This is a genomic window from Paraburkholderia phytofirmans, from assembly GCF_046028095.1.
Taxonomy (GTDB): Bacteria; Pseudomonadota; Gammaproteobacteria; order Burkholderiales; family Burkholderiaceae; genus Paraburkholderia; species Paraburkholderia phytofirmans_A.
On sequence record NZ_JAQQDJ010000007.1, the window covers coordinates 343,081 to 398,782 of the forward strand.

52 protein-coding genes, 1 tRNA gene and 1 riboswitch are annotated in these 55,702 nt (G+C 63.2%); of the genes, 32 read left to right on the top strand and 21 right to left on the bottom strand.

Annotated features, from left to right (window positions below):
- Positions 1–81: 81 nt before the first annotated feature.
- The 6 genes from PQR54_RS21620 to recA form a co-directional block, all read right to left on the bottom strand.
- Positions 82–786: a TerC family protein gene (locus PQR54_RS21620; RefSeq protein WP_408249174.1), complete on the bottom strand. Its 705-nt coding sequence runs from the start codon at positions 784–786 to the stop codon at positions 82–84.
- Between the two features lie 144 nt (positions 787–930).
- Entirely contained in the window at positions 931–1,812 is an 882-nt protein-coding gene (sucD, locus tag PQR54_RS21625) for a succinate--CoA ligase subunit alpha (RefSeq protein ID WP_091799342.1), read from the bottom strand.
- A gap of 124 nt (positions 1,813–1,936) precedes the next feature.
- Positions 1,937–3,106, bottom strand: a complete 1,170-nt coding sequence (sucC, locus tag PQR54_RS21630; RefSeq protein ID WP_012434252.1) for an ADP-forming succinate--CoA ligase subunit beta — start codon at positions 3,104–3,106, stop codon at positions 1,937–1,939.
- The gene (locus PQR54_RS21635; RefSeq protein ID WP_408249177.1) at positions 3,103–3,843 is read right to left on the bottom strand and encodes a DUF2889 domain-containing protein; all 741 of its coding nucleotides are present in this window, start codon (positions 3,841–3,843) and stop codon (positions 3,103–3,105) included. The genes sucC and PQR54_RS21635 overlap by 4 nt, the downstream gene beginning before the upstream one ends.
- Positions 3,844–3,992: 149 nt before the next feature.
- Positions 3,993–4,700 (bottom strand): recombination regulator RecX, encoded by a 708-nt coding sequence (gene recX / locus PQR54_RS21640; RefSeq protein WP_408249179.1) that lies wholly within the window; start codon positions 4,698–4,700, stop codon positions 3,993–3,995.
- Positions 4,701–4,707: 7 nt separating this feature from the next.
- Positions 4,708–5,784: a recombinase RecA gene (gene recA / locus PQR54_RS21645; RefSeq protein ID WP_012434255.1), complete on the bottom strand. Its 1,077-nt coding sequence runs from the start codon at positions 5,782–5,784 to the stop codon at positions 4,708–4,710.
- A gap of 231 nt (positions 5,785–6,015) precedes the next feature.
- Here recA and PQR54_RS21650 point away from each other — a divergent pair, with 231 nt between their 5' ends.
- The 5 genes from PQR54_RS21650 (at position 6,016) to PQR54_RS21670 (ending at position 10,842) form a co-directional block, all read left to right on the top strand.
- Positions 6,016–6,798, top strand: a complete 783-nt coding sequence (locus PQR54_RS21650) for a response regulator (RefSeq protein ID WP_408249181.1) — start codon at positions 6,016–6,018, stop codon at positions 6,796–6,798.
- A 9-nt stretch (positions 6,799–6,807) separates the two neighbouring features.
- Positions 6,808–8,355 carry a sensor histidine kinase gene (locus PQR54_RS21655; protein ID WP_408249183.1) on the top strand — a complete coding sequence of 516 codons (1,548 nt, stop codon included), beginning with the start codon at positions 6,808–6,810 and terminating at the stop codon, positions 8,353–8,355.
- Positions 8,356–8,572: 217 nt separating this feature from the next.
- On the top strand, positions 8,573–10,231 hold the full coding sequence (locus PQR54_RS21660) for an MFS transporter (protein ID WP_408249185.1): 1,659 nt from the start codon (positions 8,573–8,575) through the stop codon (positions 10,229–10,231).
- A gap of 89 nt (positions 10,232–10,320) precedes the next feature.
- Positions 10,321–10,397 (top strand) — tRNA-Met (locus PQR54_RS21665).
- Positions 10,398–10,491: 94 nt separating this feature from the next.
- Positions 10,492–10,842, top strand: a complete 351-nt coding sequence (locus PQR54_RS21670; protein WP_408249187.1) for a hypothetical protein — start codon at positions 10,492–10,494, stop codon at positions 10,840–10,842.
- Positions 10,843–10,971: 129 nt separating this feature from the next.
- On the opposite strand, the gene PQR54_RS21675 is transcribed toward PQR54_RS21670, so the two are convergent.
- A complete protein-coding gene (locus tag PQR54_RS21675; RefSeq protein ID WP_408249189.1) occupies positions 10,972–11,415 on the bottom strand; it encodes a MarR family winged helix-turn-helix transcriptional regulator in 444 nt (147 codons plus the stop codon).
- 136 nt (positions 11,416–11,551) lie between these two features.
- On the opposite strand from PQR54_RS21675, the gene PQR54_RS21680 reads away from it, so the two are divergent.
- A complete protein-coding gene (locus tag PQR54_RS21680; RefSeq protein ID WP_408249191.1) occupies positions 11,552–13,090 on the top strand; it encodes a DHA2 family efflux MFS transporter permease subunit in 1,539 nt (512 codons plus the stop codon).
- A gap of 58 nt (positions 13,091–13,148) precedes the next feature.
- On the opposite strand, the gene PQR54_RS21685 is transcribed toward PQR54_RS21680, so the two are convergent.
- A complete protein-coding gene (locus tag PQR54_RS21685) occupies positions 13,149–13,826 on the bottom strand; it encodes a FadR/GntR family transcriptional regulator (RefSeq protein ID WP_408249266.1) in 678 nt (225 codons plus the stop codon).
- Positions 13,827–14,059: 233 nt separating this feature from the next.
- On the opposite strand from PQR54_RS21685, the gene dgoD reads away from it, so the two are divergent.
- The 3 genes from dgoD to PQR54_RS21700 all read left to right on the top strand — a co-directional run bounded on the left by dgoD (position 14,060) and on the right by PQR54_RS21700 (position 16,044).
- On the top strand, positions 14,060–15,208 hold the full coding sequence (gene dgoD, locus PQR54_RS21690; protein ID WP_012434262.1) for a galactonate dehydratase: 1,149 nt from the start codon (positions 14,060–14,062) through the stop codon (positions 15,206–15,208).
- A gap of 289 nt (positions 15,209–15,497) precedes the next feature.
- A complete protein-coding gene (locus PQR54_RS21695) occupies positions 15,498–15,800 on the top strand; it encodes a hypothetical protein (protein ID WP_408249193.1) in 303 nt (100 codons plus the stop codon).
- A gap of 13 nt (positions 15,801–15,813) precedes the next feature.
- Positions 15,814–16,044 (top strand): YodC family protein, encoded by a 231-nt coding sequence (locus PQR54_RS21700; RefSeq protein ID WP_408249195.1) that lies wholly within the window; start codon positions 15,814–15,816, stop codon positions 16,042–16,044.
- A 196-nt stretch (positions 16,045–16,240) separates the two neighbouring features.
- Here PQR54_RS21700 and PQR54_RS21705 read toward each other — a convergent pair whose 3' ends face one another.
- Together PQR54_RS21705 and copC are read right to left on the bottom strand one after the other, a co-directional pair.
- The gene (locus tag PQR54_RS21705) at positions 16,241–17,170 is read right to left on the bottom strand and encodes a CopD family protein (RefSeq protein ID WP_408249196.1); all 930 of its coding nucleotides are present in this window, start codon (positions 17,168–17,170) and stop codon (positions 16,241–16,243) included.
- Complete coding sequence (copC, locus tag PQR54_RS21710) at positions 17,167–17,544, bottom strand: copper homeostasis periplasmic binding protein CopC (RefSeq protein ID WP_408249198.1); 378 nt, start codon at positions 17,542–17,544, stop codon at positions 17,167–17,169. Before copC ends, PQR54_RS21705 begins: the two co-directional genes overlap by 4 nt.
- 390 nt (positions 17,545–17,934) lie before the next feature.
- On the opposite strand from copC, the gene PQR54_RS21715 reads away from it, so the two are divergent.
- From PQR54_RS21715 to PQR54_RS21730, 4 genes are all read left to right on the top strand, one after another.
- Positions 17,935–18,666, top strand: coding sequence for a c-type cytochrome (locus PQR54_RS21715; protein ID WP_012434267.1), 732 nt, complete (start codon positions 17,935–17,937; stop codon positions 18,664–18,666).
- A 21-nt stretch (positions 18,667–18,687) separates the two neighbouring features.
- A complete protein-coding gene (locus PQR54_RS21720) occupies positions 18,688–19,986 on the top strand; it encodes a c-type cytochrome (protein WP_408249200.1) in 1,299 nt (432 codons plus the stop codon).
- Positions 19,987–20,183: 197 nt separating this feature from the next.
- Positions 20,184–20,804: a PAQR family membrane homeostasis protein TrhA gene (gene trhA, locus PQR54_RS21725; RefSeq protein WP_012434269.1), complete on the top strand. Its 621-nt coding sequence runs from the start codon at positions 20,184–20,186 to the stop codon at positions 20,802–20,804.
- 213 nt (positions 20,805–21,017) lie between these two features.
- A complete protein-coding gene (locus PQR54_RS21730; RefSeq protein WP_408249202.1) occupies positions 21,018–22,565 on the top strand; it encodes a DEAD/DEAH box helicase in 1,548 nt (515 codons plus the stop codon).
- A 132-nt stretch (positions 22,566–22,697) separates the two neighbouring features.
- Here the strand turns inward: PQR54_RS21730 and PQR54_RS21735 are convergent, their stop codons facing one another.
- The 4 genes from PQR54_RS21735 to ggt all read right to left on the bottom strand — a co-directional run bounded on the left by PQR54_RS21735 (position 22,698) and on the right by ggt (position 27,702).
- Positions 22,698–23,222, bottom strand: coding sequence for a hypothetical protein (locus tag PQR54_RS21735; RefSeq protein WP_408249204.1), 525 nt, complete (start codon positions 23,220–23,222; stop codon positions 22,698–22,700).
- Positions 23,223–23,325: 103 nt separating this feature from the next.
- Positions 23,326–24,153, bottom strand: a complete 828-nt coding sequence (locus PQR54_RS21740) for a ferritin-like domain-containing protein (protein ID WP_408249206.1) — start codon at positions 24,151–24,153, stop codon at positions 23,326–23,328.
- A gap of 348 nt (positions 24,154–24,501) precedes the next feature.
- Positions 24,502–25,875: an MFS transporter gene (locus PQR54_RS21745; protein ID WP_408249208.1), complete on the bottom strand. Its 1,374-nt coding sequence runs from the start codon at positions 25,873–25,875 to the stop codon at positions 24,502–24,504.
- Between the two features lie 189 nt (positions 25,876–26,064).
- Positions 26,065–27,702, bottom strand: a complete 1,638-nt coding sequence (gene ggt, locus PQR54_RS21750; RefSeq protein ID WP_408249210.1) for a gamma-glutamyltransferase — start codon at positions 27,700–27,702, stop codon at positions 26,065–26,067.
- Positions 27,703–28,054: 352 nt separating this feature from the next.
- On the opposite strand from ggt, the gene PQR54_RS21755 reads away from it, so the two are divergent.
- From PQR54_RS21755 to PQR54_RS21765, 3 genes are all read left to right on the top strand, one after another.
- The gene (locus PQR54_RS21755) at positions 28,055–28,834 is read left to right on the top strand and encodes a DeoR/GlpR family DNA-binding transcription regulator (RefSeq protein WP_408249212.1); all 780 of its coding nucleotides are present in this window, start codon (positions 28,055–28,057) and stop codon (positions 28,832–28,834) included.
- A gap of 307 nt (positions 28,835–29,141) precedes the next feature.
- Entirely contained in the window at positions 29,142–29,339 is a 198-nt protein-coding gene (locus tag PQR54_RS21760; RefSeq protein ID WP_408249214.1) for a hypothetical protein, read from the top strand.
- 209 nt (positions 29,340–29,548) lie between these two features.
- Complete coding sequence (locus tag PQR54_RS21765; protein WP_408249216.1) at positions 29,549–30,178, top strand: TetR/AcrR family transcriptional regulator; 630 nt, start codon at positions 29,549–29,551, stop codon at positions 30,176–30,178.
- A 74-nt stretch (positions 30,179–30,252) separates the two neighbouring features.
- On the opposite strand, the gene PQR54_RS21770 is transcribed toward PQR54_RS21765, so the two are convergent.
- Positions 30,253–30,627 carry a hypothetical protein gene (locus PQR54_RS21770; protein ID WP_408249218.1) on the bottom strand — a complete coding sequence of 125 codons (375 nt, stop codon included), beginning with the start codon at positions 30,625–30,627 and terminating at the stop codon, positions 30,253–30,255.
- Between the two features lie 200 nt (positions 30,628–30,827).
- On the opposite strand from PQR54_RS21770, the gene glpD reads away from it, so the two are divergent.
- The 4 genes from glpD (at position 30,828) to PQR54_RS21790 (ending at position 35,701) form a co-directional block, all read left to right on the top strand.
- Positions 30,828–32,357, top strand: a complete 1,530-nt coding sequence (glpD, locus tag PQR54_RS21775) for a glycerol-3-phosphate dehydrogenase (RefSeq protein WP_408249268.1) — start codon at positions 30,828–30,830, stop codon at positions 32,355–32,357.
- A gap of 180 nt (positions 32,358–32,537) precedes the next feature.
- Complete coding sequence (gene glpK, locus PQR54_RS21780; RefSeq protein ID WP_408249220.1) at positions 32,538–34,037, top strand: glycerol kinase GlpK; 1,500 nt, start codon at positions 32,538–32,540, stop codon at positions 34,035–34,037.
- A gap of 86 nt (positions 34,038–34,123) precedes the next feature.
- Positions 34,124–34,837 (top strand): MIP/aquaporin family protein, encoded by a 714-nt coding sequence (locus tag PQR54_RS21785; RefSeq protein WP_132373170.1) that lies wholly within the window; start codon positions 34,124–34,126, stop codon positions 34,835–34,837.
- A gap of 177 nt (positions 34,838–35,014) precedes the next feature.
- Entirely contained in the window at positions 35,015–35,701 is a 687-nt protein-coding gene (locus PQR54_RS21790) for an HAD family hydrolase (protein ID WP_408249222.1), read from the top strand.
- 244 nt (positions 35,702–35,945) lie between these two features.
- Here the strand turns inward: PQR54_RS21790 and ribB are convergent, their stop codons facing one another.
- The 4 genes from ribB to PQR54_RS21810 form a co-directional block, all read right to left on the bottom strand.
- Complete coding sequence (gene ribB, locus PQR54_RS21795) at positions 35,946–36,665, bottom strand: 3,4-dihydroxy-2-butanone-4-phosphate synthase (protein ID WP_134457854.1); 720 nt, start codon at positions 36,663–36,665, stop codon at positions 35,946–35,948.
- A 147-nt stretch (positions 36,666–36,812) separates the two neighbouring features.
- A riboswitch (FMN riboswitch) is annotated at positions 36,813–36,996 on the bottom strand.
- A 119-nt stretch (positions 36,997–37,115) separates the two neighbouring features.
- Entirely contained in the window at positions 37,116–37,805 is a 690-nt protein-coding gene (locus PQR54_RS21800) for a helix-turn-helix domain-containing protein (protein WP_012434284.1), read from the bottom strand.
- Positions 37,806–37,993: 188 nt separating this feature from the next.
- On the bottom strand, positions 37,994–39,160 hold the full coding sequence (locus PQR54_RS21805; RefSeq protein WP_408249225.1) for an MFS transporter: 1,167 nt from the start codon (positions 39,158–39,160) through the stop codon (positions 37,994–37,996).
- A 16-nt stretch (positions 39,161–39,176) separates the two neighbouring features.
- Entirely contained in the window at positions 39,177–39,575 is a 399-nt protein-coding gene (locus tag PQR54_RS21810; RefSeq protein WP_408249227.1) for a VOC family protein, read from the bottom strand.
- 110 nt (positions 39,576–39,685) lie between these two features.
- Here PQR54_RS21810 and PQR54_RS21815 point away from each other — a divergent pair, with 110 nt between their 5' ends.
- From PQR54_RS21815 to lnt, 7 genes are all read left to right on the top strand, one after another.
- On the top strand, positions 39,686–40,669 hold the full coding sequence (locus tag PQR54_RS21815; RefSeq protein WP_408249229.1) for a LysR family transcriptional regulator: 984 nt from the start codon (positions 39,686–39,688) through the stop codon (positions 40,667–40,669).
- 150 nt (positions 40,670–40,819) lie between these two features.
- Positions 40,820–42,193, top strand: coding sequence for a tRNA (N6-isopentenyl adenosine(37)-C2)-methylthiotransferase MiaB (gene miaB, locus PQR54_RS21820; protein WP_408249231.1), 1,374 nt, complete (start codon positions 40,820–40,822; stop codon positions 42,191–42,193).
- A 33-nt stretch (positions 42,194–42,226) separates the two neighbouring features.
- Positions 42,227–43,300 (top strand): PhoH family protein, encoded by a 1,074-nt coding sequence (locus PQR54_RS21825; protein ID WP_408249233.1) that lies wholly within the window; start codon positions 42,227–42,229, stop codon positions 43,298–43,300.
- A gap of 57 nt (positions 43,301–43,357) precedes the next feature.
- Positions 43,358–43,819, top strand: coding sequence for an rRNA maturation RNase YbeY (ybeY, locus tag PQR54_RS21830; protein WP_408249235.1), 462 nt, complete (start codon positions 43,358–43,360; stop codon positions 43,817–43,819).
- 46 nt (positions 43,820–43,865) lie between these two features.
- Positions 43,866–44,564, top strand: coding sequence for a gamma-glutamylcyclotransferase (locus tag PQR54_RS21835; protein WP_408249237.1), 699 nt, complete (start codon positions 43,866–43,868; stop codon positions 44,562–44,564).
- A gap of 201 nt (positions 44,565–44,765) precedes the next feature.
- Entirely contained in the window at positions 44,766–45,659 is an 894-nt protein-coding gene (locus PQR54_RS21840) for a CorC family transporter (protein WP_408249239.1), read from the top strand.
- Positions 45,660–45,753: 94 nt separating this feature from the next.
- A complete protein-coding gene (lnt, locus tag PQR54_RS21845; RefSeq protein ID WP_408249241.1) occupies positions 45,754–47,460 on the top strand; it encodes an apolipoprotein N-acyltransferase in 1,707 nt (568 codons plus the stop codon).
- Positions 47,461–47,598: 138 nt separating this feature from the next.
- Here the strand turns inward: lnt and loiP are convergent, their stop codons facing one another.
- Both loiP and PQR54_RS21855 read right to left on the bottom strand, forming a co-directional pair.
- Positions 47,599–48,357 carry a metalloprotease LoiP gene (loiP, locus tag PQR54_RS21850; protein ID WP_408249243.1) on the bottom strand — a complete coding sequence of 253 codons (759 nt, stop codon included), beginning with the start codon at positions 48,355–48,357 and terminating at the stop codon, positions 47,599–47,601.
- A gap of 302 nt (positions 48,358–48,659) precedes the next feature.
- Positions 48,660–49,274, bottom strand: a complete 615-nt coding sequence (locus PQR54_RS21855) for a glutathione S-transferase C-terminal domain-containing protein (protein ID WP_408249245.1) — start codon at positions 49,272–49,274, stop codon at positions 48,660–48,662.
- A 203-nt stretch (positions 49,275–49,477) separates the two neighbouring features.
- Between PQR54_RS21855 and PQR54_RS21860 the strand changes: the two genes are divergently transcribed.
- The 5 genes from PQR54_RS21860 (at position 49,478) to purH (ending at position 55,463) form a co-directional block, all read left to right on the top strand.
- Entirely contained in the window at positions 49,478–50,881 is a 1,404-nt protein-coding gene (locus PQR54_RS21860) for an aminopeptidase P N-terminal domain-containing protein (protein WP_408249247.1), read from the top strand.
- 19 nt (positions 50,882–50,900) lie between these two features.
- A complete protein-coding gene (locus tag PQR54_RS21865) occupies positions 50,901–52,298 on the top strand; it encodes a UbiH/UbiF/VisC/COQ6 family ubiquinone biosynthesis hydroxylase (RefSeq protein WP_408249249.1) in 1,398 nt (465 codons plus the stop codon).
- Positions 52,299–52,537: 239 nt separating this feature from the next.
- Positions 52,538–53,602 (top strand): tRNA dihydrouridine synthase DusB, encoded by a 1,065-nt coding sequence (gene dusB, locus PQR54_RS21870; RefSeq protein ID WP_408249251.1) that lies wholly within the window; start codon positions 52,538–52,540, stop codon positions 53,600–53,602.
- Positions 53,599–53,832 carry a Fis family transcriptional regulator gene (locus tag PQR54_RS21875; RefSeq protein ID WP_007180440.1) on the top strand — a complete coding sequence of 78 codons (234 nt, stop codon included), beginning with the start codon at positions 53,599–53,601 and terminating at the stop codon, positions 53,830–53,832. The genes dusB and PQR54_RS21875 overlap by 4 nt, the downstream gene beginning before the upstream one ends.
- Positions 53,833–53,897: 65 nt before the next feature.
- On the top strand, positions 53,898–55,463 hold the full coding sequence (gene purH / locus PQR54_RS21880) for a bifunctional phosphoribosylaminoimidazolecarboxamide formyltransferase/IMP cyclohydrolase (RefSeq protein ID WP_408249253.1): 1,566 nt from the start codon (positions 53,898–53,900) through the stop codon (positions 55,461–55,463).
- Positions 55,464–55,702 lie beyond the last annotated feature (239 nt).

The window sequence follows — 55,702 nt, forward strand, 5'->3', positions numbered from 1 at the left end:
CCAGCGGTGTTCGTGTCAGACAGTCAGCCGAATGGCTAACGTTGCAGCCTGGTTCGACTCACGCCGACGCCGGAGCCTGTCTCAAGCCGCCGCGCGATGGGCGTTGCGGCGCTTGAGCAGATAGCCGAGGACGATGACGAACAACGCCCCCGCGATGCTCATACCGTATTCGGCCCACGGCGTATCGAGGATCGGCCAACGATCGCCTGCCGGGTCGTTGATGATCAGCCCGCCCGCGATCCAGCCCAGCAACCCGGCGCCGAGCGTAATGACGATCGGGAAGCGGTCGAGCAGTTTGAGAACCAGCTGGCTGCCCCACACGATCAACGGAATGCTCACCACCAGGCCGAAAATCACCAGCGCCAGACGGTGTTCCGGATCGGCGGCCTCAGCCGCGCCCGCGATGGCGATCACGTTGTCGAGGCTCATCACCGCGTCCGCGACGATGATGGTCTTGATCGCCGACATCAGCTTGTCGGCCGGCTTGACGTTCTCATGCGGGTCGTGCGCCGGCGCCATCAGACGCACGCCGATCCACAACAGCAACAGTCCGCCCGCGAACTTGAGCAGCGGCACATCGAGCAGTGCGACCGCGAACGCGATCAACGCCACGCGCAGCACAATCGCGCCTGCCGTGCCCCACAGCACGCCCTTCGTGCGTTGCGACGGCGGCAAATTGCGGCAGGCCAGCGCGATCACGACCGCATTATCGCCACCCAGCAGAATGTCGATGACGATGATCTGGATGACGGCGCCCCAGTGGAGCGTGGCGAAGAACTCGAGCATGATTGAAAGAATAAGAAGTAATGCGGCGAGCGGCCAATAAAAAAGCGGAGGAGTCTACACTCCCCCGCTTTTTGAACCGCGTGCTCACGAAAGGACTTCGTAAGCGTATCAAAAAACGCGCCGTGACAGCGCGCGAATTTCGATTTACAGCATTGCCTTCAGAAGACGCGCCATTTCCGACGGGTTCTTCGTGACCTTGATGCCGCACGCGTCCATGATTTCCAGCTTCGCTTCAGCGGTGTCGGCACCGCCCGAGATCAGCGCGCCGGCATGGCCCATGCGCTTGCCCGGAGGCGCCGTGACGCCGGCGATGAAGCCGACCACCGGCTTCTTCATGTTGTCCTTGATCCACTCGGCAGCGTTCGCTTCGTCCGGACCACCGATCTCGCCGATCATGATGACGGCGTCCGTTTCCGGATCGTCGTTGAACATCTTCATCACGTCGATGTGCTTCAGACCGTTGATCGGGTCGCCGCCGATACCGACTGCCGACGATTGGCCGAGGCCGATCGCCGTCAATTGACCGACTGCTTCGTACGTCAGCGTGCCCGAACGCGACACGACGCCGATGCGGCCCTTGCGGTGGATGTGACCCGGCATGATGCCGATCTTCAGTTCGTCCGGCGTGATCGTGCCCGGGCAGTTCGGTCCGAGCAGGAGCGTCTTGCGATTTTCAGCGCGCATGCGAGCCTTCAGCTCGATCATGTCACGGACGGGAATGCCTTCCGTGATACAGATCGCCAGATCCAGATCGGCTTCGACCGCTTCCCAGATCGCAGCAGCAGCGCCTGCCGGCGGCACGTAAATCACCGACACGGTCGCGCCCGTTTCAGCCTTGGCTTCAGCGACGCTTGCGTAGATAGGAATGCCTTCGAAGTCTTCGCCGGCACGCTTCGGGTTCACGCCCGCAACGTACGCTTCGCGGCCGTTTGCATATTCACGGCAAGCACGCGTGTGGAACTGACCGGTCTTGCCGGTGATGCCCTGCGTGATGACCTTGGTGTCTTTGTTAATCAGAATCGACATGTATTGACCTCTGTTCGTTTGGCGTCATGCGGCGGCGCCGCGAGGCGGAATGTTCTCGCCCGCAGCGCGTGCACGCCGCCATTCGTAATCCTGGTTAATCCTGGAAAAGCGGCTACGGGGAGGCTTACGCCTTGCCCGCAGCGGCCGCGACGACCTTCTGAGCCGCTTCTTCCATGCTGTCAGCCGCGATGATCGGCAGACCGGATTCAGCGAGCATCTTCTTGCCGAGGTCTTCGTTCGTGCCCTTCATGCGGACCACGAGCGGCACCTTCAGCGAGACGGCCTTCGACGCCGCGATCACGCCTTCCGCGATCACGTCGCAGCGCATGATGCCGCCGAAAATGTTGACCAGAATCGCGGTCAGGTTCGGGTTCTTCAGCATGATCTTGAACGCTTCCGTGACCTTCTCGGTCGTGGCGCCACCGCCCACGTCCAGGAAGTTCGCCGGTTCGCCGCCGAACAGCTTGATGGTGTCCATCGTTGCCATTGCGAGGCCGGCGCCGTTCACGAGGCAGCCGATGTTGCCGTCGAGCGAGATGTACGCGAGGTCGAACTTCGAGGCTTCGACTTCAGCCGGATCTTCTTCGTCCAGATCGCGATACGCGACGATTTCCGGGTGACGGAACAGTGCGTTCGAATCGAAGTTGAACTTGGCGTCCAGCGCGATGACCTTGCCGTCGCCGGTCAGGATCAGCGGGTTGATTTCGGCCAGCGATGCGTCGGTTTCCCAGAATGCCTTGTACAGGCCTTGCAGGATCGCGCGCGCTTGCGGCAGCGAAGCAGCGGGCACGCCGATCTTCGTGGCCAGTTCGTCGGCTTCGGCGTCTTTCAGGCCGGTTGCCGGGTCGACGGCGATCTTGTGGATCAGCTCAGGCGTCTTTTCCGCGACTTCTTCGACGTCCATGCCGCCTTCGCTCGATGCCATCACGACGATCTTCTGCGAGACGCGATCGATCACGAGGCCGACATACAGTTCCTTCTTGATGTCAGCGCCTTCTTCGATCAGCAGGCGATTCACCTTCTGGCCTTCCGGGCCGGTCTGGTGCGTGACGAGCTGCATGCCGAGGATCTGTTCCGAGTACTCGCGAACCTGATCCAGCGACTTGGCGACCTTCACGCCGCCGCCCTTGCCACGGCCACCCGCGTGGATCTGAGCCTTCACGACCCATACCGGGCCGCCGAGCTCTTCCGCGGCCTTGACCGCATCATCCACCGAGAAGACCGGCTTGCCGCGCGGTACCGCGACGCCGAATTTCCGCAGGATTTCCTTACCCTGGTACTCGTGAATCTTCATGCGTGATTCCCTTCAGTCTGAGAGTTGGATTGAACTTCGTTTCCGCTGCCGTCGTTCATGCCGGACGCGTTGCCGCCCTCGCCTGTCTGGCGGACTGCCCCGTCGCCTGACGATGCCGCGCGATCCGCTGTATACGGAGCGCGGCCATACCAGCGCGGATAAAACTGCTGCACCGCCTCGCCGTCGAAACGCAGCGCGTGGCAGCGTCCCAGCTGGAATGGCGGTTTATCGTTGGAATGCTCGCCTGTGCTATTAGACGATCCGTCTCCTGAACCTGCGTTCGCGCCCGGCGTGCTGTCACCGGTATTCCAAACCTCACCCGCGAATGCCTGAATCGCGGCGGTCGGCAGGATCGCGCACAGCTCGGTGAGATGCGTGCAACCCGCCGTGCCGCCAAGCAAACGGGCAGACTCACGACGGAAGTTTTGACGGAGATTGAGCCCGATGAGGGCACGGTAGGCGGGATTGCTGGCTTGGCACAACCCTGGATAGGGCACCCAGTCGGACGACGCCTCGGCGTCGACGACATTGAGCTTGCGATCGATGGTGATGCGAAGCCAGAGTTCATGGATCGGCTGACCATTGGGCCGGACGCCCGACGCAAGCACCACGTCGCGCGGTTTTTCGTCAGTCAAGCACGCTTCCACATCCCACAGGCCATCGGCTCGCTCATAGGCTTCCGCTCTGATTGCGCGACGATGGCGCAACTGACGGGACACGGGCTGGGAGAGCGGCATGCGGGAAGGAAAGGCCGGATTGGAAAACCCATGAATTTTAGCATACTGGGTATTTGAGACAGGTCGGATCGCGCACGGCCGCGCCGAGCGTGGCTGGGAGCGCAACGCACCGTCCCAAAGGGTTTGTGCGCGAACGACGGACGACGGGGCTACTCGCCGCTCCACTCCTCGTCGATTCCCTTGAGGATTTTGCCGATCGTGGCGCCCGAAAATCCGCGCGAGGCCAGAAAGCGCTGCTGCTTCGCACGTTCGGCGGGCGTTTCGGGAAGGCGGCCGAACTTCTTTTGCCAAACGGCATGCGCACGGGCGAGTTCGGTTTCGCGCAATTGCGCGCTGGCCTCTTCGACGAGCGTCTGGTCGACCGAATGCTGCTTCAATTCGCCGACGATCCGACTCGCGCCCAATCGCGACGAACGGCGATGGATCAGGCTTTCGGCAAAGCGCGAATCGGACAGCCAGTTTTCGGCTTCCAGCGCGTCGAGCACGGTGTCGAGCGAATCGTTTTCCTCGACGAACGGCTTCAGCTTGCGAGCCAGTTCGGTGCGGCTGTATTCGCGGCGGGAGAGATAGCCGAGCGCGCGGCCTTTCAGCGAGCGTGCTGGACGTTTGGATTGTTTGGCTTCGTCTTGCCCGGGCTTCGCCTCGCCAGGAACGCGACGCGAGCGGGTGTAGGTGGTTTCGGAAGGATCCGACTCTACGGGCGATGGGGATTCAAACTGCGCGCGCTGCGGATTGCGGCCCGCAGCGCGGTCGTGTGCGTCGAACGATTCGAATGGATCGAACGACTCATCGTCTTCATCACGCGGGCCGTCCGCGTGGCGTCCGGAATCGGACAACGGCCGGCCCTTGCGTATCACGTGATGGTTACTCTTCTTCGTCCGCGACTTCAGCGGCTGCGCCGGTCACGGCTTCAGCCATGGCGTTCACGCCCAGCGATTCACGGATACGGTTTTCGATCTCGCGAGCGATGTCCGGATTTTCGCGCAGAAATTCACGCGCGTTGTCCTTACCTTGACCGATACGTTCGCCGCTGTAGCTGTACCACGCGCCGGCCTTGTCAACGATCTTGGCCTGCACGCCCAGATCGATGATTTCGCCCTGACGCGAAATGCCTTCGCCGTAAAGAATGTCGAAAATCGCTTCGCGGAACGGCGGAGCCACCTTGTTCTTCACCACCTTCACGCGCGTTTCGTTGCCGATCACTTCGTCGTTCTTCTTGATCGAACCGATACGGCGAATGTCCAGACGCACCGACGCGTAGAACTTCAGCGCGTTACCACCGGTAGTGGTTTCCGGGTTGCCGAACATCACGCCGATCTTCATGCGGATCTGGTTGATGAAGATCACGAGGCAGTTCGTGCGCTTGATCGTGCCGGTGAGCTTGCGCAGCGCTTGCGACATCAGACGCGCTTGCAGACCCGGCAGCGAGTCGCCCATTTCGCCTTCGATTTCAGCCTTCGGCACGAGTGCCGCGACCGAGTCGATCACGATCATGTCGATCGAGCCCGAGCGCACGAGTGCGTCGGCGATTTCGAGCGCCTGCTCGCCGGTATCCGGCTGCGAAACCAGCAACTCGTTCACGTTCACGCCGAGTTTGCCCGCGTACTGGATATCCAGCGCGTGTTCCGCGTCGATAAACGCTGCCGTGCCGCCGAGCTTCTGCATTTCGGCGACGACCTGCAACGTCAGCGTGGTTTTACCGGACGATTCCGGACCATAAATTTCGACCACACGGCCACGCGGCAAACCGCCGACGCCCAACGCGATGTCGAGGCCGAGCGATCCGGTTGAGACCACCTGGATATCTTCGACCGCCTCACCTGCGCCGAGCCGCATGACCGACCCTTTGCCGAACTGCTTTTCGATCTGTGCGAGTGCGGCAGCGAGTGCCTTGCTCTTTTCAGCCGTCAGTCCAGCCGAGCCTTTCTTGCTTTCTTCCATGAATCGTCCTTTGCTATGATGAACGGCGTCTGAGGCAGATGTGCAGCCCACTTTGAAAGGACAGCACACGAAACCCAGACACTGTATAAAAAAACAGTAGTTTTGGCAAGCACGATTCTCATGCGAACGCGCATTTTTACCGTCGCGCTGCCCAACTACCCACAATATTTTCGGAGACCGCTGTGCGCCGGGGGCCACCCCCACGGTGCCGGCAAGCCAGGCTGGCGCACCATGCGAATTCTGATTGCCGAAGACGACAGCATACTCGCGGACGGTCTGGTTCGATCACTCCGCCAATCGGCCTATGCCGTCGATCACGTAAAGAGCGGCGTGGAGGCGGATACCGCCTTGTCAATGCAGACGTTCGACCTATTGATCCTCGATCTCGGCCTGCCGCGCATGTCCGGTCTGGAGGTGCTGCGCCGCCTGCGCGCGCGCAATTCCAATATGCCGGTGCTGATCCTGACCGCCGCGGACAGCGTCGACGAACGCGTCAAGGGGCTCGACCTCGGCGCCGACGACTACATGGCCAAACCCTTCGCGCTGAACGAACTCGAAGCACGCGTGCGCGCCCTGACGCGGCGCGGCGCCGGCGGCGGCCCGACGGTCGTGCGGCACGGCTCGCTGTCGTTCGACCAGGTCGGCCGGATCGCCTATGTCAACGAGCAGGTAATCGATCTGTCGGCGCGCGAACTGGGTTTGCTCGAAGTGCTGCTGCAGCGGATCGGCCGGCTCGTCTCGAAGGAACAACTCGTCGATCATCTGTGCGAATGGGGCGAGGAAGTCAGCAATAACGCGATCGAGGTCTACGTGCATCGCCTGCGCAAGAAAATCGAGCCGAGCGGCGTGCGCATCATCACGGTGCGCGGTCTTGGTTATTGCCTCGAGAAAGCGGCCTCGCCGGCGAGCGTGAGCGCGAGCACGAACGCCATGACCACGTCCCCGCCCGCCGAGCCCGAACCGCCCGCCTCGCCGCCGTCCGGCGCGATGCCGGCGAGCCATCACTACAAATAGAAGACACCCATGTCCGCACGCGCAGACCGCGCTACGGCGCACGCGGCGGACCTCGACGAGGCGCGCGACGAGCGCTACGCCAATCCGTTCGCTCCGCCCGACGAAACCGAAGCCGCCGCCCAAGCGCGCCCGCGCTCGCTGTTCGGCGAGATTCTCGACTGGATGCTGGCGCCGCTGCTGCTGCTTTGGCCGATGAGTCTCGCGGTCACCTATCTGGTCGCCAAGTCGATCGCGAACAGCCCGTTCGACCGTGCACTGGAAACCGACGCCTACGTGCTGGCCCGCCAGATTCATCCAGTGAACGGCGTGGCGGAACTGACGCTGCCCGACTCCACGCGCGACTTTCTGCGCGCGGACAACGTGGACAGCGTTTTCTATCAGGTGCTCGGCACGCGCGGCGAACTGGTGGGCGGCGAGCGCGACATGCCGCTGCCGCACGAGGAAGACCGGCCGCAGCCGGGTCTCGTCGAATTTCGTGACGACGTGCTGCGCGGCAACGATATCCGCGTCGCCTACACGACCGTCGAGTTCCCGCAGACGCCCGGCGCGCAACCCGTGCTGGTGCAGGTCGCCGAAACGCTCGACAAACGCAGCCAGCTCGCCAACGACATCATCAAAGGCGTGATCCTGCCGCAGTTCGTGATACTGCCGCTCGCGATCCTGCTGGTGTGGTTCGGACTCTCGCGCGGCCTCGCGCCGCTGCACGCGCTGCAGGCGCATATCCGCGCGCGCCGCCCGGACGACCTGTCGCCGCTCGAGGCGCGCCGCGCGCCGCCGGAAATCGAGCCGCTCGTGACCTCGTTCAACGATCTGCTGACACGTCTCGAACAGAACATGGAGCTGCAAAAGCGCTTTATCGCCGACGCCGCGCATCAGATGAAAACGCCGCTTGCCGGCCTGCGCACGCAGGCCGAGCTGGCGCTGCGTCAGGACGCTTCCGCGGAAGTGCACCGCTCGCTCGAGCAGATCGCCACCAGTTCGGAGCATGCCGCGCGGCTCGTCACGCAACTGCTGGCGCTGGCGCGCGCGGAGAACCGCATGTCAGGCCAGATTTTCACGCCGGTCGAGGTGACGGAGGTCGCGCGCAACGCAGTGCGCGACTGGGTCCAGGCGGCGCTCGCCAAGCAAATGGATCTGGGCTACGAAGCGCCTGAAGAACCCGTCGAAGTGGACGGCAATCCGGTCATGCTGCGCGAAATGCTGTCGAATCTGATCGACAACGCCATCCGCTATACGCCGCCGGGCGGGCGCATCACCGTCAGAGTGCGGCATGACGCGACAGCGCGGCTCGTCCATCTGGAAGTCGAGGACACCGGGCTCGGCATTCCGGTCGCCGAGCGCTCGCGGGTAATAGAGCGTTTCTACCGGATTCTCGGCCGCGAAGGTGACGGCAGCGGCCTCGGACTTGCGATTGTCCGCGAGATCGCGACCATGCACGGCGGCGAGCTGACGATCGACGACAACGTCTATCAAACTTCGCCGCGCCTTGCCGGCACGCTCGTACGCGTCAGTTTGCATGTGCATGAACGGGGCGGGACTTACCCTAACGCGACTTGAACGCGCCAATTTACCGACTCAATATTGAGATACGTTGAGCGTAAATTAGGCAGATTTGGCGGCAGATAGGCGCGTGTTGGGCGAAAACCCACAACATGCGCTGAACTGCAATTTCACCCCGCCACGTCAGTACGCCGTAAGTTTCCACTCCAATAATCGGTTTCACGGGAACGCCGTTACCGGCGAACCGCGTGCATATCAATATTGGAGACGACATATGGCTACCGTTGGCGGGCAAATTTCGCACGTGCCGATGACGCGCGAAGAGAAGCGGGTGATCTTCGCATCGTCGCTGGGTACGGTTTTCGAGTGGTACGACTTCTATCTGGCCGGCTCGCTCGCGGCCTTCATCAGCAAGAGCTTCTTCTCCGGCGTCAATCCGACAGCCGCCTTCATCTTCACGCTGCTCAGCTTCGCGGCCGGCTTCGCGGTCCGGCCATTCGGCGCGATCGTGTTCGGGCGGCTCGGCGATATGGTCGGGCGCAAGTACACGTTCCTCGTGACGATCGTGATCATGGGCCTGTCGACGTTCCTGGTCGGCTTCCTGCCGGGCTACGCGTCGATCGGCTTCGCATCGCCCGTGATCTTCATTGCGATGCGGATGCTGCAAGGCCTCGCGCTCGGCGGCGAGTACGGCGGTGCCGCCACCTACGTGGCCGAACATGCGCCGGCGGGACGCCGCGGCTTCTATACGGCCTGGATCCAGACGACCGCCACGCTCGGCCTGTTCCTGTCGCTGCTGGTGATTCTCGGCGTGCGCACGGCAATGGGTGAGGATGCGTTCGGCGACTGGGGCTGGCGCATTCCGTTCATCGTCTCGATCCTTCTGCTGGCCGTGTCGGTGTGGATTCGTCTGCAACTGCACGAGTCGCCGGTGTTCGAGCGCATCAAGTCCGAAGGCAAGACCTCCAAGGCGCCGCTGACCGAAGCCTTCGGCCAGTGGAAGAACCTGAAGATCGTGATTCTCGCGCTGATCGGCCTTACCGCCGGCCAGGCCGTGGTCTGGTACACGGGCCAGTTCTACACGCTGTTCTTCCTGACGCAGACGCTGAAGGTGGACGGCAGCAGCGCCAACATCATGATCGCGATCGCGCTCCTGATCGGCACGCCGTTCTTCCTGTTCTTCGGCTCGCTGTCGGATCGCATCGGCCGCAAGCCGATTATCATGGCTGGCCTGCTGATCGCCGCGTGTACGTACTTCCCGCTGTTCAAGGCGCTGGCGCACTACACCAACCCGGCACTGGAAGCGGCAACCGCAAAGGCACCGATCGTCGTGATCGCGAATCCGGACGAGTGCTCGTTCCAGTTCAACCCGGTCGGCACCGCGAAGTTCACGAGTTCCTGCGACATCGCCAAGAGCGCGCTCTCGAAGGCCGGTTTGAACTACGAGAACGTCGCCGCGCCGGCGGGCACGCTGGCGGAGATCAAGGTCGGCGATACGGTGATCAACACGTATGACGGCAAGGCCGCGGACGCCAAGGATCAAGGCAAGGCGTTCGACAAGACCCTCGCGACGACGCTGAAGACCGCCGGTTATGCGCCGAAGGCCGATCCCACGCAGATCAACTGGCCAATGACCGTGGTGATCCTGACGATCATGATGATCTACGTGACGATGGTCTACGGCCCGATCGCGGCGATGCTGGTGGAGATGTTCCCGACGCGCATCCGCTATACGTCGATGTCGCTGCCGTATCACATCGGCAATGGCTGGTTCGGCGGCTTTCTGCCGGCCACCGCCTTCGCGATCGTGGCGGCGAAGGGCAATATCTTTTCGGGGCTGTGGTATCCGATCGTGATCGCGCTCGTCACGTTTGTGATCGGCATGCTGTTTGTCCGGGAGACCAAGGACTCGGACATCTACGCGAAAGATTGACGCGGGCGATGGACGGAACGGCTTCTTGAAAAAGTTGTGCGCCGGGGGTTGACAGCCTTCGGCGCCATCCGCATAATCTCGCTTCTTTCGGCGAATTAGCTCAGTTGGTTAGAGCGACGGAATCATAATCCGCAGGTCCGGGGTTCGAGTCCCTGATTCGCCACCAGTTGCAAGAAAAAGCCGCTGATCCGCAAGGTTCAGCGGCTTTTTTGTTTTGGCTTTCCGAACTGCAACTACAGCAACTTCAAGGAGGTTTCTTGATGACGTTCCGCACCGCCGCGCTTGCCGTGGCTACCGCTTCCATCGCGTTTCTCAGCGGCACTGCCGCATTCGCCGCTCAGGCTCAGACATCGCCGGACAGCCAGTGGCGCACCAGCGCGACCACGCTATCCACGCTGCTGCAGGACGGCTACAAAATCGTCGCTGTCGTAAATGGCGCTCATGGCAGCGCGGGCCTGGCCGACACGATTTTCGTCCAGCGCGATCAGAGCGCATTCAAATGTATCGACCCGCAGCAGACCGACGCAAAAGCGAGAACGTCAGTCGCGCCGCCGGCATGTTTCGAGTTGGTGCCGCCGTCGGGAGTATCGGGGACGCCCGAGTCGAAATAGTCGGCACGCGGCGCGCCTAAACGCGCCGTCAACCGCACGTACTGCGCCGACCTTCAGACTGCGAAGCTACGGCTTGAGGCCGGTGCCGGCGCAGTCAACACCCCCGCTCAATTAACCGCGGGCCGCCCATCACCGATCCACCAACCGGCTCAGATTGCCGCGCACCCGCTGCAACAACGCGATCAACTGCTTCGCCTCATCATCGGTGAAGCCGTTCAGCGCTTCGAGCGCGACTTCGTCGCCGACCTTGCGCGCTTTGCCGAGCGTGCGCTCAGCCTTCGGCGTCATGTGCACCTGGCGCTCGCGGCGGTCCTGCGGATTGGCCGTCCGCTCGATCCAGCCTCCCTCCTCCATCCGATCCAGCAGACGACCCGCCGAGATCGGCGCGACCTCGAGCAGGTCCGCGAGCCGCGCCTGATTGGTGTCGCCGTAGTGCGCGAGATAGGCCAGCACGCGGCACTGCGCGCGCGTCAAGTCGACCGACGACTTCGCGAGGTCGTCGAAACGCTTGCCTGTCAGGCGGCCGACGTCGGAAATCAGAAAGCCGAAGCGCTCATCGAGTTGGGTTTTCATGCGCGGATTATACGAAAGGCCTTCGTTTTTCAGCGTTGAAACGGGCGCAATTCAGGCTCCGCATAATTCCCGATGGCGGGACCGCGCGCAACCGATATACTAAGCATGCTTACTATATCGACGAACCCGCTCATTCATGTCTTCCGACACCCCGGCGGCCGGCGCCGCCGCGCCGCTCAACCGCCCGATGATCACCGTCTCGATCATGCTGGCGACGTTGATCCAGACGCTCGACAGCACGATCGCCAACGTGGCGCTGCCGCATATGCAGGGCACGCTGTCCGCGTCGCAGGATGAAATCACGTGGGTGCTGACCTCGTATATCGTTGCCGCTGCGATCGCCACGCCGCTCACCGGCTGGCTGTCCGACCGGCTGAGCGTCAAGCGTCTGCTGATCTTCGCGATCGGCGGCTTCACGGTGTCGTCGGCGCTGTGCGGCTTGTCGGAGACGCTCACGCAGATCGTCGCGTCGCGTTTGCTGCAGGGGATTTTCGGCGCGTCGCTGGTGCCGCTGTCGCAGTCCATCCTGCTCGACATCAACCCGCGCGAGAAGCAAGGACAGGCCATGGCCGTGTGGGGCATGGGCGTGATGGTCGGACCGATTCTCGGGCCAACGCTCGGCGGCTGGCTCACCGACAGCTACAACTGGCGCTGGGTGTTTTTCATCAACGTGCCGATCGGCGCGTTCGCGCTATTCGGCGTGGCGACCTTCCTGCCCGCGCGCGAGCCGAAACACGACGCGAAGTTCGACGCGTTCGGCTTCGCCACGCTGGGTCTCGCCATCGGCGCATTGCAGGCCATGCTCGATCGCGGCGAGCAACTCGACTGGTTCGGCTCGAACGAAATCGTCATCGAGGCGCTGCTCGCGGCCATCAGCTTCGCGTTTTTCCTCGTGCACACGGCCACGGTCGGCAAGAAATCGTTTTTCAAATACGAATTGCTGAAGGACCCGAACTTCGCCACGGGGACGTTTTTCATCTTCGTGATCGGCGCGGTGATGTACGCGACGCGCGCGTTGCTGCCGCCCATGCTGCAGAACCTGATGAATTATCCGGTCGCGACCACCGGCCTCGTCACTGCGCCGAGCGGCGCGGGCACGATGGTCGCCATGCTGTTCGCCGGGCGCCTGCTGAAGCGAATCGACGCACGGCTTCTGCTGCTCGCCGGCTTTTTGATTTCGGCCTTCGCGCTATGGCAGATGATGCATTACACGATCGTGCTGTCGGAGTCGGACATTGTCTGGCCCGGCGTGATTCAGGGCTTCGGGCTTGGGCTCGTGTTCGTGCCGCTGAGCGCGCTGACCTTCTCGACGCTCACGCCGGAGCTGCGCGCGGACGGCACCGCGACCTATAGCCTGATGCGCAATATCGGCAGCAGCATCGGCATTTCGATCGTGCAAACGCTGATGACGCGTAACACGCAGGTCTCGCATGCGGACCTCGCGGCCAATATCACGCCCTTCAATCCCGCCGTCCAGCCGATGCTCAATAGCGGCTCGAATTACGACATGGCCGCGCTGAACGCGTCGATCACGCAGCAGGCGTCGATGATCGCGTATCTGAACGACTTCAAGCTGATGTTCATGGCGACGCTGCTGGTTATTCCGCTTCTGCTGTTGATCCGACCCGCGCATAAGGCGGCGGACGCGTCGGTGGCGCATGCCGCAATGGATTGAGACGCGGCGCCGAACCGGCTAGTCGCCATCGCAGCGGGGTTGCACGCGACACCTGCGCCTAACCTTCAATCCGTCCGCGCGTCACTCCCAACAGTGCCGCCATCGCCGCCCGCGCCGCCGCCGGATCGCGATCGCGAATCGCTTCGAACACCGCCGTATGCTCGGCCAGCGACGCATTGAACACATCCGCGCGTTTCGCATTCAGGCGCAGTTGCGCTTCGAGCGTGCGCTCGATCAGCGTGCCGAGCGGAATCAGCAATTCGTTGCTGCACGCGGTCAGCACGCTCAAATGGAACCGCAGATCGGCACGCACCCATTCGTCGACATTGCGCGCCGCCACCATCGCTTCATGAGACGCGGCGAGCGCGTAGAAGGTGTCGTCTGTATATGAAGCCGCCGCCAGACTCGCGGCATACGGCTCGATCATCTCGCGCATTTCCTGCAGGTTGAGCGCAAACGCCATCGGCTCGGCCACCCGCGAGTACCAGTCGAGCACATCGACATCGAGCAGATTCCACGCGCGTTTCGGACGCACGCGCGTCCCCACGCGCGGACGCGATTCGATCAGGCCTTTCGAAGTCAAAGTGCGCAACGCCTCGCGTAACACCGTGCGGCTCACGCCGAACGTCTCCATCAACTCCGCTTCGCGCGGCAGGATCGAATCAGGCGCATAGTCGCCGCGCAGAATCGCGGTCGCCAGCCGATGGGCGACACGCCCATGCAGATCGTGCTGAATAGCTTTCTCCTAGCGGCCATGCGGCGCTATTGATAGGGGAACAGAGGCCGAACCGAGCGCGATTATCCGGCATCTCAACCGTGAGATCACTGCTCCGACAACACCATGCCGAGACGCGGGTCCTGCCACTATCTGGCCAATAGTACTATTAATAGTACTTAAATGCGATTTTGTTGTAGCATGTGAATCCTCGAAACAGTTCGCAGGCAGCCAAGCGCCAGGAGACGCACACCATGAAAATCACCAAGCTCGAAACCTTCATCGTTCCGCCGCGCTGGTGCTTCCTGAAAATCGAAACCGACGAGGGCATCGTCGGCTGGGGCGAGCCGGTGGTCGAAGGCCGCGCGCACACGGTGGCGGCCGCCGTGGAAGAACTGTCCGACTACCTGATCGGCAAAGACCCGCTTCTGATCGAAGACCACTGGCAGGTCATGTACCGCTCGGGCTTCTATCGCGGCGGCCCGATCACCATGAGCGCGATCGCCGGCGTCGACCAGGCGCTGTGGGACATCAAGGGCAAGCATCACGGCGTGCCGATTCACGCGCTGCTCGGCGGCCAGGTGCGCGACAAGATCAAGGTGTATTCGTGGATCGGCGGCGACCGTCCGAGCGACGTGGCCAACAACGCGCGCGCCGTGGTCGAGCGCGGCTTCAAGGCCGTGAAGATGAACGGCTCGGAAGAGTTGCAGATCATCGACACCTTCGACAAGGTGCAAGGCGTCATCAACAACGTGGCGGCCGTGCGCGAAGCGGTCGGACCGAACATCGGCATCGGCGTGGATTTCCACGGCCGCGTGCACAAGCCGATGGCCAAGGTACTGGCGAAAGAACTCGACCCGTACAAGCTGCTCTTCATCGAAGAGCCGGTGCTGTCGGAGAACGCCGAAGCGTTGCGCGATATCGTCAATCAGACGAACACGCCGATCGCATTGGGCGAGCGTCTTTATTCGCGCTGGGACTTCAAGCACATCCTGTCGGGCGGCTACGTCGACATCATTCAGCCGGACGCGTCGCACGCGGGCGGCATTACCGAGTGCCGCAAGATCGCGTCGATGGCGGAAGCCTACGACGTCGCGCTCGCGCTGCATTGCCCGCTCGGGCCGATCGCTCTGGCGACCTGTCTGCAGATCGATGCAGTGAGCTACAACGCGTTCATCCAGGAACAGAGCCTCGGCATCCACTACAACCAGGGCAACGACCTGCTCGACTACATCAAGAACCCGGAAGTCTTCAAATACGAAGACGGCTTCGTGTCGATTCCGCAAGGCCCAGGCCTCGGCATCGAGGTCAACGAAGAGAAAGTGCGGGAGATGGCGAAGGTCGGCCACCGCTGGCGCAATCCGGTATGGCGCCATGAGGATGGCAGCGTCGCTGAATGGTAAGTGCGTGAAGGCACGTCGCCCGTGGGGCGGCGTTTTTGTTTGCGTCGACGGCCGCTCCGCCGACGCGGCCCGCGCGTTACGGTGACGTGACGCGTGGGCCGTCGCAGTAACGTAACATCCCGGACCGAACCGGCACGAACGCGCGTTTATCGCGCTCTTCCCAGACCCGCACGCATCCCCGCAAAGCCTTGTCCAGAAAGGTTTTCAAGCCGTCCGTTCGGCATCAGACAGAAACATGGCCCGCTCCTTGCTCAAATGCATTCAAACGACAAATGCATCGGGGAAAATCATGGGCGAGTTCCTTCCAGACTATCTGCTCCGCGAACAGGCCGCCGTCGGCGCGTTGGTGGTGTTCGGCGTGCTGCGCGTCATCGGCGCGGCACTCGCATTCGAACGCGGCTGGCGCATCTCGGTCGTCGAGAAATGCTTCATCGGCGCCGCGGTGGTGTACTGCCTGCCGCAACTATTCGATCTGCTGACGCATATGTACGGCTCGCGCGCCGCGGGCGCCGAACTGGAAGGCAAAGCCGCGGGCTGCGCCATCGCGCTCTTTTGCGCGCCGATCCTCGGCCATCGGCTCGGTTTCGAATAAGCGGCGCCTCGCCATGCAACTGGCCAAGCGGCTCATGAGGCGGCCAAAACCCGCGTTTCGCGAGGGTGACGTCCTGAAACTCAAGTCAGGCGGCCGCCCGATGACCGTCACCTGGAGCGGCCCGGTGCTGTTCGCGCCGGGCAACTGGCTGATCTGCCAGTGGTTTAGCGATGCCGGCGAGTTGCAGCAGGAGATGTTTCCGGAGGAGACCCTGGAGCGGACGAGCGGCGTGCTGGCCGCCTGAAAAGTGTAGTAACGGCTTGCTGGCCACCGCCAGGCGACCGTGTGTATTGCGCCGCACGCTTTTGCTGTGCGGCGCTTTTTTATGTGGCCGATGTCGCGCTTGCGAGACGTTACGGACCTGAACCATTGCGGACGCGATTGCGGTTCAGATGCCGCCCGTCATGTCGCTCGACTCGCCACGACCTCGCGCCACGCCGTCAGCCGAGCGCGGCGAACGCCGGCACGCTATGCGACAGCGCGGCCGCCGCGACGAACACGCCGATCATCGCCAGCGCTTCCAGATACAGCACGTTGACGAAGGTGTGGGCATCCATTGTCGAGGCGGTGCGGCGCAGGCGCGGCAGCGCCAGAAAGCGGTTGAGTCCGCCGAGCACGAGCGCGAGCGCGACCAGCGCAAGCTTGAGCATCAGCACATGTCCCCACGTGCTCAGTTCAATCGCCTCGAACGAACCACCCGAACCGCGCACCGCGTTGAAGATGCCGGAGAGCAGCACGAGCGCAACCGCCACCACCGACACGTTCGACACCTGCGTGGCCGTGCGGATCAACATACCGCGCGCGGTCGAGGTGCCGAGTGCCGGCAGCACCGCGAGCCCCGCCGCCATCGCCAGACCGCCCCACACGCTGGTGACGAGCACATGCAGCGTTTGCATGGCGATCGCGGCCGAGGCCGGACCGGCATCCGCCGCGTGACCCAGCGACGCCTTGCCGGCGGCGATCGCGACCACCGCGAGCCACAGGAGCGCATTGCGCAGCATGCCCGTATGACTGGCCATGGCCGTGCCGAGCAGCACCAGCGCGCCGGCAAACGCAAGGCTCCAGCCGTAACCGACATGGGTTTGCGTCAACACGGTCGGCACCACGCCGATGGCGGCCGGCAAGCCGACGCCGCTCATCGACGCCGCCTGATACAGCAGCCAGCCGAGATCCGCGAGCACCAGCACGACGGTGGCCGTCAGCATCGAGCGTTGCGCGCGCAACCAGGCGAGGCGCGCGGGCGAGATCTTCTGCTGGGCGTCCTTCGCGAGCCACGCGCCGAGCAACGCCGAACCGACGGCAAACGCAAACGCGACGTTCATGAGCGCGGCCATGGCGACCTGCCCGATCCAGAGTCCGTCGATGCTCATTTGACGATAAACGCAAAGTCGCCTTGGGTACGGTGGCCGTCCGTGGCTACCGCGATCCAGTGCACCGCGTAGCGGCCGGCGCTCAACTGCGGCAGCGGCAGATGCATGACCCTGGCGTCCTGCTTGTCGACCTGCGACTCAGCGGGCGCGACCGCCTTGCCGCTGGTGTCGGCAAGCGCGATCTTGCTGAAAGCCGGTTCGAGCGGCTCGGTGAAATGAATCGCCACTTCGGAGGGCGCGGCGACTTCGGCGTTGGCCGCCGGCTCGCTCGAGCTCAGATGCGCGTGGGCGAATGCCGTGGACGTCACAAGCAGCGCCGCGGCGCCGAACATCGACGCTCGCAATGCCGGACGGGAAAAATTAAGTAGCTTCATTTAAGGCCGATAGCGGATGATCAGGAAACAGTGGGCGTCGGACCGGACACGTCGAGGCCGGAACGAGGCGGCAGCGAGGCCGGACCCAGTCCGGCGCGCCCGGAAGTGTACGCTTCGATGGTTCGTGCGGGCGTCGGTTCAACCTGGTTTATGGATAGATCGCCCAGGCTCGAGGCTTGCGCCGTTGATCGCGCAGACAAATTTGGGATAACAGTTAGGCAGCGTGAAACGCTTGTGCGCGTCAAACTGTCGCATGGCTGTGACAGCCGGAACCTTCTCTAATGTGCCAAATAGTCATCATCACCCTTCGATGATAGAATGCTGCGTCGCCGCAGCGCCGGCTGCCCTTCACACCGAGCCGCTCGAAGTTCGGTCAGGTCCCCGATTTTGATGGAGTTACGCGTGTCTTCAAGACGCATTTTCCGCCCGTTGCTCGCCCTTCTGCTGATCGGCTCCGCGGGCGTTTATAGCGCTGCGAAAGCGCAGACTCAACCGAAAGCCCCCGATACCATGGAAGCGCGCGTGCAAGGCTGCACGGCCTGCCACGGCACGCACGGCCAAGGTACGGACAACGACTACTTCCCTCGCCTCGCGGGCAAGCCGGCCGACTATCTGTACAACCAGCTACAGAACTTCCGCGAAGGGCGCCGCAAGTACCCGCCCATGAACTACCTCGTCACGTATCTCTCGGACGACTACCTTCATCAGATCGCCACGTATTTCTCGCAACAGCGTCCTCCGTATCCGCCGCCGGCCAAGCCGACGGTGTCGTCGAGCACGCTCGCGCGCGGCCAGCAGATCGTGCTGAACGGCGACGCCTCGAAGCAGATTCCGGCTTGCGCGGCCTGCCACGGCAAGACCTTGACCGGTATGCAACCCGCTATTCCGGGTCTGGTCGGCCTGCACTCCGACTACATCAGCGCGCAGCTCGGCGCATGGCGCTCGGGCTCGCGCCATGCCATCGCGCCTGATTGCATGCACACCATCGCCACGCGTCTGACCGACGAAGACGTGAACGCCGTTGCCGCCTGGCTTTCCACGCAACAGGCCCCACAAAACCCCGTGCCGGCTCCAGCCCGCTCGATGAAGACTCCGCTTGCCTGCGGCAGCGAACCGCAATAAGGCACCGGGAGAGACACTCAAATGAAACGCAAGTCTTTGTTCGCCCTCTCGGCAGTCGTCGTCGTTGCGGCTGCCGCACTCGTTCCCGTCCTGTGGTCGGGCGACGACCACCTGCATAACGGCACGGCCATGGCGGCAACGCCTGCCGACCAGGCCGCGCTGATCAAGCAAGGCGAGTACCTCGCCCGCGCCGGCGACTGTATCGCCTGCCACACGGTGCGCGGCGGCAAGCAGTTCGCCGGCGGTCTGCCCATGGCCACGCCGTTCGGCACGATGTTCACGCCGAACATCACGCCTGACGACCAGTACGGTATCGGCAAGTGGACGCAGGACGACTTCTATCGCGCCATGCACACCGGCCGTTCGAAAGACGGCAGCCTGCTGTATCCGGGCTTCCCGTTCACCAGCTACACGAAGGTCACGCGCGCCGACTCGGACGCGATCTACGCGTACCTGCGTTCGGTCACGCCGGTCAACGTGCCGAGCCGTCCGCACGAACTGAAATTCCCCTTCAACCAGCGCAACATGCTGATCGGCTGGCGCACGCTGTTCTTCCGTGAAGGCGAGTACAAGCCGGATCCGACCAAGTCGGTCGAATGGAACCGTGGCGCTTACCTGATCGAAGGCCTCGGCCATTGCGGCATGTGCCACACGTCGATCAACGCCATGGGCGGCCCGGTCAGCTCGGCGGCGTTCGCCGGCGGCCTGATCCCGCTGCAGAACTGGTACGCACCGTCGCTCACGTCGAACAAGGAAGCCGGCCTCGGCGACTGGGAAACCAAAGACATCGCCGATCTGCTGAAGACCGGCGTGTCGAACCGCGGCGCCGTGTTCGGTCCGATGGCTGAAGTGGTTCACAACAGCCTGCAGTACATGTCGGATGCGGACATCAACGCGATGGCCACGTACCTGAAGACGATTCCGCAGAAGAGCGAAGCGCCTGAACCGCTGCAGCTCGAAACGTCGGAAAAGTTCGGCGGCGAACTGTTGAAGCAAGGTCAGAAGATCTACGCTGACAACTGCGCGAAGTGCCACGCGGAAAATGGCCTCGGCATGCCGCCGGCCTTCCCGCCGCTCGCGAACAACCAGTCGATTCAGATGCCGTCGGCGGTCAACCCGATCCGTATGGTGCTGAACGGCGGTTACCCGCCGAGCACGGATGCCAACCCGCATCCGTATGGCATGCCGCCGTTCGCACAAGCACTGTCGAATCAGGAAGTCGCGGCGGTTGTGACGTACATCCGTATGTCGTGGGGCAACCACGGTACGGCTGTGTCGCCGCAGCAAGTGTCCGATCTGCGTTCGGCGCCGCTCGACTAAGCAGCGTTCGTTGCACACGGGGCGCGGCCTGCGAAATTCGCGGCCGCGCCCTTCGTTTTTGAAGGACCGGTATCATAGGGGCAGTAGTTACCCTGAGAAAACGCCGGGCCGCCCCAGGTTTTCTCACCCCCGCGGGGGGCCTGGCGCGAAGCGACAGGTCTGGGGGCGCTTGTGAAACTGGGCAGGAGATAAGAATCGTGCATGTCGGGGAGCGTTTTAACAGCATTACCCACCTCGTCGGCGCCGTACTGTCGGTGGCGGGTCTTGCAACGCTCGTGACGATGGGCGCGCTCGACGGCGACGCGTACAAGGTGGTCAGCTTCAGCGTGTACGGTGCGATGCTGTTCGTGCTGTATGCTATCTCGACGCTTTACCACAGCGTGCGCAATCCGCGCGCGAAGGCGGTTCTGCAGAAATGCGACCATTCGGCGATCTACCTGCTGATCGCCGGCAGCTACACTCCGTTCACGCTCGTCACCTTGCGCGGACCATGGGGCTGGTCGCTATTCGGCGTAAGCTGGGGGCTTGCCGCTCTCGGCATCGTGCAGGAATTGACGCTGGGGCGACGCACCCGCAGCGTTTCGATGGTGCTGTATGTCCTGATGGGATGGCTCGCGCTCGTTGCCGTCCGCCCGCTGGTTGAAGCCTTACCGGCAGCGGGTACCGCCTGGCTCGTGGCCGGCGGAGTCATCTACAGCGTCGGCATCTACTTCTTCATCAACGACGAGCGCATCCGGCATGGACATGGTATCTGGCACCTGTTCGTACTGGCGGGCAGTCTGTGTCAATTCGTCAGTGTCGCGCGCTATGTCGCATGACACCCCACGGCGGCGAAATGCAACTTAAGGCCAGTCAACGTGTCTGCATAGCGCGTTGAAGCATCCGGCACGCGTTTCGCGCGTGCCGCCGATTTCTCTGCGAACGGAACTGGGCTTCGGCCTCGAACACGCCAAGCGGGTGTGTTCATGCGGCATTTATGCCTGCCTGTGCCCATGTGTGCCGTTCGCGAAACTGCATTGCAAAGATCTTTTATGTCTTTTGATTCCCTCGGCTTGTCCGAACCGTTGGTCCGCGCTGTACACGAACTCGGCTACACCACTCCGACTCCGATCCAGACGCAAGCGATTCCCGCCGTGCTCAACGGCGGCGACCTGCTGGCCGGCGCGCAAACCGGCACCGGCAAAACCGCCGGCTTTACGTTGCCGATCCTGCAACGTCTGAACACCATGCCCGCCGTGACGACCGGCTCGGGCAAGCGCGCGGTACGCGCGCTGATCCTCACGCCTACGCGCGAACTGGCGGCGCAGGTCGAAGAAAGCGTGCGCGCGTACGGCAAGTATCTGAAGCTGAAGTCGACCGTGATGTTCGGCGGCGTCGGCATCAATCCGCAGATCGGCGCGTTGCGCAGCGGCGTGGATATCGTCGTCGCGACGCCGGGCCGTTTGCTCGACCACATGCAGCAGAAGACCATCGACCTGTCGCATCTCGAGATTCTCGTGCTCGACGAAGCCGATCGAATGCTCGACATGGGTTTCATCCACGACATCAAGCGCGTGCTGGCGAAGCTGCCGCCGAAGCGGCAAAACCTGCTGTTCTCGGCCACCTTCTCAGACGAGATCAAGACGCTCGCCGACAATCTGCTCGACTCGCCGGCGCTGATCGAAGTCGCGCGCCGCAACACGACCGCCGAAACGATCGCGCAGAAGATTCACCCGGTGGACCGCGACAAGAAGCGCGAACTGCTCACGCACCTGATCAAGCAGCACAACTGGTTTCAGGTGCTGGTGTTCACGCGTACCAAGCACGGCGCCAACCGCCTTGCCGAGCAACTGACCAAGGACAGCATCAGCGCCCTGGCGATTCACGGCAACAAGAGCCAGTCGGCCCGCACACGCGCGCTCGCCGAGTTCAAGGACGGCACGCTGCAGGTGCTGGTCGCGACCGACATCGCCGCGCGCGGTATCGATATCGACCAACTGCCGCACGTGGTCAACTACGATCTGCCGAACGTGCCGGAAGACTACGTGCACCGCATCGGCCGCACGGGGCGTGCAGGCGCGACGGGCGAAGCGATCTCGCTGGTGTGCGTCGACGAACTGCAGTTGTTGAAGGACATCGAGAAGCTGATCAAGCGTCCGGTGCCGCAGGAAGTGATCGCCGGTTTCGAGCCGGACCCGACTGCGAAGCCGGAACCGATTCTGCGTCGCGGCCAGGGTGGCGGCGGCGGTGGTGGTCGTTCGCCGCGTCAGGGTCAAGGCGCACCGAAACGCGATGGCGCAGGTTCGGCGAAACCGGCACAACGCTCGGGTCAACGCCCGGCGAACGGTCAACAGCAGCCGAAGCCGCAAGGCGCGAAGCCGGCCGGCAATGGCGGCCAGCCGCGTCGCGACGGTCAGCGTCACGACGACCGGCCGCGCGCCGTTGCGCATGAGGGCAGCGCCGCGCAGCATGCGCCGCGCAAGCCGCAAGCCGCGAAACCGCAAGGCGGCAATCCGGGTGCGTTGCTGGGCGGCGCCAAGCCGCGCAACGACGCGCCGCGCGGTGGTCAGCCCACGCGCAGCGGTCAGCGCGGCCGTTAAGCTTCAAAGCTCGGCACGCGCTTGCTGGCCGCTGTCGTTGCGCTAAGGACGACCGGCTAGCAGCAGCGGCCAGCGCGGCCCGCTACGCCACACAAAGCTCGCCTGTGCCGGCCGTTGTCCTCGCAGTGAGAACTACCGGCCCGCCGCGGCAGCCGCCTGCTTCAGGTGCTCGATCTGCTGTTCCCATCGATCGAGCACCGTCTTTCCCTCCCCTTCCAGTTCGAACGTAATGCCGCTCGTCAGGCGCGCATAACGGACGCTTTGCGCCTCCGCCGTATCGATCGAACCGTGCAGATAGACGAGCCCGCTGGCATCGCCCGCGACGCTCGCTAACGGCGTCATGAGCAACTGCACCTGATAGAACCCCTCGTCGCAGACAAAGGTGAGCGCTGCCCGTCCGCTTTGCGCGATCGCGCGCGTCGCCCTCGCTTGCGGCCACAACGCGATGCATAACGTGCGCGAATCAGGCGCGTATAACTCGCCGACGCCGAGCAGCGACGTGCGCACATGGCCATTCGTATCGACGCTCAGCAGCGACGCGGTGAAACCCGTCTTGCTCGCCAGCGACGAACCGTCGAACAACGCGCGCACGGTATCGGGCCATTCATCGAACACGGTCTGTTCGACTGGACGTTCGGCTGCGGGGGAATCGCTCATGATGTCGATGGGAAGAAAAGTGAGCCAGCCTGCATCATGCCTTGAAACGCAAATGGCCCGCATAAGCGGGCCATTCGCAACACCGGCGCTTCACGCCAGGCGATCAGCGGAAGAACACATGCTGCGTGATCTTAGCGAGCGGGTAATGCACGCCGGGCTGAATCCGCGCCGGCAGATCGAGCGGCTTGAGCAGCATCTTCACGCACATGTCGGCCGACAGATTGCGCCGCACCAGCGCATTGATCCGCGCCGCGCGCTCGCGGTTATAAGTCGAGTCGTGCACGCGCTCCGGATAACGAGTCGCGAAGACGTGGCGCAAGGCGATCTCCGAGTCTTCGTTCTTGATCTCCAGCACGCGGCGCATGAGCGCGCCGAGCACGGCAAGCCTGCCGTTGCCTTCGATCTTGTTGTACTTCTTGAAGTACTTGAAAAAGTGCTTGTAGTGACGGACTTCGTCGGTGCGGATGTTGTCGGTGATCTGCTTGAGCACCGGCTCGTCCGAGCACTCGCCGATCGCGCGATACAAGGTCGCCGTGCCGGTTTCCACCACGCAGCGCGCGACCATCTCGAGCGCACGGGTCTTTTCGAAGTCCTCCACTGAACACGTCAGCGAATACTCTTCCATGAAATTACGAAACGCCGTGTCCCAGTCGAATTCGGGCCACACGTAAGCGATATACGTCTTGAGCGCGCGGCCATGCTGCAGTTCTTCCGGCTCCCACTCCTGGTTGAGCCAGGCCGAAACTTCAGGATCGCCGTTAAAGAAAGTGCTCAGATTGCTGGTGTACAAATCGGAGCCGCTTTCGATAAACGAAGACGCGCACAGCAACAGCAGCAAATCTTCGTTGGCGACGGCCTTTTGCCGATCAATGCGGGTGAGGTCGATGTCCTCGATCCGCCAGGGCATGACATGGTTCAGCTCTGTGTGCATCGTGTCTTGCTCCGAAAGCTGTATCGACTCGCGGAGCATGCTCGAAACCGCCCGCTCTCGGCCGGGCCGGTCCGCCGTGTCTGATACAGCGCCTTGAATTAGAGTTAACCCCTTGTATCCTGCATCTTAGTCGGTGTTTCGCAACTCTGCAGATAACCCAGCACAGACCATGCCGAGCCGCCGCAGTTCCAATGGCGTGGTAGTCGAATCATTCGGTCGGACAATGGCGCGGCGCGCGAGGCACAAAAAAAGCCAGCTCGAAGAGCTGGCTTGAATCTGTGACGATCGCTCGTCAGTCAGGTTTGACGGGCATGGCGGCGCTTTGAATCAGCGGCGCAAGGCTCGCGATCAGGCGATCTGAACGCCTTGCGTCAGACGCACGCGGCGCATGCGCCAAGCCACGACCACGAGCGAAAGACCCGACAGCACCGCGGCAATCAGCACGTAGTAACTTGGCGCAAGTTTGTCCCCGGTCAAATGAATGAACGTCTCGACGATCGTGGGCGCGAAGCCGCCGAAGATCGTCACGCCAATGCTGTAACCGATTGAAAGACCCGTCGAGCGCACCTGCGTCGGAAAGATTTCGGACATCAATGCGGGCATCGGCCCGGAATAAGCCGCCTTGAAGATTCCCGCCGTGCCCTGCAAAAGGAGCAGCCAGCCGATGGTCGGATGAGACTGCAGCAGCGCGAACATCGGATAGATCAGCGTGCCCATCAGAATTGACGTGGTTAGCATGATGCGAATCCGGCCGATGCGATCGGACAACGCGCCCATCACCGGCGAGAGCAGGAATTGCAGGCCGCCGTTCAGCACCACCACGCCGAACGACGCCGCCGCCGGCATGTGCAACTGCTTGACGGCGTACATCGGCATGTAGAGCTGCAGTACATAGACGCCGACCGTGGATTGCGCGACGATGCCGACCGCGAGCAGCAGGTTGACCCACTGGCTGGCGAACGACGCGTCCTTCTCTTCGCTTGCGGTCGAGCGAGCGCCGGCCGCGTCGCGCACCTCACGCGCCTCGCGCAGCGCAAGGAACTCCGGGGTCTCGTCGAGGTGCGAACGGATGTAGTAGCCCACCGGGCCGACCAGCAAACCGAACACGAACGGCAGGCGCCAGCCCCAGTCATTCAGTTGCGCGGGCGGCATCCACGCGGTCAACAACGAGCCGAACGCGGCGGCCGTAATCGCGGCAAGGCCCTGGCTCGCGAACTGCCAACTCGCGTAATAGCCGCGGCGCGACGCGCTATGTTCGACCATGAAAGCGGTCGCGCTGCCGAACTCACCGCCCACCGCAAATCCTTGCACGAGCCGCGCGAGCAGAATCAGGATCGGCGCGGCAATTCCAATCGACGCATACGGCGGCATCACCGCCATCGTGAAGGTGCCGACCATCATCAGCGCAATCGCAAGCGTCAGCGCCGCCTTGCGGCCCTTGCGGTCGCCGTAGATGCCGAGCACGACCGCGCCCAGCGGCCGCATCAGAAATGAGATGCCGAAGGTGGCGATGGCGAGCAGTGTGGAGAGCCACTCGTCCTGCATCGGGAAAAACTCTTTGGCGATGATGGTCGCGAAGTAGCCGTAGACCAGAAAATCGAACCACTCGAGCGCATTGCCGACCGACGACGAAAACACGATCCGCCGCACCATCGCTTTGGAAAGCGGCGCGTGCGCGGAATGAGGGGAAGCTGTCGCCGAAGGCGACGCGTGGGTCTGCATGATGTCTCCTGCTCTGTCGGATGCTCGATGCCTGATGCCTGGCGCGCGGGAAGCGAGCGCCGTCGGCAACCGGTGTATTTGATCTGTGCGATGCCTTTAGCGCGCAGCGGGCGATGCCCGCGCATTCGCCCGCGCACCCAGCGAAGCGCAGCCTCGAGCGGCGCCTCGCCCTGGCGCTTGGGTGCTTGCCTAAAACCCCGCGGCCAGCCCGTCACGGCGGCTATCGCTTGCCGCCACATAGCCGCGCTCCGGATCGTTGCGATCGAGCTTCCAGATGTACTGGCCGGAGCCGAAGTCCATATACGGATCGTCGACCGACTTGATCGTGTGGCCGAGTTTCTGCAAGGCCTCGGCGGTCTTCGGATCGAGCGTCGATTCGATGTCGATCGTGAAATCGCGATTGACCTTCCAGCGCGGCGCGTCGCATGCGGCTTGCGGCTGCTGACCGTAGTCGAGCATCCGCACGATGGATTGCAGATGGCCTTGCGGCTGCATGTCGCCGCCCATCACGCCGAAGCTCATCACCGCTTCCTGCTGGCCGTTCACCTGCTGCGTGAGGAACGACGGGATGATGGTGTGGAACGGCCGCTTGCCGCCTTCCACCACGTTCGGCGACTTCGGGTCCATCGAGAAACCGCAGCCGCGGTTCTGCATGGCGATGCCGCTATCCGGCACCACGATGCCCGAGCCGAAGCCCATGTAGTTCGACTGGATGAAGCTGACCATCATGCCGCGCTCGTCGGCCACCGACATGTAGATGGTCCCGCCGGCCTTCGGCATGCCGAAGTCGAACTGCGTGGCGCGCTTGTGATCGATCAGTTTGGCGCGCGAGGTGAGGTACGCGTCGTCGAGCATCTGCTCCGGCGTGACTTCCATGGAGCGCGGATCGGCGACGTAGCGGTAGACGTCGCCGAAGGCCAGCTTCATGGCTTCGATCTGCAAGTGCTGCGACTCGACGTTGTCGACCGCCAGCTCCTTCACATCGAATTTTTCGAGGATGCCCAGCGCGATCAGCGCAGCGATGCCCTGCCCGTTCGGCGGAATCTCGTGGACCGTGTAGCCGCGATAATCCTTGCCGATCGGCTCGACCCAATCCGCTTTGTAGTTGCGCAGATCGTCGAGCGTCAGCGCGCCGCCGCCTTCGCGCGCGAACGCTGCGATCTGCTCGGCGATCTCGCCTTCGTAGTACGCGCGCGGGCCTTGTTCGGCGAGCTTGCGCAGCGTTTTTGCATGGCCGGGAAAGCGCACCAGCTCGCTCACTTCCGGCGCGCGGCCGCGCGGCATGAAGGTTTGCGCGAAGCCCGGCAGGTCCTTCAATTCCGGCACGGCGGCCGCCCATTTATAAGCGACGATGCTCGCCACCGCGTGACCGCGCTCGGCGATTTCAATGGCCGGCTCCATCAGGTCGGCGAACGGCAGCGTGCCGAATTTCTGATGCAGCGCTTCCCAGCCGGCGATCACGCCGGGCACCGTCACCGCGTCCCAGCCGCGTTTCGGTTGCTTCGCCAGACCGTTTTCCTCGCCGTACTTGCGCTTGAAGTAGTCGACATTCCACGCCGCCGGCGAGACGCCCGACGCGTTGAGGCCATGCAGCTTCTTGCCGTCCCACACCAGTGCGAACGCGTCGCCGCCCAGCCCGCACGAGACCGGCTCGACCACGGTGATGGCGGCGGCCGCCGCGATCGCCGCATCGACGGCATTGCCGCCTTTCCACAGCATGCGCAGTCCGGCTTGCGCCGCGAGCGGATGCGAAGTCGAAACGATGTTGCGCGCGAATACAGGCAGACGCGGTGTCGGATAAGGGTTTTGCCAGTTGAAGCCAGTCATGTCGAACACTCTCGAAAGCGCGGCCCGGCATGCGGAAACCGCCGGAAACCATTGGAAAACAGATCAAACGCGGGGTGAGACGGGGTGAAGCTTGAATCAACCGCGGAATCTCGGATTGCATCGTGATCCGGCCCAAAAAACAAATTCATTTATCAAATGAATAAATGCGTAATTGGCCTGAATGAGTCCGCGGATCGTCGTCTCGTGTCCTATGCATGTCGCACGAGTTGGCAGACAAGGCGCGCGATGGTCTTACAATACGCTCACCCCATTCACGCAACACTCGCTTACCGGCTCAGCCTGGCGCGCCGGCGGCGGGCAACGCGGACAAAAAACCCACGCACCGAGACACATGACCCGAGACCCCCGCCTGACTCTCAATGCCCGGCAACAGGAACTGCTGGAGTGGGTGCAACGCGACGGCTTCGTGACCGTGGACGACCTCGCGGCCCACTTCGACGTGACGCCGCAGACGATCCGCCGCGACGTCAACTGGCTCGCCGATATGAACCTGCTGCGCCGCTATCACGGTGGCGCAAGTCTGCCGACCAGTTCCGAAAACGTCTCCTATACGGCGCGTCAGCGCATGTTCCATGACGAGAAGCGGCGCATCGCGGCGTTAGTGGCCACTCACATTCCCGATCAGGCGTCGCTCTTTATCAACCTCGGCACCACCACCGAAGAAGTGGCGCGCGCGCTCAACCGCCATCGCGGCCTGCGCGTGATCACCAACAACCTGAACGTCGCCAGCATGATGAGCGGCTATCCGGATTGCGAGGTGCTGGTGACGGGCGGCATCGTGCGGCCGTGGGACAAAGGGATCGTCGGCGAACTCGCGATCGATTTCATCCGGCAGTTCAAGGTGGACTTCGCGATCATCGGCACGTCGAGCATTGAAGCGGATGGCACGCTACGCGATTTCGACACCCGCGAAGTGCGCGTGGCCGAGGCGATCATCCAACACGCGCGCACCGTTTTCCTCGCCGCCGACAACTCGAAATTCGGCCGCCCGGCGCTGGTTCGCCAAGGCCATCTCGATCAGATCGATGCGTTGTTCACGGACATCGCACCGCCCGCCGAGATGACCGAAACGCTCACAGCCGCCAACTGCCAGGTGTATATCGCCGACTGACGACAGGCGTTTTTCGCCATGTTGCAGCGCACGCGAAACTTCGAGTGAAATCAAGGATCTGGCCGCGGCTCCTAACCGCCTCTCACGCACCCAATTGTCAAAGGGAGAATTTACTGGGGCCGATTTGGTGTTTAACGTGCGGTTGACTACACTCCAGTTCCCCGGCGTACTTTTCCGCATTCTGCGTAGCGCCGGTTGCGTGAAACTGTCGTTTGAGCCGCACCTCCCGCCTGATTCTTTGCGGACTTCACTGGCACGAGCCAGTCGCCGGCAAGGCCGTCCGCGTTTGCTTGACATGGAGAGAACAATGCTAAGTCCGCATGAATTCGCCACGTTGTTGCTCGTCAAGGATGCTCCGAACCAGGTCGATATGGAGCGAGAAGAACTCGACGCACTGCTGGAACGCCAGTTGGTGCAACTCGAACGGCTCGCGTCGGGCAACGAACAATGGAGCGTGACTGAAAGCGGCGACAGCGCATTGCGGGCCATCAAGCGTCTTTCCTAATTTTGCTGATTTCATTGCGTCTTGCGGCCGGACAGAGCGGTTGACGTCCGGCGTCGTGACGGCGCACGCGCCGTGTTTGATCACACGCGCTCTTGCTACAGTGAAATCTTTCTCTTCGTGTGAAAAGCAGGACGCCGTCCGGCGCCCGCTTTGTTGTGCCCAAATCATTTACACAGTAAATTGACGCGACGGACTTTCTGCCCTTGCGCATGCCCAAAACCCTCTCCCCCGACGACATCCAGCAATTCCGCGAAGCCATGCGGCGCGTGGCCGAGAATGCATTTGCGACCCGTGGCGCCGAAGGCGTGACGATGCGTGAACTGGCAAGAGAGCTGGGTTGCAGCGCCATGACGCCCTACCGCTACTTCCGCGACAAGGACGAGATTCTCGCGATGGTGCGCGCCGCGGCGTTCAATCGCTTCGCGGCGCGCCTCGAAGCGGCCGCGAGGACCGCCCCGGAAACGGACCACTCTGTGGTGAGCGAAGCCTACGTGGCGTTCGCACTCGACGAACCGCACGCCTATCGGCTGATGTTCGATCTGGCTCAGAAGGCAAGCGTCTATCCGGAACTTGCCGCCGCCTCACAGCGCGCGTGGCGCATGCTCGGCGAGCACTTCGAGCGGCTCGTAGCCGCGGGCATTCTGGAAGGCGATCCGCAGCTGATCGGTTACGCGTACTGGGCGAGTCTGCACGGCTTCACCATGCTGGCGCTGGCTAATCAGTTGCCGATGCCCCAGGCGCAGCAACCTGCCAATGCCGATAACGCGCCGACCCGCGAAGCCGTGTTCGCGCAAATTCGCCGCATGTTATGGCGGGGCGCGCAAGCGCAGCGCGGCTAACTGCCGACTGCACTGAAGCGGACACGTTCAACGAATAGCGATAAGCAAGCGAACGGCGGCCTTCGCGCTTCGGCTCAGCCGTTGCGCAACGTCGGATCGACGGCCGCGCGCCAACTCAGCGCCTTGGCCCGCTGATCAGTAAAGAACGCCACCCACTGATTACGCACCTGCGGATCGGTGCTAACGCCTTGGCTCGCGTGGCGCTGCGCGATCGCCGTCTGGAACGCGCAGAAATCCTCCTTCGACAGCTTGCCGCTCCGGTTCGCCACGTACGCGTCGAACATCGCCGCGTAGACGCCTTGCGCGTCGTTGCCGTAGTCGACCGTTTGGGCACTGCACATCTGTTGCAACGACGCGAACGACGGTGCGCCCCTCGTTCCGCTCAGGCTCGGCGAGCTGACACACCCCGCGAGAAGCGTAGCGGCGCCGATCATCAAAAGTCCACGCATGAATTCACCTCGAAATGGCTGCTGCCGAGAGTATCGTCCGTGGCCGCGCGTTGCGCCACTACCCGGACACCCGTTAGATGATCCTCTGAACAAACCGAACTTTACTTTTTCGAATATGTTCATTAAAGTTCGAAAACGAACACTATCAGTTCGATAGACTTTCCAAACAGTTTTTGGATACCACGCAGGGGACACAGCAGGTGACGCAAGGCTCGAGATACGATTTGCTCGTCGTGGGCGGCGGGATCAACGGCGCAGGCATCGCTCGCGATGCGGCGGGCCGCGGCCTGTCGGTGCTGCTCTGCGAACAGGACGATCTGGCGGCGCATACGTCGTCGGCCAGCACGAAGCTGATTCACGGCGGCCTGCGCTACCTCGAATACCGCGAGTTCGGGCTGGTGCGAAAAGCGCTGCAGGAGCGCGAGACACTGCTGCGCGCCGCGCCGCACATCATGTGGCCGCTGCGCTTCGTGATGCCGCACATGCCCGATCTGCGCCCGGCCTGGCTGATCCGCGCCGGTCTCTTTCTCTACGACCATCTTGCCAAGCGCGAACTGCTGCCCGGCTCGCGCGGCATCGTGATGCGCAATCATCCGGCGGGCGCGCCGCTGGTCGATTCGATCAAGCGCGGCTTCGTGTATTCGGACGGCTGGGTCAACGACGCGCGTCTCGTCGTGCTGAACGCGCTAGATGCGCAGGAGCACGGCGCAAAAATTCTCACGCGCACCAAGCTGCTGAGCGCCGTGCGCGCGGGCGGCGAATGGCGCGCGCAACTCAAGCGCGCGGACGGCACGATTCTGGACGTGCGCGCCGGATCGATTGCGAACGCCGCGGGCCCGTGGGTCGGCGAACTGCTGCAAGGCGCGCTCGGCCGCGCCGCGTCGCACAGCGTGCGGCTCGTGAAAGGCAGCCATATCGTCACGCGGCGTCTGTTCGAACACGACCACGCGTACATTTTCCAGAATCCGGACAAGCGCATCATCTTCGCGATTCCGTACGAACACGACTACACGCTGATCGGCACGACGGACCTCGAATATCGCGGCGACCCGTCGCAAGTGGCGATCAACGCCGACGAAACGCAGTACCTGTGCGATTCGATCAACCGCTACTTCAAGCAGAAGATTTCGCCGGCCGACGTGCGCTGGACTTATTCGGGCGTGCGTCCGCTGCTCGAGGAAGAAGGCGCGGACAATCCATCCGCGGTCACGCGCGACTATTCGCTCGAACTCGACGCGCCGGCCGGTGAAGCGCCGCTGCTGTCGGTGTTCGGCGGCAAGATCACCACCTTCCGCAAACTGGCGGAAGAAGCCGTCGACAAACTCGCGCAAGCGCTGCACAACGGCGCGTCTTCGTGGACGGCCGGCGCGCCGTTGCCCGGCGGCGATATTCCGAACGCCGACTTCGAGCGCTTTCTGAGCGAATTCAAACAGCAGCATGCATGGCTGCCGGCCGATCTGGCGCATCGCCTCGCCCGCGCTTACGGAACGCGCGTCAAGCATGTGGTCGGCAATGCGCGTTCCGTGGCCGATCTTGGCCGCGCCTTCGCGCCGGGTCTTTACGAAGCGGAACTGACGTACCTGCGCGACACCGAATGGGCGCGCAGCGCGCAGGACGTGCTGTGGCGCCGTTCGAAGCTCGGCCTGCATGTCGAACCCGGCACGCTCGATTCGATAACACGCGATATCGACGCATGGTTCGCCCGCGAACCCGCGCGCGAAGGCGCATAGTCGGATATCGCCACGCAGCGTGTGCGCGGCATCCGAAGGAACCGAACCGCATCGATTCACCCCTCGGCTGGACCAGGCCGGGCGGCATCATCACACGTGTTGCTGCCCGCTTAAAACTACAAGCCGTTCCTGTCGCCGGCTTTGCGCCCGGCGATTCATAAAACGCATGGAGAAGAGACAATGCAGGACCAGTACATCCTCGCGCTTGACCAAGGCACCACCAGCTCGCGCGCGATGCTGTTCGACCGGCTCGGCAATATCGTGTCGACCGCTCAGAAGGAATTCCAGCAGATCTATCCGCGTCCGGGCTGGGTCGAACACGATCCGCAGGAAATCTGGTCGACCCAGGCGGGTGTCGCTGCCGAGGCCGTGACGCGCGCCGGCATGAACGGCACCTCGATCGCCGCGATCGGCATCACCAATCAGCGCGAGACCACCATCGTGTGGGATCGCGAAACCGGCCATCCGATCTACAACGCGATCGTCTGGCAAGACCGCCGCACCGCCGACTTCTGCGACCAACTCAAAGAGCAAGGGCTCGAAGAGAAAGTCCGCGCCAAAACCGGCCTGCCGATCGACTCGTACTTCTCGGCGACCAAGATCCGCTGGATTCTCGATAACGTCGAAGGCGCGCGCGAAAAAGCCAAACAGGGCCGCCTCGCGTTCGGCACCGTCGACAGCTGGCTGGTGTGGAATTTCACCAAGGGCGGCCTGCACGTCACCGACGTCACCAACGCGTCGCGCACGATGCTCTTCAACATCCACTCGCTGAAGTGGGACGACGAACTGCTCGAAGCGCTCGACATTCCACGCAGCATGCTGCCGGAGGTGAGGCCTTCGTCGGAGGTGTACGGGCCGACCAAGACCACCGTGTTCGCTTCGAAGATTCCGCTCGCAGGCATCGCCGGCGATCAGCACGCCGCCCTCTTCGGCCAGATGTGCACGGAGTCGGGCATGGTGAAGAACACCTACGGCACCGGCTGCTTCCTCGTGATGAACACCGGCGACAAGCCGATCGAATCGAAGAACAATCTCGTCACCACGATTGCGTGGCAGATCGGCGATCAGATCAATTACGCGCTCGAAGGCAGCATCTTCATTGGCGGCGCCGTGGTGCAATGGTTGCGCGACGGCTTGGGCATCATCAAGAACGCCGCTGAAATCGAGACTCTGGCGCGCAGCGTGCCGCATTGCGACGGCGTGTATCTGGTGCCCGCCTTCGCCGGCCTCGGCGCGCCGCATTGGAATGCGCGCGCTCGCGGCACGCTGTTCGGCGTGACGCGCGGCACGTCTTCCGCGCATATCGCGCGCGCCGCGCTCGACTCGATCGCCTACCAATCACTCGATGTTTTGAAAGCGATGGAAGCCGACTCCGGTATTCGCATCGGCGAATTGCGGGTGGACGGCGGCGCCTGCGCGAACAATCTGCTGATGCAATTCCAGGCGGACATTCTCGGCGTCGACGCAGTGCGCCCCAAGGTGGCGGAAACCACCGCCTTGGGCGCGGCTTATTTGGCCGGTCTCGCGGTGGGTTACTGGAAAGACGTCGACGAACTGCAAAGCCAGTGGAAGCTCGACCGCCGCTTCACGCCCGCCCTGCCGCACGCTGAAGTCAAGCAATGCCTCGACGGCTGGCAGCGCGCAATTCGCGCCGCGAAGGCCTGGGCCGACACGCCCTGAGCGCATTTCTCAACAGTTCTCTTTCATCGATAAAGAAGCCGCTAATCCCGCGGCTTCCCTGACAACTATATTTCGGATACCCAACGATGTCTCCTTATATTGCCGAATTCATCGGCACGGCACTCGTGGTGCTGCTCGGCGACGGCGCCGTCGCCAACGTGCTGCTCGCACGCACCAAAGGCAAAGGCGCGGACCTGATCGTGATCGTCATGGGCTGGGCGATGGCCGTGTTCATCGCCGTCTACGTCACCGCGTCGTTCAGCGGCGCTCATCTGAATCCTGTCGTGACCATCAGCCTCGCGCTGGCCGGCAAGTTCGCCTGGGCCAAAGTGCCCGGCTATATCGCGGCGCAAATGCTCGGCGGCATGGCCGGCGCGCTGCTCGTCTGGATGGCTTATCGGCAGCACTTCGCCAAAGAAGGCGACGCCGACGTGAAGCTCGGCGTGTTCTGCACCTCGCCGGCAATACGCAGCGTGCCGCACAACCTGCTCACGGAAATGATCGCCACGTTTGTGCTGATTCTGGGCGTGCTGTATCTGGCTTCGCCGCAAGTCGGTCTTGGCGCGCTCGACGCGCTCCCTGTCGGTCTGCTGGTTCTCGGCATCGGCATCTCGCTCGGCGGCCCGACCGGTTACGCGATGAGCCCCGCTCGCGACCTGTCGCCGCGTTTGATGCATGCGCTGCTGCCGATTCCGGGCAAGCGCGACAGCGACTGGCACTACGCGTGGATTCCGGTTTGCGGTCCGTTGCTGGGCGGCGCGGCGGCGGCGTGTCTGTATCTGTATCTGCACGTGCATTGATCTGCGCGGCGTATGCAGGGCTCACTCAGGCGTACATCACGGCGCGCCTGAGCAAAGAAGTCACGGAAAGCAGCGGCGCCGCTCAGGCGCCGCCAAAGCACGTATCATGACGCTTTCACTTACCGCGCATGAGCTTGCAATTGCCTTGCTCACGCGCTTCGCTTTCCGTTTCCAGGCATGATCGACCACCTCATCTGTGACTGCGACGGCGTGCTCGTCGACAGCGAAATCATCGCTGACCGCGTGATGCTCGAAACGCTGACCGCCACGTTCCCCAGCCTCGACTTCGAACCCATCGTCAAGACGGCTTTTGGTCAGCAAACATCGCGCTTTCTCGAAGGCATCGAGAAGTCGTTCGATATCACGTTGCCTGCAAATTTTTTCGACACCATCGAACACAACGTCGAACTCGAACTCGCGGCTTCGCTCAGCCCGATCAACGGCGTGCGCGAAGCGTTGCAACGCGTCACATTGCCGGCCGCCGTCGTGTCGAACAGCCGGATGGCGCGCGTGAATGCATCGGTGCGGCGCGCGGGTTTGCAGCAGATTTTCGGCGAACGCATTTTCAGCGCGGAACAGGTGGCGCGGCCGAAGCCCTATCCCGATGTGTATCTATTCGCCGCGAAAACGCTCGGCGTTGAGCCGTCACGTTGTGTGGTGGTGGAAGACAGCGTGGCGGGTTTGAATGCCGCGCGCGCGGCGGGCATGAAGACGATCGCTTTTGTCGGCGCGAGCCATATTCCCGATGGCTACGCGGACGCGCTGCGCAAGATGGGCATGACGCGGATCATGCAGCATATGGATGAACTGCCCGCGCTGGTCGAAGCGGGCCTTCGCGGCGAGTTCGGCGACGTGCAGTCGTAGGCGTTCGCGGCATCCGCAAAAGCCCGCTGCATTGCCGGCGAGCGCAGCGAATTTGACGACATGCGCCATGGCCGTTCGCGGCAATGGAAAAGGCGGTTGGAATGCCCATGTGCGCGGCGAATTCGACAGCAGCAACTGCAGCCGTCCGAGTTAATAGGAAAAGCCGGCTGCGCGAGCCGGCTTTTTCACATCATCACTGCTAGCGAGTGCGCGCGTCGTGTCACGCGTTCGCACTCCCCGCGCATCAAGCCTCGTCAGCCACGCATTCGCGCGCCTGCGCCAGCGCCTGACGAAACTCCACCAGCTCGGCGATGGTCAGCATCGGCAGATTGTGTTGCGCGGCGAAGCGCTCCACATCGGCGCCGCGCGTCATCGTGCCGTCCGGGTTCATCAGTTCGCACAGCACGCCGGCCGGCTTCAGACCCGCGAGAATCGCGAGGTCCACCGTGCCTTCGGTGTGGCCGCGACGCGCCAGCACGCCGCCGGGTTGCGCACGCAACGGGAACACGTGACCAGGACGCACGATATCGGCAGGCTTCGCCGTATCGGCGATCGCGGCGCGAATCGTCGTCACGCGATCGAGCGCGGACACGCCGGTAGTCACGCCGTCGCGTGCTTCGATCGAGACCGTGAACGCGGTGCCGTGACGGCTTTCGTTGTTGACTGCCATGGGCGGCAGTTCGAGCGCGCGAATCTTCTCGTCGGGCAAACACAGGCACACGATGCCGCTGCATTCGCGAATCAGCAACGCCATGGTTTCGACGGACAGACGCTCGGCGGAGACGATCAGATCGGCTTCGTTCTCGCGGTCGTGGTCGTCCTGCAAAACGACGGCGCGGCCATCGCGCATGGCTTGCAGGGCGGCGGCGATACGCGGCGGAACGGCTTCGGTGTCGAGCAGCGGGAGGTCGAGGAATGCGCTATCCGCAATCGTCGACGGAGCAGGGAAAGTAGCAAAGGTCATGATTGAAACGCTCATCGCAAAAGTTGGGCGAGAAACGTTTCAGGGCATTGCAAACAGACAAAGACGCGCCGTTGAACGCCGCGCAAAGCGACGCTCGCGCACCGCCTCGACCTGCAAGCGGCGCCACGGAAACGAACATGACTATCTGCACATCTTCTTCCATCCGGACTCTAACCGTCGGCTCTGGCTTCTCACCAGATCTGCTGACCCCACTGCAATCTTTCCTGTTCGGAAGACCGTACTACGTGGGCGCTCGCGGGCTCACCGGCTCACGCTTTCGCGTTGCCGGCATACCGCCGGTGGGGAATTTCGCCCCGCCCTGAAGACGCACTGATTGCCGGAAAGACCGGCTGGCAAAGCATACAGCAGTCGTGTCACGCGTGCAGCGCAACCCTACTGGTCAGACGGAAATCGCCGATTTCAGGCACATCCGTCCGCAAAAGATGCGGATCAAACCGGTGCAACTTCGCGCGCCGGCTCGTGGTGCGCGGGCACGTCCCAGCGCGGCGGCGTCTCCGCCTTCAACGTCACGCGAAACGCGCGCGCTTCCGTGTCGCCGGGATTGCGCAGGCTATGCGGCTGGTCGGCGTCGAACACGATCGCGTCGCCGGTGGCCAGCAACTGGCGTTGATCGTGGACGCTGACTTCCAGCGTGCCTTCGCTCACCACCAGATTCACCGTCGTGCCCGGCGCGCGACGCGTGCCGGCTTCGGTGTGCAACGGCGCGATACGCAACTCGTGAAACTCGGCGGCGGTCGGTTCGGCGTCGGGATAAAGCGGCCGGGCCGAATAGCGTCCGTTCGAACTGACGACACGCGACGAGCGCTCCGCCGGCAAATGTTCGAAGCCGTTGGTCGCGTGACGCCGCAAGAACGCGGCGACCGACACCTTCAACGCCGCGGCCACCTTGCACAGCACCTTGATGGACGGCACGCTGCGCGCCGATTCGATCTGCGCGAGCATGGCGCGAGAGACGCCCGACGCGCGGGCCAAAGCGTCGAGCGACAGTTGCCGCTCGGCACGCAAACGGGCGAGATTCACGCCGACCAGATGTTCAAGTGCATCGAAAGGTTCAGCGGCACGCGGCGACGTATCGGTGTCAGCCGTGGGATCGCGAACCAGCGCAAGCGGGGAATGCATGATTGCCTCCAGGAGCGCCGCCGGACGGCGGGCAAACGGTTAGTGGAAGCAAGATAGCATCGCGCCCCGCCGCGCCCAACGAAGTTATCTTCACACTGTTATCAGCATTGCGGAGGACGTTTTCCGCAATGCTTGTGCGAATTTTTCATAAGGGCGCAGCGGCGGCCAGTTCACGAACCGGAGCGCGCTCACGCCCCTTGCGCCACCGTCGACGCCGGCGCATCCATACGCGCTGCGAACCAGGTCAGCAGCAATGCAGCCACGCTGACCGCGGCCGCCACCCAAGGCAAGGTGTCGAGCGAATGGCCGTGATTGATCACCAGACCGCCAAGCCACGCGCCGCCCGCATTGCCGACGTTGAACGCACCGATATTCAAGGTGGAGGCCAGATTCGGCGCCGCGGCCGCCTTTTCGACCACGCGCATCTGCAGAGGCGGCACCGTGGCGAACGCGGCAATACCCCACACGAAGATCGTGATCGCCGCGGCCACTTGCGAATGGCTGGTGCGCGCGAAGATCGCCATCACCACCGCGAGCGCGACCAGAATGCCCATCAGCGACGGCATCAGCGCACGGTCCGCCAATTTACCGCCAACCGTATTGCCGATCGTGAGGCCCACGCCGAACAGCACCAGAATCAGCGTGACGCCGCGCGGCGAGAAACCGCTCACCTGCTCGAGAATCGGCGCGATATAGGTGAACACGACGAACACGCCGCCGAAGCCGAGCACCGTCATCGCGAGCGCGGTCCAGACTTGCGGGTCTTTCAGCACGCGCACTTCATGACCGAGACCGACCGGACCGGCGTCATGACGATTCGGCACCAGCGCCGTGACGCCCGCGAGCGACAGCACGCCGAACGCGCTGACGATCCAGAACGCCGCGCGCCAGCCGAACTCCTGACCGACGAACGTGCCGAACGGCACGCCGAGCACGTTCGCCAACGTCAGGCCGGTGAACATGAGCGCAATCGCGCTGGCGCGCTTTTCGGCCGGCACAAGCGAAGCCGCCACCACCGCGCCGATGCCGAAGAACGAGCCATGCGCGAACGACGTGACGACGCGCGCGATCATCAGCACGGAATAGCTGGACGCGATCGCGCACAGCGTATTGCCGACGATGAACACGCCCATCAGCAGTTGCAGCGCCAATTTACGCGGCATCTTGCTGGTCACCACGGCGAGCAACGGCGCACCGACGGCGACGCCGAGCGCGTAGCCGCTCACCAGCAAACCCGCCGACGGAATCGACACCGCCAGATCGTGCGCGACCTCGGGCAGCAAGCCCATGATCACGAACTCCGTCGTGCCGATTGCGAATGCGCTGATCGCCAGCGCCAGTAATGGAATGGGCATTTCTCTTCTCCAGGTTCTAAATTTGAGCGTGATGCAGCGCGGTCACGAATTCGATGACGACGCCCGGCGCGAGCGCCACGAACAGTTGCGCCTGTGCCTCTTGCGGTCCCATCTGCGGCACGCGCGCGGTTTGAAAGTCGACGCCGTGCGCATGCAGACGACCGAGCAGCGCCTGCCATTCGGCGGCGCTCTCCAGCCGGAACGCGATGTGGTCGATGCGCGGCGCCGTCCTGCCGGCCGCGGCGGGCACCGTCGCGTCGATCAGATGAATCAGCGGGCGGCCGTTTGCGTACAGCCAGTAGCCGTCAACCGAAAACGGCGGCCGTGCGCCTTGCGTCAACCCGGCGACGTCGACGAAAAAACGTCGGGCCGTCGCGAGGTCGGCGGTGACGATGGTTGCGTGATCGAGTTGCATGGCTGGGCAGCCTCAGGGTTTTCCATGAGCGGCATTGTCCACGCCGAGCGTCAATTTGATAATTGGCGTAGCATTTGAAGCATTTTCAAATCTCATTTGAAAGACTCGCCATGGATAACCTCGGTGATATCCGTCTGTTCGTCGAAGCGGCGCAGCAGGGCAGCCTGTCGGCGGCGGGCCGCAAGATGGGCCTGACGCCGGCCGCCGCCAGCGCGCGCCTCGCCAAGCTCGAAGCCGGCTTGAAAGCGCGCCTGTTCGAACGCACCACCCGTCAACTCAGGCTCACCGACGAAGGCCGCCTGTACCTGAATTGCTGCCGTCAGGCGCTGCAATCGCTCGACGACGCCGAAGCCGCGCTGCAAGCCGGCCAAGGCGTCGTGCGCGGCAAGGTGCGGGTGTCGGCGACCTCGGACTTCGGCCGCAATCTGCTGATGCACTGGCTCGACGAATTCAACGCGCTGTATCCGGAAGTGACCTTCGCGCTGACGCTGTCGGACTCTCTGGCAAATCTGGTGCAGGAGGACATCGATCTGGCGATCCGCTTCGGCGTGCCGCAGGACAGCTCGCTGGTCGCCCGCAAGCTGGCGCCGAACCGGCGCGTGCTGTGCGCGTCGCCGGACTACATCGCGCGCAAGGGCGAACCGAAAGATCCGCACGATCTGGCCAATTTCGACTGCATCGTGCTGGCCACCGCCACCGGGCTGGCGAACGAGTGGCGCTTCACGCGCGGCGACGAGGTGCAGCACTACACCGTGCCGTTCGAAACGGCCCGCGAGACCAACGACGGCGCCGTCGCCCGCGAATGGGCGTTGCGTGGCTACGGCATCGTGATCAAGTCGATGTGGGACGTGGAAGCCGACCTGCGCGCCGACGGCCTGAAGATCCTGCTGCCCGAATGGCGCTATCCGGACGCGCCGCTGCACGCGCTCTACCATCGCAACCGCTTCATGGCGCCGCGCGTGCGCGTGTTGCTGGATTTCCTGAGCGAGCGTTTCGCGCAGGTGTCGGACGAACTGGAAGGTCTGCTGGGCTTGCCGCCGGAGCGTCCGCGCCGCCGGGCGGCCGGGGAAACCGCATCGCGCGAAGGGCTATAATATTGAGCTACGCTGCAAACGTGCCCCGCAAGCCACTTACGGTGGCCCATGGCGGTAAGTAAGCGCCGCCCCGCGGCCCGCTCGCACGTTTCGCCCTCTTCACCTTTTAAAAGACGCCCCCAGGTTAACCACTGCGACCGGCGAAATTCGATGACCAAGAAAGTTTATGTAAAAACCTTTGGCTGCCAGATGAACGAGTACGACTCCGACAAGATGGTCGACGTACTCGGCGCGGCTGAAGGACTCGTCAAGACCGACACGCCGGAAGACGCGGACGTCATTCTGTTCAACACGTGCTCGGTGCGCGAAAAAGCGCAGGAAAAAGTGTTCTCCGACCTCGGCCGCGTGCGCGAGCTCAAGGAAGCGAATCCGGATCTGATCATCGGTGTGGGTGGTTGCGTGGCGAGCCAGGAAGGCGCGGCGATCGTGTCGCGCGCGCCGTACGTCGATCTGGTGTTCGGCCCGCAAACGCTGCATCGCCTGCCGCAAATGATCGACAAGTGCCGTGAGAGCGGCCGCGCGCAAGTGGACATCTCGTTCCCGGAAATCGAAAAGTTCGATCACCTGCCGCCGGCGCGCGTCGACGGCCCGAGCGCGTTCGTGTCGATCATGGAAGGCTGCAGCAAGTACTGCAGCTATTGCGTCGTGCCGTACACGCGCGGCGAAGAAGTGTCGCGTCCGCTGGATGACGTGCTGACCGAAATCGCCGGTCTCGCCGATCAAGGCGTGCGCGAAGTCACGCTGCTCGGCCAGAACGTGAACGCTTACCGCGCCGGTCTCACGCTGGGTTCGACGGAAATCGCCGACTTCGCTCAGTTGATCGAATACGTGGCGGACATTCCCGGCATCGAACGGATTCGCTACACCACGTCGCATCCGAAGGAATTCACGCAGCGTCTGATCGACACCTACGCGAAGGTGCCGAAGCTCGTCAGCCACCTGCATCTGCCGGTGCAGCACGGCTCCGACCGCATCCTGATGGCCATGAAGCGCGGCTACACGGTGCTCGAATACAAGTCCGTGATCCGCAAGCTGCGCGCGATCCGTCCCGACCTGTCGCTCTCCACGGACATGATCGTCGGCTTCCCCGGCGAGACGGAAGAAGACTTCGACAAGATGATGGCGCTCGTGCACGAGATGAAGTACGACACCAGCTTCTCGTTCATCTACAGCCCGCGTCCCGGCACGCCGGCCGCGAATCTGCACGACGACACGCCGCGCGAAGTGAAGCTAAAGCGTCTGCAACATTTGCAGGCCACCATCGAGGAAAACGTGCAGCGCATCAGCGATTCGATGGTCGGCAAGATCGAGCGTATTCTGGTTGAACGCCCGGCCCGCAAGGATCCGAACGAACTCGCCGGGCGCACCGAGAACAACCGGGTGGTGAATTTCCCGGCGCCGATCGCCTCGCACGCGCGGCTGATCGGCCAGATGGTCGACGTGAAAATCGTCAAAGCGTACCCACATTCGCTACGTGGCGAGCTCGTGCTGGTTCATGACGACGCCCCGGCCACGACCCACTAAGCGTACCGAAACCGACAGGATCGACCCACCGCCTTGAAGACCACTCAGCAGCATCTGGAATTCACCGCACCGCGCGAAGACAACGCGCGGCTCGCCAACCTCTGCGGCCCGCTCGACGAGAATCTGCGGCAGATCGAGCAGGCGCTCGACGTCACGCTGCAACGCCGTGGGCACCGCATCACGATTCGCGGGCGCGGCGCGAAACTCGCGCTCACCGCGCTCGAAAAGTTCTACGACAACTCACAGAAGCCACTGTCGGTCGACGACATCCAGCTCGCGCTCGTTGAAGTGCGTCAGCCGGCACGGCATCGCGCGAATGGCAACGGTCATGGCACGGAAGCGCTGGACCCGCGCTTCCCCGGCAATCCGGATCATCCGTTCGACCAGCCCGCCGACGCCGGCGACGACGACCTCGAAGAACTCGGCCCGAAGCTGTACACGCGGCGCGCGGATCTGCGCGGCCGTACACCGGCGCAACGCGAGTATCTGAAGCAGATCATCTCGCACGACGTGACCTTCGGCATCGGGCCGGCCGGCACGGGCAAGACCTATCTCGCGGTGGCTTGCGCGGTGGACGCGCTCGAACGCGACCAGGTCAAGCGCATCGTGCTGACGCGTCCCGCGGTCGAAGCAGGCGAGCGTCTCGGCTTCCTGCCGGGCGATCTGGCGCAAAAGGTCGATCCGTATCTGCGTCCCCTGTACGACGCGCTGTACGACCTGCTCGGCTTCGACAAAACCGCCAAGATGTTCGAACGGCAGATGATCGAAATCGCGCCGCTCGCGTACATGCGCGGCCGCACGCTGAACCACGCGTTCATCATCCTCGACGAGGCGCAGAACACCACGCCCGAACAGATGAAGATGTTTCTCACGCGGATCGGCTTCGGCTCGAAGGCGGTGGTGACCGGCGACACGACCCAGGTCGACTTGCCGCGCGGCCACAAGAGCGGGCTGATCGAAGCGCAGCAGGTGCTGGCGGACGTGCGCGGCATCGCGCTCACACGGTTCACCAGCGCGGACGTGGTGCGGCATCCGCTGGTCGCGCGAATTGTGGAGGCGTACGATGCGCATTCGCAGAAAACCGCCAGTCCGGCGGATTCACGCTAAACGCACTCAGCTGCAACACACGCCACGAACGCCACGAACGCATTAAAACGAAACCGCATGAGCCGCGCCCCGAAACTGACGTTGAATCTGCAATTCCCCGCCGCCAAAAGCTGGCCGGAACACAAGGCGCTGCTGCCGCGCGCCACCGTGGCCGGCTGGATCAAGGCGGCGCTCTTCGCGGACGGCGAACTGACCGTGCGTTTCGTCGATGCCGAAGAAGGCCGCACGCTGAACCGCACCTATCGCGGCAAGGATTATTCGACCAACGTGCTGACTTTCGCCTACGCCGAATCGGAAGACGATCCGGTGACGGGCGATCTGATCCTGTGCTGTCCGGTGGTCGAGAAAGAAGCCGCCGAACAGGGTAAACCGCTCATCGCGCATTACGCGCATCTGCTCGTGCACGGCACGCTCCACGCCCAGGGTTACGACCACGAAGTCGAGGAAGAAGCCGAGGAAATGGAAGCGATCGAAACGGAAATCCTCGGCAAGCTCGGCTTTCCCGATCCTTACCTGTAGGCGTCGATCACCTGCGTCGCTAACGTCCAATCCGTTCAAAACCATCGTGAGCACCTCTTTTCCTGAAGCCGACACCCGACCACCCTGCCCGGACTATCCGCCGGTGCTCGGCGAATCGCGGCTCCTGACGGACGAGGAACTGCGCGCGTCGCTCGACTGCACGTTGCGCGACTGGGACCGCAAGAGCGACCTATGGCTGTTCGGCTATGGTTCGCTGATCTGGAATCCCGGCCTGCCCACCGTCGAAGCCACGCGTTCGAAGGTCCACGGCTATCACCGGGGGCTGTACCTGTGGTCGCGCGTGAATCGCGGCACACCCGAGCAGCCGGGCCTCGTGCTCGCGCTCGATCGCGGCGGTTCGTGCACCGGCATCGCGTTCCGGCTCGCGGCCGAAGGCTCGATGCCGCATCTCGAAGCGCTCTGGCGCCGCGAAATGGCGATGGGTTCATACCGCCCTGCGTGGCTGCCCTGCGTACTCGCCGACGGCCGGCGCGTGGACGCGCTCGCTTTCGTAATGCGCCGCGACGTGCCGAGCTACACCGGCAAGTTGCGCGACGACGTCGTCAAAACCGTGTTCGGCTGTGCAAGCGGGCGCTACGGCACCACGCTCGATTACGTCAGCCGCACGGTCCATGCGCTGCGTGAAAGCGGTATGCCCGACCGCGCGCTCGAAGCGCTGCTCGAACGGTGTCGCGAGGAAAGCCGCGAAGCAAACGTGAAAGGACAGAAAGCAGACCAGAAATAACCGTGGCGAACCGCGCTTTTTTTCCCGAAAACGCTTTTCCGCGCGTAATCAGTTAGGATTGACCCACGCCCGCCCTCACGGCGGAGCCGCTTCACCCCAGCTTCACTCATCGCCCAGCCGGGCGGGACACGGTCCTGCCATGTGCCTGGTGTATCCTTAATGCTCTGCAACAGCGCGCCCAGTCTTGCCGGGCGCACTACCATGAACGACACGTATCCCAGTCGACGCCAACTCGACAAACCGCAGGAAAAGCGCTCACTCCTCGAGCGTCTGACCGACTTCATCTCGCCCGAGCCCGACTCGCGCGCCGAACTTCTGGAAATTCTGCAGGACGCGCACGAGCGCAACCTGATCGACGCCGACTCGCTGTCGATGATCGAAGGTGTGTTCCAGGTGTCCGAACTCAGCGCGCGCGACATCATGGTGCCGCGGGCGCAAATGGACGCGATCAACATCGCGGACAATCCCGCCGAATTCATCCCCTACGTGCTGGAAAAAGCGCACTCGCGCTATCCGGTATTCGAGGGCAATCGCGACAACATCATCGGCGTGCTGCTGGCCAAAGACCTGCTGCGCTATTACGCCGAAGAAGAGTTCGACGTGCGCGGCATGCTGCGCCCCGCTGTGTTCATCCCCGAATCGAAGCGCCTGAACGTGCTGCTGCACGACTTCCGCGTGAATCGCAATCACCTCGCGGTGGTGGTCGACGAATACGGCGGCGTGGCCGGCCTGATCACGATCGAAGACGTGCTGGAACAGATCGTCGGCGACATTGAAGACGAATACGATTTCGACGAGGAAAGCGGCAATATCATTGCCTCGCCGGATGGACGTTTCCGCGTGCGCGCGCTGACCGAAATCGAACAGTTCAACGAGGCCTTCGGCACGCACTATTCGGACGATGAAGTCGACACGATCGGCGGACTCGTCACGCATCATTTCGGGCGGGTGCCGCATCGTGGCGAAAAAGTCCGCCTCGACGATCTGATCTTCGAGATTCTGCGCGGCGACGCCCGCCAGATTCACATGCTGCTGGTGCGCCGCGATCCGCTCGCCGGCCAGCGCGAGCGCGAAGCGCAGCACGTGCAGACCTGAGCCTGAGCCGGCCGGTTCTCCAGTCGGTTTGTCGACTGGCTTTTCGACCCGCTTTGCAACGTCCTTTTCAACCCTTCACGCCGACCGCGCAACAATGGCCGACCCGATGACTTCCCGTTCGCGCCGCGGCGTGAGCGCTTCTGCCACCCAGCAAACCCGCGCCCGCACGCTGCCGCGCTGGCATTATCTTGTCGCGCTGGCCGCGGGCGCTGCCAATACGCTCTCGTTCGCGCCGACGCCGCACGGCGGCTGGCTCGAACTCGCGATCTTCGCGTTCTTCTTCGCCTGGCTCACACGCAGCACCGGCTGGAAAAGCGCGGCGCTGACGGGCGGCGCGTTCGGCTTCGGTAATTTCGTGACTGGTGTGTGGTGGCTCTACGTCAGCATGCATTTCTACGGCGGCATGGCGGCGCCGCTCGCCGGCGCGGCGGTCGTGCTGTTCTCGCTTTATCTGGCGATTTATCCGGCGCTGGCGGCGGGCGTCTGGTCGTTCTGCGCCGGACACGCGCGCAACGGCGCGGCCGCGGACGACGACACGCCGTTCTCCCCAACCTGGCACGGCGCGCTGGCATTCGCGAGTGCATGGGCAATCGGCGAATGGTTGCGCGGCACGGTGTTCACGGGCTTTCCGTGGCTGGCGAGCGGCTACGCTCAAGTGGATGGTCCGTTTGCCGGCTTTGCGCCGGTGGCGGGCGTGTACGGCGTCGGCTGGATGCTGGCGCTGGTGGCCGCGCTGATCGTGCAGGCTTTGCATGCGTTCCTCTCCTCACGCAAACAAAACCGGGCCGGCGACACCAGCAGCAAAGGCGCAAAACCGGCCGTCGCGCGCGTCGCCGTGCCGGGCGCAATCGCATTGGCGCTGATCGCCGCCGGCCTGCTGCTTCCGCTCGTGCAATGGACCGTGCCGGCCAACGCGCCGCTGACCGTGCGTCTGCTGCAAGGCAATGTCAAACAGGAAATGAAATTCGAGGAATCCGGCATGCGCGCCGCGATCGATCAGTTTCAACAGATGATCACCTCGAAACCGGCCGATCTGATCGTCACGCCAGAAACCGCCATCCCCGTGCTCGCGCAGCAATTGCCGGCGCCGTTCGCCTCGGCGGTGCGCAACTTCTCGGACTCGACCGGCAGTGCGATCCTGTTCGGCGCGATCGGCGGCACGATCACGCCGGAGGGCCAGGTGATCGACTATACGAACAGCCTGTTCGGCGTCACGCCAGGCACGCGCGATGTGTATCGCTACGACAAGCATCACCTCGTGCCATTCGGCGAATTCGTGCCGTGGGGCTTCCGCTGGTTCGTCAATCTGATGAGCATTCCGCTCGGCGATTTTTTCCGTGGCGCGCCGGTGCAGAAGCCGTTCATGGTGCACAACCAACCGGTCGCCGTGGACATCTGCTACGAAGACATTTTCGGCGAGGAGATCGCGCGGACCATCCGCGAAAGCGATACGCCCGCCGGCGTGCTGGTCAACTCGACCAATCTGGCCTGGTTCGGCGACACGATCGCACTCGACCAGCATTTGCAGATCGCGCGCATGCGCTCGCTGGAAACCGGCCGCCCGATGCTGCGCGCGACCAATACCGGCATGACCGCCGCGATCGATGCAAATGGCAAGGTGATCGGGCGCCTGAAGCCGTACACGATCGGCTCGCTCGATGTCACCGTGCAAGGAACTACGGGCAGCACGCCTTACATCACGAGCGGCAATAACACCGTGCTGGCGATTTCGTTGCTGCTGCTGGCATTCGGCTTTGCGTTCGGTCCGGGCATTACGCGGCGTCGCAACGGCAAGCAATAAGCCGCGCGATTAAACCGCATCAATTCCGCGCGCCGCCTATATGAAAGCGGCGCGCGTAAATCAAACCACCCAAAAAACACTGCAATAAAAATGCGCGCCGCGGAATACCGCGAGCGCGCGTTTTAGCCCAATCAAACTTTACTGGTTGGAAGCAATGCGCTGCTGAATATGCTGCGCACGCGCCGGCGACGCCGGATGCGAACTCAACATGCTCGATTTACCGCCATCCAATGCGGCGAGCTTGTTGAATGCCGTCACCAATCCCGACGGATCGAGCTTCTTCTTTTTCTGCAAGTCGAACGAATAATCGTCCGCGGCGCTTTCCTGGGTTTGCGAGAATTGCGCGTTAATCAGCTTCTCGGAAAAATCGCCGAGCTGCGAACCGGACAGCGCGCCCGCCACGCCACCCGCCGACGACGCCACCGACCGCGCCGCCGAAGTCGCATACGCGACCTGCATCGCCTTCTTCGTGTGGCCGAGCGCCACGTGGCCCATTTCATGGCCGACCACGCCGCGCACTTCGTTGTCGTTCATCATGTCCATCAGACCGCTGTAGACGCGCACGCAGCCGTTGGCCATGGCCCACGCGTTGACGTCCTTGGTCATGTAAACCTTGTAGTTCACCGGCGTGCCGTTGATGTTGTCGCCCAGTTGCGCAGCGATCTTGTTCAGACGCTTCTGGTAATTACTGTTCGCGGCGGCAATCTTGTTTTCGCTGTCCAGTTGCGCGCACGACTTGTCGGTCAGGGCACGCACGTCGGTGTCGCTCAGCGTGGCGGCCTGAGTGGCCATCTGGCCGGACTTGATCAGCGCGGACGGATCGACGTTGCTGACATTCGAGCACGCTGCGAATAAAGCGCAGGCGGAAGCGGCAATGGCAAAGCGGTACGATTTCATGGTGGAAGTCTCTCTGCGATGTTATTCATTTCAGCGGCGCGCCTTAATGCACCGCCTGTTCGCAACAGGTTTCATATCGGCAGCAAAAGAAGCCGATATGTAAATTGCATAAACCTGCATGGACGCATTTACGCCCCGCGACAGACAAAAAAAAGCGCCTGACGGGCAGGCGCATTTTTACCACAAACGTAAGCTTTTATTCATGATTCTGGAAGCTTGAATGACACTATTTTGCAAACTTCCCGATATGGCGGACCACCTTATTCAAAACAGTACCGCCTCGCGTCCATTTAACCGCCTATTCAGTCGGAAGGCGCCGTATCGATGAACGATTGACGCAGCGAGAGCTTCTGGAAGTGTTTGTCCAGATTCGGATACGGTTCGCGCCAGTTCAATTCCGGCATGCGGAAATCCAGATAACCCAATGCGCAACCCAGCGCGATATCGGCGAGCGTGTAGTGATTGCCCGCGCACCACGTCTTGCTGCCCAATCCCTGCGCCATCGCGATCAGAGCTTCGTCGATCTTGCGTTGCTGGCGCGCCACCCACGCGTCCACGCGCTGCTCCGGCGCGCGCTGCGTGCCTTCGAGACGAATCAGCACCGCCGCGTCCAGCACGCCGTCGGCGAGCGCTTCCCAGCAGCGAACCTCGACGCGCTCGCGTCCCGACTGCGGAATCAGCTTGCCGACGGGCGAAAGCGTATCCACGTATTCACAGATCACTCGCGAATCGAACACCGCTTCGCCATCTTCCATCACAAGGCACGGCACCTTGCCGAGCGGGTTGAAGGTGTGAATGCGGGTGTCCGGCGCCCAGACATTTTCGGGCACCAGTTCGTAGTCGATCTTCTTGTCGGCCAGCACGATCCGCGCTTTACGCACGAAGGGACTGGCGAGCGAACCGATGAGTTTCATCATTACCATCTGCCTTTATCTGAATCCGGCGAAAGTATAAGTGGTTGGCGGCGTTCACGAGCGTTCAGAAGCGTCGCGCCGACGCTTCGCGAGCCGCACGGGGGCTTGCTGTGGACGGATTGCAACAGCGCGGCGGGCGCGTTGGCCGCCGCTTCCATGAGTATCCCGCGCAAAATAACTCCGCGCATGGGCGCTACAATCGCACGATGAACCAGCCGACCGAACCCACCATCGCCATCGACGTCTACCGCACGCGCCGTGAGCGCGTACTCGCCGCGCTGCGGGCAGCGGGCGGCGGCGTCGCCATCGTCCCCACCGCGCCGGAAGCACTACGCAACCGGGACGCCGATTATCCCTATCGGCACGACAGCTACTTCTACTACCTGACCGGTTTCACCGAGCCCGAGGCGCTGCTGGTGCTCGACGCCAGCGCCGCGCCCGGCGCACCGGCTTCGGTGCTGTTCTGCCGCGAGAAAAACGTCGAACGCGAAACGTGGGAAGGTTTCCGCTTCGGCCCTGACGGCGCGCGCGAAGCCTTTGGTTTCGACGCCGCGTTCGCCGTCGCCGAAATCGATGTGCAATTGCCGCGGTTGCTTGCCGACAAGCCGTCGCTGCATTACGCGCTCGGCGCCTCGGCGCAACTCGACGAACGGGTGCGCGGCTGGCTCGACGCGGTGCGCGCGCAAAGCCGTGGCGGTGTCGCCGCGCCCGCAACCGCGCGCGACCTCATCCCGTTGCTCGACGAGATGCGGCTTATCAAAGACGATCACGAACTCGCCATCATGCGCCGGGCCGGGCAGATTTCCGCCCAGGCGCATCGCCGCGCCATGGCCGCGTGCCATCCGGGCGTGCGCGAGTACGAACTCGAAGCCGAACTCCTCTACACGTTCCGCAAATTCGGCGCGCAGGCGCCGGCTTACACGTCGATCGTCGCGGCCGGCGCGAACGCCTGCGTGCTGCACTACCCGGCCGGCAACGCGATTGCCCAGGACGGCGACCTGATTCTGATCGACGCGGCTTGCGAACTCGACGGTTACGCGTCCGACATCACCCGCACCTTCCCCGCGAGCGGCCGCTTCACGCCGGCGCAGCGCGAGCTGTACGACATCGTGCTGGCCGCGCAGCAGGCCGCGATCGATGCCACCCGCGCCGGCGCCACCTTCGACGACCCGCACCAGGCCGCCGTGCGCGTGCTGTCGCAGGGCTTGCTCGACACCGGCATCATCGAGCGCGCGAAGTTCGCTTCCGTCGACGACGTGATCGCGGAACGCGCCTACGCGCCCTTCTATATGCACCGCACCGGCCACTGGCTCGGCATGGACGTGCATGATGTCGGCGACTACCGCGAACGCGGCGCGCCGCGCGACGAAGCGGGCGCGCTGCCGTGGCGCACGCTGCAAACGTCGATGACGCTGACGATCGAGCCCGGCCTGTATATCCGGCCGACCGAAGGCGTACCCGAGCGCTACTGGAACATCGGCATCCGCATCGAAGACGACGCGATTGTCACGCCGACCGGTTGCGAACTGATGACGCGCGATGTACCGGTCGCCGCCGACGAGATCGAGGCGCTGATGCAGGAAGCCCGCGCGGCACATCGCGGCACATGAAACAAGGAAGTAACTCGCAATGAACGACGTTTCCCAGTCGACGGTGATCCTGAAGCCCGCCAAGGCCGGGCAGCCCTTCGATTTCGACGTGACGATCGTCGGCGCCGGGCCGGTCGGGCTGGCGCTCGCCGGCTGGCTGGCGCGCCGCAGCGCGACGCGCGAGTTGAAGATCGCGCTCGTCGACGCGCGCGAGCCGGAAGATTCGATCGCCGATCCGCGCGCCATCGCTGTGTCGCACGGCAGCCGGATGATCCTGGAGCCGCTGCGTTGGCCCGCCGACGCCACCGCGATTCAGCGTATTCATGTCTCGCAGCGCGGCCACTTCGGCCGCACGCTGATCGATCACGGCGAGCATGGTTTGCCGGCGCTCGGCTACGTGCTGCGCTATGGTTCGATCGTGCATGGTCTCGCCGAGGCGGTGCACGCGAGCTCGGTGCATTGGTTCCGCTCCACTTCGGCTGCGGCGCCGACGCAGGAACTCGACGGCGTCACGCTGCCGATCGAAACCGCGGGCGTCACGCGTCAGTTGCGCACGCGCATTCTGGTGAATGCCGAAGGCGGGCTGTTCGGCGATCAGAAGTCTGCTAAACGCGCGGGAAAACGCGCCGACAGGGACGCCAGCATGAGTGCGGACGAGCAAGTCGGCCACGGCGGCGACAGTGGCGGCGACAGAACCGACAGCAGAGCCGCGGATATCGCGGCGCAAAGCGCTGATCGGCGCAGCGGCCACGACGCCTCCGTCTCACGGCGCGCCGGCCGAGGTGCCGTCGAACCCGGCTCGCGTGACTATGGACAAACCGCGCTGGTCGGCACGGTGACGGTATCCGCGCCGCAACCGCACGTGGCGTGGGAGCGCTTCACCTCGCAAGGGCCGATCGCATTGCTGCCGATGGGCGGCGTGCGCGGCGCCGACTACGCGCTGGTGTGGTGCTGCGCGCCCGAAGAAGCCGCGCGCCGCGCGCAACTCTCCGACGAAGACTTCCTGCGCGAACTCGGCGCCGCATTCGGCGACCGCATGGGCCGCTTCACGCACATCAAGGGACGCGCGTCGTTCCCGTTGGGCCTGAACGCAGTGGAAACGCTGGTGAACGGGCACGTCGTCGCAATCGGCAACGCGGCGCAGACGCTGCATCCGGTCGCGGGTCAAGGTCTGAATCTGGGTCTGCGCGACGCGCACGCGCTCGCCGACGCTTTGTCGGCGGAAGGTCCGACCCCGCTCGCGCTGGCCACCTTCGCGCAACGCCGCGCGCTCGACCGGCGCATGACGATCGGCGCCACCGACACGCTCGCGCGTCTCTTCACCATCGACTTCGCGCCGCTCGCCGTCATGCGTGGCCTCGCTCTTACCGCGCTCGAATTCCTCCCGCCGGTAAAAACCGCGCTGGCACGGCAAATGATGTTCGGACAGCGCCGCTAGGCGCGCCGCCCGCTCGCGCTGCTCGGCCTTTTTGCTCAGCGCGGAAGGGTCCGCGCGAGTAGCGCCGGTTCTATGAATCGGCGCACTTTCATAGAAGATTTAATGGGTTACGACAGGCACATGTCGGGTGCCGGCTATCCGTTAACGCTAAAATAGCGGTTTTCTCTCGCATTTCGCGAACGCTCCGATTGACAGAAATCGTGCAATCGGCCGCGCGCGCGTCCACCGCGTCTCACGTTATGCCCACTCTCGGCTCCCACAATCTGCGTAATAACCTGTTCGTCGCGCCCATGGCCGGCGTGACCGACCGGCCGTTCCGGCAACTGTGCAAGCGGCTGGGCGCGGGCTACGCGGTATCGGAAATGGTCGCCTCGAACGCGCAGCTGTGGAAGAGCGAGAAGACCATGCGCCGCGCCAACCACGCGGGCGAGGTCGAGCCGATCGCCGTGCAGATCGCCGGCGCCGATCCGGCCATGATGGCCGAAGCGGCTCGCTACAACGTGGCGAACGGCGCGCAGATCATCGACATCAACATGGGCTGCCCGGCCAAGAAGGTGTGCAACGTGGCGGCGGGTTCGGCATTGCTGCAGAACGAGCCGCTGGTGCAACGCATCGTCGAGGCGGTGGTCGGCGCCGTGGGTGTCGGGCCCGACGCGGTGCCCGTCACGCTGAAGATCCGCACGGGCTGGAATCGCGAGAACAAGAATGCGTTGAACGTCGCGCGGCTGGCCGAATCGGCGGGCATTTCCATGCTGACCGTGCATGGCCGCACGCGCGCCGACCTGTATCACGGCGACGCCGAATACGAAACCATCGCCGCGGTGAAAGCGGCGGTGCGCATTCCGGTGGTGGCCAACGGCGACATCACCTCGCCGCACAAGGCGCGCGAGGTGTTGGCCGCCACCGGCGCCGACGCCATCATGATCGGCCGCGCGGCGCAGGGGCGCCCGTGGCTGTTCCGCGAGATCGAGTATTTCCTGCAAACGGGCGAATTGCTGCCGCCGCCGCGCATCGACGAAATCCAGCAGGTGATGAACGAGCATCTGGAAGACCACTACGCGTTCTACGGGGAATTTACCGGGGTCCGCACTGCGCGCAAGCACATCGGCTGGTACACTCGCGGCCTTTCTGGCGCCAACGTGTTCCGGCATCGCATGAATACGCTGGACACCACGCGCGAACAACTCCTCGCCGTCAACGAATTCTTCGACGCCCAAAAGGCGATCTCAGACCGTCTCGTGTACGTCGACGAGACGCTCAACGAAAACGGCGAGCCGGACCAAACCGACCGACTAGCAGCATGAGCAAGAACAATATCGAACAATCTGTCCGCGATAGCTTGGGGATGTATTTCCAGGATCTCGACGGCTCCAATCCGCACGACGTCTACGACATGGTGATTTCCTGCGTAGAAAAACCTCTGCTCGAAGTGGTGCTCGAGCAGGCCGGCGGCAACCAGTCGCTGGCCGCCGAGTATCTCGGCATCAACCGCAATACGCTGCGCAAGAAGCTGCAACAGCACGGTTTGCTGTAGCCCGTTGTAATTCGTTGTAGTTTCTCGCGCCCTGCCACGTTTCCCTTCGGCTTTTCGTCTTCATCATGATCAAGCAAGCGCTCATCTCCGTTTCCGACAAGTCCGGCATCGTCGACTTCGCCAAGTCGCTGTCTGACCTCGGCGTCAAGATCCTGTCGACCGGCGGCACCGCGAAACTGCTCGCGGACGCGGGCCTCTCCGTCACCGAAGTCGCCGATTACACGGGCTTCCCGGAAATGCTGGACGGGCGCGTGAAAACGCTGCATCCGAAGGTGCACGGCGGCATTCTCGCGCGCCGCGAGCTGCCGGAACACATGGCGGCGCTTGAGAAGCACGACATTCCGACCATCGACCTGCTGGTCGTGAATCTGTACCCGTTCGTGCAGACCGTGTCGAAGGAAGAATGCTCGCTGGAAGACGCGATCGAGAACATCGACATTGGCGGTCCGACCATGCTGCGTTCGGCCGCGAAAAATCATCGCGACGTGACGGTGGTGGTCGATCCGGCGGACTACGCTGTCGTGCTCGACGAGATGCGCGCGAACAGCAATGCCGTGTCGTACAGGACGAACTTTCGCCTCGCCACCAAGGTGTTCGCGCACACCGCGCAATACGACGGCGCGATCACGAACTACCTGACGAGCCTGACCGACGAGTTGCAACACTCGTCGCGCAACACGTATCCGGCAACGTTCAACCTCGCGTTCGACAAGGTGCAGGATCTGCGCTACGGCGAAAACCCGCATCAAAGCGCAGCGTTCTACCGCGACCTGTCGGTGCCGGCCGGCGCGCTGGCGAACTACAACCAGTTGCAGGGCAAGGAACTGTCGTACAACAACATCGCGGATTCCGACGCCGCGTGGGAATGCGTGAAGACCTTTGACGTGCCGGCCTGCGTGATCGTCAAACACGCGAATCCGTGCGGCGTGGCGCTCGGTGCGGATGCGCACGACGCATACGCCAAGGCGCTGCAGACCGATCCTACCTCGGCGTTCGGCGGCATCATCGCCTTCAACCGCGAAGTGGACGAAGCGGCGGCGCAAGCCGTGGCCAAGCAGTTCGTCGAAGTGCTGATCGCGCCGTCGTTCAGCGCCGAAGCGCGCCAGGTGTTCGCGGCCAAGCAGAATGTGCGTCTGCTGGAAATCGCGCTGGGCGAAGGCCATAACGCGTTCGATCTGAAGCGCGTGGGCGGCGGCCTGCTGGTCCAATCGCTCGACTCGAAGAACGTGCAGCCGCACGAGTTGCGCGTGGTCACGAAGCGTCATCCGACGCCGAAGGAAATGGACGATCTGCTGTTCGCGTGGCGCGTGGCGAAGTTCGTGAAGTCGAACGCCATCGTGTTCTGCGGCAACGGCATGACGCTCGGCGTCGGCGCGGGCCAGATGAGCCGCGTGGACTCGGCGCGCATTGCGAGCATCAAGGCGCAGAATGCTGGTTTGACGCTGACCGGTTCGGCGGTGGCGTCGGACGCGTTCTTCCCGTTCCGCGATGGCCTCGATGTGGTGGTGGCGGCAGGCGCGACCTGCGTGATTCAGCCGGGCGGCTCGATGCGCGATGATGAAGTGGTCGGCGCGGCGGATGAGCACAATATCGCGATGGTGCTGACGGGTGTGCGTCACTTCCGGCATTGATTTTTTTGGGTTTGACAGCGGCGCTTGGTTCTTGTTGAAACCGGGTTGCTGGTGAGGGTTAGTTTAGAGATGCGGCCTGGTGGAATTATTCACCGGGCCGTTTTCTTTGGTGCGGACTTGGTGCGGTCTTCGGTTCGGCGCTTGTGCCGTGTGTGCCGTGTGCCGTGTGCCGCCTGTGCCGCTTGTTCTGCTTGTTCTGCTTGTCCTGCTTGTCCTGCTTGTCCTGCTTGTCCTGCTTG

Bases quoted from the DNA above. Each gene is read 5' to 3' on its own strand.
- PQR54_RS21620 (WP_408249174.1), bottom strand. From the start codon at position 786: ATGCTCGAGTTCTTCGCCACGCTCCACTGGGGCGCCGTCATCCAGATC.
- sucD (WP_091799342.1), bottom strand. From the start codon at position 1,812: ATGTCGATTCTGATTAACAAAGACACCAAGGTCATCACGCAGGGCATC.
- sucC (WP_012434252.1), bottom strand. From the start codon at position 3,106: ATGAAGATTCACGAGTACCAGGGTAAGGAAATCCTGCGGAAATTCGGC.
- PQR54_RS21635 (WP_408249177.1), bottom strand. From the start codon at position 3,843: ATGCCGCTCTCCCAGCCCGTGTCCCGTCAGTTGCGCCATCGTCGCGCA.
- recA (WP_012434255.1), bottom strand. From the start codon at position 5,784: ATGGAAGAAAGCAAGAAAGGCTCGGCTGGACTGACGGCTGAAAAGAGC.
- PQR54_RS21650 (WP_408249181.1), top strand. From the start codon at position 6,016: ATGCGAATTCTGATTGCCGAAGACGACAGCATACTCGCGGACGGTCTG.
- PQR54_RS21655 (WP_408249183.1), top strand. From the start codon at position 6,808: ATGTCCGCACGCGCAGACCGCGCTACGGCGCACGCGGCGGACCTCGAC.
- PQR54_RS21660 (WP_408249185.1), top strand. From the start codon at position 8,573: ATGGCTACCGTTGGCGGGCAAATTTCGCACGTGCCGATGACGCGCGAA.
- PQR54_RS21670 (WP_408249187.1), top strand. From the start codon at position 10,492: ATGACGTTCCGCACCGCCGCGCTTGCCGTGGCTACCGCTTCCATCGCG.
- PQR54_RS21675 (WP_408249189.1), bottom strand. From the start codon at position 11,415: ATGAAAACCCAACTCGATGAGCGCTTCGGCTTTCTGATTTCCGACGTC.
- PQR54_RS21680 (WP_408249191.1), top strand. From the start codon at position 11,552: ATGTCTTCCGACACCCCGGCGGCCGGCGCCGCCGCGCCGCTCAACCGC.
- dgoD (WP_012434262.1), top strand. From the start codon at position 14,060: ATGAAAATCACCAAGCTCGAAACCTTCATCGTTCCGCCGCGCTGGTGC.
- PQR54_RS21695 (WP_408249193.1), top strand. From the start codon at position 15,498: ATGGGCGAGTTCCTTCCAGACTATCTGCTCCGCGAACAGGCCGCCGTC.
- PQR54_RS21700 (WP_408249195.1), top strand. From the start codon at position 15,814: ATGCAACTGGCCAAGCGGCTCATGAGGCGGCCAAAACCCGCGTTTCGC.
- PQR54_RS21705 (WP_408249196.1), bottom strand. From the start codon at position 17,170: ATGAGCATCGACGGACTCTGGATCGGGCAGGTCGCCATGGCCGCGCTC.
- copC (WP_408249198.1), bottom strand. From the start codon at position 17,544: ATGAAGCTACTTAATTTTTCCCGTCCGGCATTGCGAGCGTCGATGTTC.
- PQR54_RS21715 (WP_012434267.1), top strand. From the start codon at position 17,935: ATGGAGTTACGCGTGTCTTCAAGACGCATTTTCCGCCCGTTGCTCGCC.
- PQR54_RS21720 (WP_408249200.1), top strand. From the start codon at position 18,688: ATGAAACGCAAGTCTTTGTTCGCCCTCTCGGCAGTCGTCGTCGTTGCG.
- PQR54_RS21730 (WP_408249202.1), top strand. From the start codon at position 21,018: ATGTCTTTTGATTCCCTCGGCTTGTCCGAACCGTTGGTCCGCGCTGTA.
- PQR54_RS21735 (WP_408249204.1), bottom strand. From the start codon at position 23,222: ATGAGCGATTCCCCCGCAGCCGAACGTCCAGTCGAACAGACCGTGTTC.
- PQR54_RS21740 (WP_408249206.1), bottom strand. From the start codon at position 24,153: ATGCACACAGAGCTGAACCATGTCATGCCCTGGCGGATCGAGGACATC.
- PQR54_RS21745 (WP_408249208.1), bottom strand. From the start codon at position 25,875: ATGCAGACCCACGCGTCGCCTTCGGCGACAGCTTCCCCTCATTCCGCG.
- ggt (WP_408249210.1), bottom strand. From the start codon at position 27,702: ATGACTGGCTTCAACTGGCAAAACCCTTATCCGACACCGCGTCTGCCT.
- PQR54_RS21755 (WP_408249212.1), top strand. From the start codon at position 28,055: ATGACCCGAGACCCCCGCCTGACTCTCAATGCCCGGCAACAGGAACTG.
- PQR54_RS21760 (WP_408249214.1), top strand. From the start codon at position 29,142: ATGCTAAGTCCGCATGAATTCGCCACGTTGTTGCTCGTCAAGGATGCT.
- PQR54_RS21765 (WP_408249216.1), top strand. From the start codon at position 29,549: ATGCCCAAAACCCTCTCCCCCGACGACATCCAGCAATTCCGCGAAGCC.
- PQR54_RS21770 (WP_408249218.1), bottom strand. From the start codon at position 30,627: ATGCGTGGACTTTTGATGATCGGCGCCGCTACGCTTCTCGCGGGGTGT.
- glpK (WP_408249220.1), top strand. From the start codon at position 32,538: ATGCAGGACCAGTACATCCTCGCGCTTGACCAAGGCACCACCAGCTCG.
- PQR54_RS21785 (WP_132373170.1), top strand. From the start codon at position 34,124: ATGTCTCCTTATATTGCCGAATTCATCGGCACGGCACTCGTGGTGCTG.
- PQR54_RS21790 (WP_408249222.1), top strand. From the start codon at position 35,015: ATGATCGACCACCTCATCTGTGACTGCGACGGCGTGCTCGTCGACAGC.
- ribB (WP_134457854.1), bottom strand. From the start codon at position 36,665: ATGACCTTTGCTACTTTCCCTGCTCCGTCGACGATTGCGGATAGCGCA.
- PQR54_RS21800 (WP_012434284.1), bottom strand. From the start codon at position 37,805: ATGCATTCCCCGCTTGCGCTGGTTCGCGATCCCACGGCTGACACCGAT.
- PQR54_RS21805 (WP_408249225.1), bottom strand. From the start codon at position 39,160: ATGCCCATTCCATTACTGGCGCTGGCGATCAGCGCATTCGCAATCGGC.
- PQR54_RS21810 (WP_408249227.1), bottom strand. From the start codon at position 39,575: ATGCAACTCGATCACGCAACCATCGTCACCGCCGACCTCGCGACGGCC.
- PQR54_RS21815 (WP_408249229.1), top strand. From the start codon at position 39,686: ATGGATAACCTCGGTGATATCCGTCTGTTCGTCGAAGCGGCGCAGCAG.
- miaB (WP_408249231.1), top strand. From the start codon at position 40,820: ATGACCAAGAAAGTTTATGTAAAAACCTTTGGCTGCCAGATGAACGAG.
- ybeY (WP_408249235.1), top strand. From the start codon at position 43,358: ATGAGCCGCGCCCCGAAACTGACGTTGAATCTGCAATTCCCCGCCGCC.
- PQR54_RS21840 (WP_408249239.1), top strand. From the start codon at position 44,766: ATGAACGACACGTATCCCAGTCGACGCCAACTCGACAAACCGCAGGAA.
- lnt (WP_408249241.1), top strand. From the start codon at position 45,754: ATGGCCGACCCGATGACTTCCCGTTCGCGCCGCGGCGTGAGCGCTTCT.
- loiP (WP_408249243.1), bottom strand. From the start codon at position 48,357: ATGAAATCGTACCGCTTTGCCATTGCCGCTTCCGCCTGCGCTTTATTC.
- PQR54_RS21855 (WP_408249245.1), bottom strand. From the start codon at position 49,274: ATGATGAAACTCATCGGTTCGCTCGCCAGTCCCTTCGTGCGTAAAGCG.
- PQR54_RS21860 (WP_408249247.1), top strand. From the start codon at position 49,478: ATGAACCAGCCGACCGAACCCACCATCGCCATCGACGTCTACCGCACG.
- PQR54_RS21865 (WP_408249249.1), top strand. From the start codon at position 50,901: ATGAACGACGTTTCCCAGTCGACGGTGATCCTGAAGCCCGCCAAGGCC.
- dusB (WP_408249251.1), top strand. From the start codon at position 52,538: ATGCCCACTCTCGGCTCCCACAATCTGCGTAATAACCTGTTCGTCGCG.
- PQR54_RS21875 (WP_007180440.1), top strand. From the start codon at position 53,599: ATGAGCAAGAACAATATCGAACAATCTGTCCGCGATAGCTTGGGGATG.
- purH (WP_408249253.1), top strand. From the start codon at position 53,898: ATGATCAAGCAAGCGCTCATCTCCGTTTCCGACAAGTCCGGCATCGTC.